The organism is Tissierella praeacuta DSM 18095, assembly GCF_900128955.1.
GTDB classification, from domain to species: domain Bacteria; phylum Bacillota; class Clostridia; order Tissierellales; family Tissierellaceae; genus Tissierella; species Tissierella praeacuta.
Map to the genome: position 1 here is coordinate 1 of NZ_FQTY01000006.1, position 57671 is coordinate 57671.

60 protein-coding genes and 1 riboswitch (1 of these 61 running past the window's edge) are annotated in these 57671 nt (G+C 29.2%); of the genes, 9 read left to right on the forward strand and 51 right to left on the reverse strand.

The window, feature by feature from the left end:
- The 17 genes from grdA to BUB33_RS08075 all read right to left on the reverse strand — a co-directional run.
- Window positions 1–281: glycine/sarcosine/betaine reductase complex selenoprotein A (gene grdA, locus BUB33_RS16590; RefSeq protein WP_268807673.1), on the reverse strand; the 281-nt coding region annotated here is incomplete at its 3' end.
- 77 nt (window positions 282–358) lie between these two features.
- The gene (locus BUB33_RS08000; RefSeq protein WP_072975242.1) at window positions 359–1645 is read right to left on the reverse strand and encodes a glycine/sarcosine/betaine reductase component B subunit; all 1287 of its coding nucleotides are present in this window, start codon (window positions 1643–1645) and stop codon (window positions 359–361) included.
- Between the two features lie 120 nt (window positions 1646–1765).
- The gene (gene trxA, locus BUB33_RS08005) at window positions 1766–2083 is read right to left on the reverse strand and encodes a thioredoxin TrxA (protein ID WP_072975245.1); all 318 of its coding nucleotides are present in this window, start codon (window positions 2081–2083) and stop codon (window positions 1766–1768) included.
- Between the two features lie 52 nt (window positions 2084–2135).
- Window positions 2136–3074 (reverse strand): thioredoxin-disulfide reductase, encoded by a 939-nt coding sequence (trxB, locus tag BUB33_RS08010; RefSeq protein WP_072975247.1) that lies wholly within the window; start codon window positions 3072–3074, stop codon window positions 2136–2138.
- 368 nt (window positions 3075–3442) lie between these two features.
- A riboswitch (glycine riboswitch) is annotated at window positions 3443–3548 on the reverse strand.
- A 95-nt stretch (window positions 3549–3643) separates the two neighbouring features.
- Complete coding sequence (locus BUB33_RS08015; RefSeq protein ID WP_072975250.1) at window positions 3644–5266, reverse strand: Na/Pi cotransporter family protein; 1623 nt, start codon at window positions 5264–5266, stop codon at window positions 3644–3646.
- Between the two features lie 92 nt (window positions 5267–5358).
- Window positions 5359–5826 carry a tRNA (cytidine(34)-2'-O)-methyltransferase gene (locus BUB33_RS08020; protein WP_072975252.1) on the reverse strand — a complete coding sequence of 156 codons (468 nt, stop codon included), beginning with the start codon at window positions 5824–5826 and terminating at the stop codon, window positions 5359–5361.
- 17 nt (window positions 5827–5843) lie between these two features.
- Window positions 5844–6662 carry a Cof-type HAD-IIB family hydrolase gene (locus BUB33_RS08025; RefSeq protein WP_072975254.1) on the reverse strand — a complete coding sequence of 273 codons (819 nt, stop codon included), beginning with the start codon at window positions 6660–6662 and terminating at the stop codon, window positions 5844–5846.
- 160 nt (window positions 6663–6822) lie between these two features.
- Entirely contained in the window at window positions 6823–8061 is a 1239-nt protein-coding gene (locus BUB33_RS08030) for a lipase family alpha/beta hydrolase (RefSeq protein WP_072975256.1), read from the reverse strand.
- A gap of 43 nt (window positions 8062–8104) precedes the next feature.
- A complete protein-coding gene (locus BUB33_RS08035) occupies window positions 8105–8596 on the reverse strand; it encodes a methylated-DNA--[protein]-cysteine S-methyltransferase (protein ID WP_072975258.1) in 492 nt (163 codons plus the stop codon).
- 2 nt (window positions 8597–8598) lie between these two features.
- Complete coding sequence (locus BUB33_RS08040) at window positions 8599–9270, reverse strand: DUF2225 domain-containing protein (protein ID WP_072975260.1); 672 nt, start codon at window positions 9268–9270, stop codon at window positions 8599–8601.
- A gap of 49 nt (window positions 9271–9319) precedes the next feature.
- A complete protein-coding gene (locus BUB33_RS08045; RefSeq protein ID WP_072975262.1) occupies window positions 9320–10654 on the reverse strand; it encodes a VanW family protein in 1335 nt (444 codons plus the stop codon).
- A gap of 33 nt (window positions 10655–10687) precedes the next feature.
- On the reverse strand, window positions 10688–12652 hold the full coding sequence (locus BUB33_RS08050) for a cell division protein FtsA (protein ID WP_234950020.1): 1965 nt from the start codon (window positions 12650–12652) through the stop codon (window positions 10688–10690).
- A 15-nt stretch (window positions 12653–12667) separates the two neighbouring features.
- Window positions 12668–13318, reverse strand: a complete 651-nt coding sequence (gene nth / locus BUB33_RS08055) for an endonuclease III (RefSeq protein ID WP_072975266.1) — start codon at window positions 13316–13318, stop codon at window positions 12668–12670.
- 8 nt (window positions 13319–13326) lie between these two features.
- Window positions 13327–13608, reverse strand: a complete 282-nt coding sequence (locus tag BUB33_RS08060) for a DUF503 domain-containing protein (protein ID WP_072975269.1) — start codon at window positions 13606–13608, stop codon at window positions 13327–13329.
- A gap of 83 nt (window positions 13609–13691) precedes the next feature.
- Window positions 13692–14882 (reverse strand): glycine C-acetyltransferase, encoded by a 1191-nt coding sequence (locus BUB33_RS08065; protein ID WP_072975272.1) that lies wholly within the window; start codon window positions 14880–14882, stop codon window positions 13692–13694.
- Window positions 14883–14939: 57 nt separating this feature from the next.
- Window positions 14940–15974: a tRNA epoxyqueuosine(34) reductase QueG gene (queG, locus tag BUB33_RS08070; RefSeq protein WP_072975275.1), complete on the reverse strand. Its 1035-nt coding sequence runs from the start codon at window positions 15972–15974 to the stop codon at window positions 14940–14942.
- Window positions 15971–16801 carry a deoxyribonuclease IV gene (locus BUB33_RS08075; protein WP_072975277.1) on the reverse strand — a complete coding sequence of 277 codons (831 nt, stop codon included), beginning with the start codon at window positions 16799–16801 and terminating at the stop codon, window positions 15971–15973. Before BUB33_RS08075 ends, queG begins: the two co-directional genes overlap by 4 nt.
- Before the next feature lie 147 nt (window positions 16802–16948).
- On the opposite strand from BUB33_RS08075, the gene rodA reads away from it, so the two are divergent.
- From rodA to BUB33_RS08095, 4 genes are all read left to right on the forward strand, one after another.
- Complete coding sequence (gene rodA, locus BUB33_RS08080) at window positions 16949–18055, forward strand: rod shape-determining protein RodA (protein ID WP_072975280.1); 1107 nt, start codon at window positions 16949–16951, stop codon at window positions 18053–18055.
- Window positions 18056–18159: 104 nt separating this feature from the next.
- Window positions 18160–18477 carry a PadR family transcriptional regulator gene (locus BUB33_RS08085; protein ID WP_072975283.1) on the forward strand — a complete coding sequence of 106 codons (318 nt, stop codon included), beginning with the start codon at window positions 18160–18162 and terminating at the stop codon, window positions 18475–18477.
- On the forward strand, window positions 18474–19034 hold the full coding sequence (locus BUB33_RS08090) for a DUF1700 domain-containing protein (RefSeq protein ID WP_084725288.1): 561 nt from the start codon (window positions 18474–18476) through the stop codon (window positions 19032–19034). Before BUB33_RS08085 ends, BUB33_RS08090 begins: the two co-directional genes overlap by 4 nt.
- 12 nt (window positions 19035–19046) lie before the next feature.
- Window positions 19047–20117: a DUF4097 family beta strand repeat-containing protein gene (locus BUB33_RS08095; RefSeq protein ID WP_072975289.1), complete on the forward strand. Its 1071-nt coding sequence runs from the start codon at window positions 19047–19049 to the stop codon at window positions 20115–20117.
- Window positions 20118–20175: 58 nt separating this feature from the next.
- Here BUB33_RS08095 and abc-f read toward each other — a convergent pair whose 3' ends face one another.
- The 3 genes from abc-f to BUB33_RS08110 all read right to left on the reverse strand — a co-directional run bounded on the left by abc-f (window position 20176) and on the right by BUB33_RS08110 (window position 23667).
- Window positions 20176–21813 (reverse strand): ribosomal protection-like ABC-F family protein, encoded by a 1638-nt coding sequence (gene abc-f, locus BUB33_RS08100; protein ID WP_072975292.1) that lies wholly within the window; start codon window positions 21811–21813, stop codon window positions 20176–20178.
- A gap of 449 nt (window positions 21814–22262) precedes the next feature.
- Window positions 22263–23087 carry an NAD(+) diphosphatase gene (gene nudC, locus BUB33_RS08105; protein WP_084725290.1) on the reverse strand — a complete coding sequence of 275 codons (825 nt, stop codon included), beginning with the start codon at window positions 23085–23087 and terminating at the stop codon, window positions 22263–22265.
- A gap of 13 nt (window positions 23088–23100) precedes the next feature.
- Window positions 23101–23667 (reverse strand): thymidine kinase, encoded by a 567-nt coding sequence (locus BUB33_RS08110; RefSeq protein ID WP_072975294.1) that lies wholly within the window; start codon window positions 23665–23667, stop codon window positions 23101–23103.
- Between the two features lie 143 nt (window positions 23668–23810).
- Here BUB33_RS08110 and BUB33_RS08115 point away from each other — a divergent pair, with 143 nt between their 5' ends.
- Together BUB33_RS08115 and BUB33_RS08120 are read left to right on the forward strand one after the other, a co-directional pair.
- Entirely contained in the window at window positions 23811–24590 is a 780-nt protein-coding gene (locus tag BUB33_RS08115) for an ABC transporter ATP-binding protein (protein WP_072975296.1), read from the forward strand.
- On the forward strand, window positions 24583–25380 hold the full coding sequence (locus tag BUB33_RS08120; protein ID WP_115322125.1) for an ABC transporter permease: 798 nt from the start codon (window positions 24583–24585) through the stop codon (window positions 25378–25380). Before BUB33_RS08115 ends, BUB33_RS08120 begins: the two co-directional genes overlap by 8 nt.
- Before the next feature lie 99 nt (window positions 25381–25479).
- Here the strand turns inward: BUB33_RS08120 and BUB33_RS08125 are convergent, their stop codons facing one another.
- The 3 genes from BUB33_RS08125 to BUB33_RS08135 form a co-directional block, all read right to left on the reverse strand.
- Window positions 25480–26091: a peptidylprolyl isomerase gene (locus BUB33_RS08125; protein ID WP_072975610.1), complete on the reverse strand. Its 612-nt coding sequence runs from the start codon at window positions 26089–26091 to the stop codon at window positions 25480–25482.
- A 176-nt stretch (window positions 26092–26267) separates the two neighbouring features.
- The gene (locus tag BUB33_RS08130) at window positions 26268–26963 is read right to left on the reverse strand and encodes an MgtC/SapB family protein (RefSeq protein ID WP_072975302.1); all 696 of its coding nucleotides are present in this window, start codon (window positions 26961–26963) and stop codon (window positions 26268–26270) included.
- A gap of 72 nt (window positions 26964–27035) precedes the next feature.
- A complete protein-coding gene (locus BUB33_RS08135) occupies window positions 27036–27545 on the reverse strand; it encodes a nitroreductase family protein (protein WP_072975304.1) in 510 nt (169 codons plus the stop codon).
- Window positions 27546–27631: 86 nt separating this feature from the next.
- Here BUB33_RS08135 and BUB33_RS08140 point away from each other — a divergent pair, with 86 nt between their 5' ends.
- A complete protein-coding gene (locus tag BUB33_RS08140; protein ID WP_072975306.1) occupies window positions 27632–28003 on the forward strand; it encodes a DUF1667 domain-containing protein in 372 nt (123 codons plus the stop codon).
- A gap of 38 nt (window positions 28004–28041) precedes the next feature.
- On the opposite strand, the gene BUB33_RS08145 is transcribed toward BUB33_RS08140, so the two are convergent.
- The 6 genes from BUB33_RS08145 to BUB33_RS08170 all read right to left on the reverse strand — a co-directional run bounded on the left by BUB33_RS08145 (window position 28042) and on the right by BUB33_RS08170 (window position 33457).
- Window positions 28042–29394, reverse strand: a complete 1353-nt coding sequence (locus BUB33_RS08145) for an MATE family efflux transporter (protein WP_072975308.1) — start codon at window positions 29392–29394, stop codon at window positions 28042–28044.
- Between the two features lie 98 nt (window positions 29395–29492).
- Window positions 29493–30293 (reverse strand): ABC transporter permease, encoded by an 801-nt coding sequence (locus tag BUB33_RS08150; RefSeq protein WP_072975310.1) that lies wholly within the window; start codon window positions 30291–30293, stop codon window positions 29493–29495.
- Window positions 30294–30296: 3 nt separating this feature from the next.
- Window positions 30297–31097: an ABC transporter permease gene (locus BUB33_RS08155; RefSeq protein WP_072975312.1), complete on the reverse strand. Its 801-nt coding sequence runs from the start codon at window positions 31095–31097 to the stop codon at window positions 30297–30299.
- Window positions 31094–32074, reverse strand: a complete 981-nt coding sequence (locus tag BUB33_RS08160; RefSeq protein WP_072975315.1) for an ABC transporter ATP-binding protein — start codon at window positions 32072–32074, stop codon at window positions 31094–31096. Before BUB33_RS08160 ends, BUB33_RS08155 begins: the two co-directional genes overlap by 4 nt.
- 123 nt (window positions 32075–32197) lie before the next feature.
- Window positions 32198–32455 (reverse strand): zinc ribbon domain-containing protein, encoded by a 258-nt coding sequence (locus BUB33_RS08165; RefSeq protein WP_072975318.1) that lies wholly within the window; start codon window positions 32453–32455, stop codon window positions 32198–32200.
- A 69-nt stretch (window positions 32456–32524) separates the two neighbouring features.
- Complete coding sequence (locus BUB33_RS08170; RefSeq protein WP_072975321.1) at window positions 32525–33457, reverse strand: helix-turn-helix transcriptional regulator; 933 nt, start codon at window positions 33455–33457, stop codon at window positions 32525–32527.
- A gap of 263 nt (window positions 33458–33720) precedes the next feature.
- Between BUB33_RS08170 and ymfI the strand changes: the two genes are divergently transcribed.
- Complete coding sequence (ymfI, locus tag BUB33_RS08175; protein ID WP_072975324.1) at window positions 33721–34461, forward strand: elongation factor P 5-aminopentanone reductase; 741 nt, start codon at window positions 33721–33723, stop codon at window positions 34459–34461.
- Window positions 34462–34522: 61 nt separating this feature from the next.
- Here ymfI and BUB33_RS08180 read toward each other — a convergent pair whose 3' ends face one another.
- The 14 genes from BUB33_RS08180 to BUB33_RS08245 form a co-directional block, all read right to left on the reverse strand.
- Window positions 34523–34846, reverse strand: coding sequence for a hypothetical protein (locus BUB33_RS08180; RefSeq protein WP_072975327.1), 324 nt, complete (start codon window positions 34844–34846; stop codon window positions 34523–34525).
- A gap of 34 nt (window positions 34847–34880) precedes the next feature.
- Complete coding sequence (locus BUB33_RS08185; RefSeq protein ID WP_072975329.1) at window positions 34881–35417, reverse strand: hypothetical protein; 537 nt, start codon at window positions 35415–35417, stop codon at window positions 34881–34883.
- A gap of 177 nt (window positions 35418–35594) precedes the next feature.
- Window positions 35595–35996, reverse strand: coding sequence for a permease prefix domain 1-containing protein (locus BUB33_RS08190; protein WP_218564842.1), 402 nt, complete (start codon window positions 35994–35996; stop codon window positions 35595–35597).
- Complete coding sequence (locus BUB33_RS08195) at window positions 35983–36327, reverse strand: PadR family transcriptional regulator (protein WP_072975332.1); 345 nt, start codon at window positions 36325–36327, stop codon at window positions 35983–35985. The genes BUB33_RS08190 and BUB33_RS08195 overlap by 14 nt, the downstream gene beginning before the upstream one ends.
- Before the next feature lie 91 nt (window positions 36328–36418).
- A complete protein-coding gene (gene ybaK, locus BUB33_RS08200; protein WP_072975338.1) occupies window positions 36419–36898 on the reverse strand; it encodes a Cys-tRNA(Pro) deacylase in 480 nt (159 codons plus the stop codon).
- Window positions 36899–36915: 17 nt separating this feature from the next.
- Window positions 36916–38103: a sensor histidine kinase gene (locus tag BUB33_RS08205; protein WP_072975341.1), complete on the reverse strand. Its 1188-nt coding sequence runs from the start codon at window positions 38101–38103 to the stop codon at window positions 36916–36918.
- A gap of 12 nt (window positions 38104–38115) precedes the next feature.
- The gene (locus BUB33_RS08210; RefSeq protein WP_072975343.1) at window positions 38116–39279 is read right to left on the reverse strand and encodes an MFS transporter; all 1164 of its coding nucleotides are present in this window, start codon (window positions 39277–39279) and stop codon (window positions 38116–38118) included.
- A 155-nt stretch (window positions 39280–39434) separates the two neighbouring features.
- A complete protein-coding gene (locus BUB33_RS08215) occupies window positions 39435–40082 on the reverse strand; it encodes a response regulator transcription factor (protein WP_072975345.1) in 648 nt (215 codons plus the stop codon).
- A 75-nt stretch (window positions 40083–40157) separates the two neighbouring features.
- On the reverse strand, window positions 40158–40826 hold the full coding sequence (gene trhA, locus BUB33_RS08220; RefSeq protein WP_234950021.1) for a PAQR family membrane homeostasis protein TrhA: 669 nt from the start codon (window positions 40824–40826) through the stop codon (window positions 40158–40160).
- A gap of 106 nt (window positions 40827–40932) precedes the next feature.
- A complete protein-coding gene (gene map, locus BUB33_RS08225) occupies window positions 40933–41691 on the reverse strand; it encodes a type I methionyl aminopeptidase (RefSeq protein ID WP_072975347.1) in 759 nt (252 codons plus the stop codon).
- A gap of 23 nt (window positions 41692–41714) precedes the next feature.
- Window positions 41715–42635 carry a tetratricopeptide repeat protein gene (locus tag BUB33_RS08230; protein WP_234950022.1) on the reverse strand — a complete coding sequence of 307 codons (921 nt, stop codon included), beginning with the start codon at window positions 42633–42635 and terminating at the stop codon, window positions 41715–41717.
- A 69-nt stretch (window positions 42636–42704) separates the two neighbouring features.
- Complete coding sequence (locus BUB33_RS08235) at window positions 42705–44870, reverse strand: heavy metal translocating P-type ATPase (protein WP_072975350.1); 2166 nt, start codon at window positions 44868–44870, stop codon at window positions 42705–42707.
- A gap of 111 nt (window positions 44871–44981) precedes the next feature.
- On the reverse strand, window positions 44982–45791 hold the full coding sequence (locus BUB33_RS08240) for a nitroreductase family protein (RefSeq protein ID WP_072975352.1): 810 nt from the start codon (window positions 45789–45791) through the stop codon (window positions 44982–44984).
- Window positions 45792–45853: 62 nt separating this feature from the next.
- Window positions 45854–46414 (reverse strand): phosphatase PAP2 family protein, encoded by a 561-nt coding sequence (locus BUB33_RS08245; protein ID WP_072975354.1) that lies wholly within the window; start codon window positions 46412–46414, stop codon window positions 45854–45856.
- A gap of 156 nt (window positions 46415–46570) precedes the next feature.
- Here BUB33_RS08245 and BUB33_RS08250 point away from each other — a divergent pair, with 156 nt between their 5' ends.
- Complete coding sequence (locus BUB33_RS08250; protein ID WP_072975356.1) at window positions 46571–48436, forward strand: ATP-dependent helicase; 1866 nt, start codon at window positions 46571–46573, stop codon at window positions 48434–48436.
- 271 nt (window positions 48437–48707) lie between these two features.
- Here BUB33_RS08250 and BUB33_RS08255 read toward each other — a convergent pair whose 3' ends face one another.
- The 8 genes from BUB33_RS08255 to BUB33_RS08290 all read right to left on the reverse strand — a co-directional run.
- Window positions 48708–49766, reverse strand: a complete 1059-nt coding sequence (locus BUB33_RS08255) for a GerMN domain-containing protein (RefSeq protein ID WP_072975358.1) — start codon at window positions 49764–49766, stop codon at window positions 48708–48710.
- Between the two features lie 150 nt (window positions 49767–49916).
- Complete coding sequence (locus BUB33_RS08260; protein WP_072975361.1) at window positions 49917–50642, reverse strand: HAD family hydrolase; 726 nt, start codon at window positions 50640–50642, stop codon at window positions 49917–49919.
- 226 nt (window positions 50643–50868) lie between these two features.
- Window positions 50869–52704, reverse strand: a complete 1836-nt coding sequence (locus BUB33_RS08265; protein ID WP_072975364.1) for an oligopeptide ABC transporter substrate-binding protein — start codon at window positions 52702–52704, stop codon at window positions 50869–50871.
- A gap of 19 nt (window positions 52705–52723) precedes the next feature.
- Window positions 52724–53656: an ABC transporter permease gene (locus BUB33_RS08270; RefSeq protein ID WP_072975368.1), complete on the reverse strand. Its 933-nt coding sequence runs from the start codon at window positions 53654–53656 to the stop codon at window positions 52724–52726.
- A 12-nt stretch (window positions 53657–53668) separates the two neighbouring features.
- Window positions 53669–54634: an oligopeptide ABC transporter permease gene (gene opp4B / locus BUB33_RS08275; RefSeq protein ID WP_072975371.1), complete on the reverse strand. Its 966-nt coding sequence runs from the start codon at window positions 54632–54634 to the stop codon at window positions 53669–53671.
- 1 nt (window position 54635) lies between these two features.
- On the reverse strand, window positions 54636–55577 hold the full coding sequence (locus tag BUB33_RS08280; RefSeq protein ID WP_072975373.1) for an ATP-binding cassette domain-containing protein: 942 nt from the start codon (window positions 55575–55577) through the stop codon (window positions 54636–54638).
- 1 nt (window position 55578) lies between these two features.
- Window positions 55579–56580, reverse strand: a complete 1002-nt coding sequence (locus BUB33_RS08285; protein ID WP_072975376.1) for an ABC transporter ATP-binding protein — start codon at window positions 56578–56580, stop codon at window positions 55579–55581.
- A gap of 749 nt (window positions 56581–57329) precedes the next feature.
- Window positions 57330–57671, reverse strand: the final stretch of a protein-coding gene (locus BUB33_RS08290) for an alanine dehydrogenase (RefSeq protein ID WP_072975378.1). The gene runs 777 nt beyond the window's last position; the window shows 342 of its 1119 coding nt (coding positions 778–1119); its start codon lies beyond the right edge, outside the window; it ends in the stop codon at window positions 57330–57332.

Consider the following 57671-nt stretch of genomic DNA (forward strand, 5'->3'; position numbering starts at 1 on the left):
TCTCCTGCTGTAACTGTTTCAGCTGCTAATCCTGCTGATTCAGCTTCTGCACCACCGATTAATACTAGCATATTTTCTGCACCGTATTTTTCAGTTAAATCTTTAACCCTTTTTTGATTTTCTAAGTCCATTGCGCCTGCAGCCGTTCAGACAAAACATTCAGTTGCTGAAAATACTACTTCTGCAGGAGTGGTCTTTATACATTCTTCCATAGCTGGTCCTGGTATACCATCTCTGTCACCAATAATGATAACTTTTGTGTTCTCATTAAAAATTGACATCTTGCCACTTCCTTTCTTTTTTATATTCTCTTAATCTTTTGTATTATATTTTAATTTAAATACATATATTTATATAATTAGAATCCTCTAGCGGACATTTTGTTAAATCCAACTTCATTAGTTGCACCAGTTATAGCTTGGATTTCAACTGTGATTGTACCATCAGCTGCTAAACTTCCGTCAAATCCACCTGCTATAATGTCAACATAATCTAAAGTACCAATTACTTTATCCATCTTTGGTAATACGATTATTTCGTTAGCATTACCACCTGTAACTACTGCGTTAGCTGAAGGATCAGCATCTGCAAGAGATTGGCTGGCACCGTCTCTACCTGCATACTCATCAGTAATTATTACAGTATCAATACCTTTAGCTTCTATTTTCTTAGTATTCATTATAAGGTCAGTATCTGGGTTACCGAAACCTTCTTGTGAAACTATAACTCCATCAAGTCCTAGATATTCAGCAAGTTTTGCTGTCCAGTTTGATGATCTTTCTTTGTCAGCTAGATAAACGTTTTCATTTGTGATTATAACGCCTACAAAGTTAAGTGTTTTTCCGTGTTCCGCTAAAAGGTCATGAATAACTGGGTTATTCATTTGATGATAAGTTGTGTTCTTATCGCAAGCTGATACACAGTTACCACTTACAATTGCACCATCCATAATTTCAGTTGGATACATTATAGTTGGCACTATTTGTTTAGCGTCTACACCGTATACATAAGTGTCATGAAGTAATCCTTGAGTTTGAAGCATTTGAACATATCCAACCTTTGGAAGATTAGGATACTTTTCAATTCCTTTCAAGAATGGATCAACTTCATATACCTCTACTGTATCTGGTGTCATTGATTTTGCAGTTTCTGCAAGATAAGCTGCCGCCTTAAATCCTGCGAATCTTACTGCTCTTTCATGATCATGTTGTTTTAATCCTTCTACTGGTTCACATTTTAATACTAGGTTTATTGTTTTGGAGAATGGAGTAAATTCTGCTCCAGGTCCTGACATATCAACAATACCTTCTTGGAAACCAACGATTTTACCAGTTGTCATAACAACACAACCTTTTAAAACATTAGTTTTTCCTGAACCTACAACATCAACCTTTGATAATATTCCTGGGAAAACACCTCCTGGACCTTCCACCTTCACTCTTGGTTCTACTACGTCCTTAACAGGTGTAATTCTAACACTTTCACCAGGTTTTGCAATATCTACGTCTACTGATGCAAGGTGCTCATCTTCTTTTATCAAGTTAATTAATTCTTCCTTATTAACTGTTAGCACCCCTTTTTCAAGTTTGGTTTCATTACCAAATTGAACATCTTTAATTAGCACATGGCCTAATTCCAGACGCATAAAATTCACCTCCTCTTATTTTAGCAAGTATCTATATCTCAATTCTGGGCCTAAGGCCCAGAATTAAAACCTTGATATTTGTACTACTCGAATAAATTTCGAAGTTATATATTTAATTAATTAAATATATTTTTTAATTAATTCTTCAACTGATTCTTTTGTAGCTTCATCAGCTACTACTGCATCTATTCTTTCTCCACCTTTGTAAATAGCGATTACAGGTAATCCCATAACCTTTTGTCCAATAGCAAGTCTTCTTGCCTTTGTAATATCTAATGATGTAAATTTAATTTTATCACCATATTGTTCTTCATAAGCGTGAACATGTGGCATAAGTGCTTTACAAGGTTCACATGTTGGACCCCAGAAATCTACTAATACATATCCTTCTGCTTGTAATACTTCTGATTCAAAATTATCCTTATTAAGTTCTAACATTTATTATACCTCCTAAATTTATTTTTAAGCATTGTTAATTTGACTTTATTTATTAGTCTTCAAAGTTTTCATTTATATATTTTTCAGCTTGAACTGCTGCTATAGCTCCATCAGCAGTAGCTGTAACTACTTGTCTAAGTGATTTAACTCTGTTATCTCCTGCTGCAAATACTCCAGCTACATTAGTCTTCATATCATCATCAGTTTTTATATACCCATTTTCCATATTAATTATTCCATCAAATAATTTTGTAGCTGGATTATATCCTACGAATACAAATACTCCAAATGTACCATCATCTTCATCTGCGAATATTTCTTTTTCTTCTCCAGTTTTAACATTTTTAACTATCATTGATTCAAGAATGCCATCACCCTTTAATTCAGTGATAACTGTATCCCACATGAAATTCATTTTTTCATTTTTAAATGCTTTTTCTTGAATTGATTTAGCTGCTCTTAACTCATCTCTTCTATGAACGATAGTTACTTTTCTAGCAAATTTTGTTAAATACATAGCTTCTTCAACAGCTGAATCTCCTCCGCCTACTACAAATACCTCTAAGTCTTCGAAGAAAGCAGCATCACAAGTAGCACAGTATGAAACTCCTCTACCAGTTAATTCTTTTTCTCCTGGGCATCCTATTGGTCTTGGAGTTGCACCAGTTGCTATGATAACTGTTTTTGCTTGATATTCTTCTTTAGCACCTTTTAAAACCTTTATTTTTCCTTCTAACTCTACTGATTTGATTTCATCAATTACTCTTTTTGCACCAAATTCATTAACTTGTTCTACCATTCTCTCTATTAAAGATGGTCCACTAGCATTTTGTATAGAGCCTGGATAATTAGCAACTTCATCAGTAGTCTTTATTTGTCCACCTTCGCCCTCTTTTTCAATAATTAAAGTATTAAGCCTTGCTCTTGATGAATATAGTCCTGCTGCTAAACCTGCTGGACCTGCTCCTATGATTATTACATCATAAATCATTTGTCTTCCTCCTTAGAAAATATTTTATGTAGTTCTCTAATAAAATTTTTAATAACTTTATTGATAATATTCATTTTAAAATATTATTCATCTTTAATTGAAGAACTATTATAGTTTGTATCAATTACGTCAATTTAATTATAGTCTTATTGATTTTAAAAAATCAATATAAAATTAAATTATTTTTCATATTTGTGCTTTATTGTTAAGTCTTTATAACATCTGTTACTATTATAATAAAAAAAAGAATAAAAAAAAGAATAAAAAAACAGAATAAATAGGTCATTAGGCCTACTTACTCTGTTCATTGACCTGAGAGATTCTCCAAAATTGGGTTGCTCCTTCGGTGCTTTCGCTTTCCAGAGTTCTGTCATAACACGGTCCTTTTGCCTGAGAGTTTCATTGTGGATTGGCTGCCCATCAACTTTTTCCTTCGGCGCCATATAAAAATATGGTCTCTCCCGCATTAATCATCCAGATAATGCAATTATTTGATAGTTTTTTCACATTTCACTAATATTATAATATATAAAATATAATTATACAACCCCTTTTTATATTAATCTTTTTTATATATTTTTAGGCTTTGTTTTATAATTATCTAATACATATAATGCTATGTTAGAACAGTGGTCTGATACCCTTTCTAAATTAGAAATAGCATCTAAAAATATTATTCCAGGTCCCGTTGAGCATAATCCTTTATTTAATCTATCTATATGATTGGTTCTATTTTTAGATTCTAATTCATCTACTTCATCTTCTATAGCTAAAACTTCTCTAGCTAAAGCTTCGCCATTAGTCTTAAATGCTTCCATTGCTTTTTGAAATCCTAGTTGGCATTTACCAAAAATCTCATTTAATTCTTCTATAGCATCTTCTGTAAATTGAAGATTTCCTTCTCTTCTCTCTTCAGCAAGTTCAACTATATTCTCTGCATGGTCTCCAACTCTCTCTATATCATTTACATTGTTAAAAAACACATTAACCTGTTTATGCTCTTCATCTGATAATGGTGCGTTTGAAAGTCTCACTAGATAATCAGTTATTTCTCTTTGCAATTTATTTATTTTTTGTTCCTGTTCCAAAGCTGGTTCTATTTCTTCATATTTGCCTTCTACAAAAGCCCTCTGAGCTTTACCTAGATTTTCTTCTACATAATTACCCATTCTTGCAATTTCTTTTCTAACCTGTCCTAATGCTATAGAAGGTGTTTCTATAATCCTAAAGTCAAGGAATTTTGCTTCGTGAATCTCTACTCTATCGTCTCCAGGAACTATAGCTTTTGCTGCCTCAACTAATAGTCCTGCAAAAGGTAATTGTATAGCCACATTTAATAAATTAAATAATGTATGAGCATTAGCTATTTGCCTTTGAATATCATTTGGAGATATTTTCGTTACTAATTTTTGTATTGGTATTCTCAAAATTGTCATAAATATAATTGTACCCATTAAGTTAAATAAAAAATGTATAATTGCTGCTCGTTTTGCTGTCCTATTTGCTCCAACTGATGAAATCATAGCTGTTGTAGTTGTACCAATATTATCTCCAAAAAGAATTGGAAAAGCAATATTTATATCTAGTAAGCCCTGTCCTGCTAACGCTTGCAATAGACCTATAGATGCACTACTACTTTGAACTATAGTAGTAAGTCCTAAACCCACCAACATACCTAAAACTGGATTATTTAACCTAACCATTATATTAGCAAATGCCGGTAAACCTGCTAAGGGTTTTAATCCATTTCCCATCATGTCCATTCCTATAAATAGAATACCAAATCCAATAAGTATTTCTGCTATATTTTTCGACTTTTTTTTAGAAGTTGTCATCCATATGCCTACACCTATGGCTACTGCCAATGGTGCATAGTCTGTCAGCTTAAATGCAATTAATTGAGCAGTTACAGTTGTACCAATATTTGCACCCATAATAACTCCTGCAGCTTGATACAAAGACATAAGTCCAGCATTCACAAATCCTATTACCATAACTGTAGTAGCAGAACTACTTTGAATTACCATGGTTACTAAAGCACCCACAACAACACCCATCAATCTATTGTTGGTAAGTACTTCTATTAACTTCTTTAACTTTTCACCTGCTGCTTTTTGGAGCCCTGTTCCCATTATATTCATTCCATATAGAAACAATCCAAGTCCACCAAGTACTGGTAGTGCTATATCCATAACCAACCTCCTAGATAATTTTATTAACCTATTTATTCTTTTGCTTTTTTATCCACTTTTCTTAATATATAATAATTTGCTCTGTTTAACTTTTATTCTATATTCGGAAAATTTAACTGCCTCAATGCTTCATATAATATTATATTAACTGAATTTGCCAAATTTAATGATCTAGCTATATTGCTTCTCATAGGTATTCTAATACCTTTATCAATATTTCCTTCTAATATTTCTTTAGATAATCCTTTTGTTTCCTTTCCAAATACGAAGAAAGATTCATCTTTATAATGATTATCTGTATATTTATTTTTCGATTTAGTGGTAGCATAGTAAAATTCCCCATTAGGATATTTTTCTAATACTTCAAAAAAACTATCGTAATAATGTATTTCAACTAGATTCCAATAATCAAGTCCTGCTCTTTTAAGAGCCTTATCATCTACAGAAAATCCTAAAGGTCTGACTAAATGAAGCACTGTTCCTGTAAGTGCACAGGTTCTAGCAATATTTCCTGTATTTGAAGGTATTTCTGGTTCTACAAGTACTATATGTAATGACATAACTCAGTCATCATCTCCTATTCTAATTCTAATACAAATTTCTCTATTATTTTTGCTACACCATCTTCATCATTTGAATCTGCAATATAATCTGCCTGTTTTTTTATATACTCATTACCATTTCCCATGGCTACACCTAATCCAGCGAACTTAATCATAGATAAATCATTCTCATTGTCACCAATAGCAATTACTTCATTTGAATCTATTTTAAGTTTATTACATAATTCTTTTAACCCTTCACCCTTTGATACATTTAACCTCATTGCCTCTATATTATTAGACCAAGAGCTTGAAGTTTCTAAACTCTTTAATCTATCTAACTCATCTCTTAATTTTTGTAGCTTATTCTTATCCTCATCAATAAATAAGAACTTATATATATTTAAGTCCTCCATGCCAGTTATTTCTTCTATATCTTTAAATATCTTTATATCTATTCTATTATTATCATCTCCTTCGCTATAAAACTTAAGAATTTCATCAACTCTATTATGAGAATAAAATCTATTTTCATCATAAAAGTGATAATAAATATCTTTGCTTCTAGCAAGATGAACTATTTCCTTTACTAAACTATTATCTATAGGGTTTTTATAAAAAATATTACCATTTTCATCTGCAATTATTGCTCCATTACATGCAATTATTGGATTTTTCAAATCCAAATCTTTGGAATAAGATAATGCGGATTTCAATACTCTACCTGTAGATAAAACAATATAAGTTCCTCTAGCCCTTGCATTGACTATTGCTTCTTTGGTTCTATGTGACACTTGATTTTTACTATTTAAAAGTGTACCATCCATATCTATAGCAACTAATTTATATTTCATTTTTCTCACTCCTCAACTACTTAATATAACATAAAGAATATAAAATTAAAATAGAAAAACAGATAATAATATGTTATATTTTAATTTTAAAAAAATATTTTACCCCATTATTAATTCTTCCCTATATATTATCTATAGAAAAATTTATTTATCTACTTATTTATAACTTATATTTTAATGTATTATCTTCAAATTCAAACCCTTCCTTATCTATAGTTATCATAAATACTTTTGGTTTTTTTGTGCCAATAGGTTCTATATCTAATTTAATCTCTAAATTATTATCACCTACAACCATTATTAAAAACCTGTTATATGATAAATTTATTGTTTGAACCCTATTATCACTAATATCCACATACTTACCAGATATTTCATTAATATTTAAAGTCTTAATATTTATTTTATTACAATTATCCCCTAAAATAACATATGCTTTCTCCATACTCTTATCTTTAATTTCTCTGGTGAAAGTCTTACCTAAAATATCTGCTAGATAATTACTGGACTTGTATAAAATATTTGTATGATTTCCATCTAATATTATATTTTTCCCACCTAAATTTCCTAAAGCACTTACTGTAGTTACAGTGCCATCTCCATAACTTGTTTTATGTGCTTTTTTCGGCTTCCCATCTGCCCATTTAATTTTTCCCTTTTCTTTCAAATCTACTATAAATTCTTTATTGGTATAAACCCCTTTGCCACTTATGATAAACAAATCATCTTCATTTATAAAATTCTTTTCTAACCTGTTTAAAAATGAATTATTTATAGACATATTTCTTATTGGAATTTGTTCCTTTATGCCCTTATTTTCCCAAAACAAATAATCTCCGTATTCATAACTAGGCAGTAAATCCTTTGCAACAGGAAACATCTCTCTTAAAGCTTCTATATAGTTTGTTTTTTCAAATAAATAATAATAAAGTATCAATCCAAGTTTTAACCCGCTATAAATAATATTGTCCTCTATCTTAGGATAAGGAAGTTTTCCTCCACTCCAAAACCGATATGCATCTACAGTTCCTAGATTTGGAGTCCCTATCATAATTAACTTATCAACAACAGAAGGATTAAAATAGTTAATAAAAGCTCTTCCTAGTAATCCGCCTAAGCTATGACCAATGATTATTACTTTTTTCATACCTGTACTGGTTTTTGCTTTTTCTATACAATGATACAAATATTTATCTACTGCTTCTAATACAGGAATTTTCCAATTATAATAACAAACAAACAAATTTAAACCTTCTTTATATCCCATATCACTTAATATTTCAATAAAAGGTCTATAAATCCTTTCTGCCAAACCAAAAGAAAAATCTCCTGTTCCCTTTATTACATCATCCCCCATAGAACCAAAAAGTCCTGGTATAAAAACAATAGGATAATTCATTTCTATTCCCCTTTCTGTTTTTATATCAGGATATTCAAATTACTTATATAATGTTATACTTTTCTAATTTTAATAATTTACTTTTTAGTTCAATCCCTCCTGCAAATCCTACTAACTTACCCTTTGAACCTACTACCCTATGACAGGGTACAATTATTGCTATGGGATTCTTATTTAATGCACCACCAACTGCTCTAGATCCTTTGGGGCATCCTACCTTTTCAGCTAACTCTTTATATGTTCTAGTTTCTCCATAGGGTATATTTAGCAGCTCATTCCATACACTTTCTTGAAAAGAAGTTCCCTTGAAGGAAAATGGTATAGTAAACTCCTTTAATTCACCCTCTAAATATCTAATTATTTCTTCATGATAATTGTAGTCCTTACTCTCTACTTCAACAGGAGTGCCATAATATCTTTCTATATATCTAAGGTTGTCCCCTCCTTTAAAAGAAAGAGCTATTATTTCGTTTTCTATAAAATATATAGTTAATTTACCTATAGATGAATCGAATGAGTAAAATTTAGGGTTCATATTTATATCTCCTTTACTATTCTCCACTGTTCTCTAGCCATCTCATTTAATGATGGATTCATTCTCGTTGAAGAAAGACTTAAACAAGTATTAAACCAAGATAAAGCTTCTTCTTTATCATCTATTCTTCTTGATAATTCTCCTATTAAGTAAGATAATTTACCGTCATCCATATTTGTAGAACTTAGGGATTCTTTATTATATGCTTCTATAAATTGCTCTCTAGCCAATTCCAAAAATCTCTTTTCGCCTTCTTTATCTTCCTTTAAACGATATAACCATCCTATATTTAAACAAATATTTCCTTGTTCTAAACTTGTAAATTTTAATAAAGTTGCCGTAATCAAAGATAATTTATAGGTTTCTATAGCCTCATCTAAATTTCTAACTCCACCAAAATCCCTCTTCTTCCATCTTGATGCTATATTATCTATAATTATTCCAATTTGGTCTTTTCTAATATCATTAAATTTATTTTCAGATGCAGCATATCCACAGTTTGGGCATACAAATATGCTATATTTTATTGGGTTTTCATTATTATAATAATTTAAAAAATCCTTATCTCTTTTTAAAATTCTTAGCCTAGATGCTCTTATTTTTTTAGTTGTAAATTTGTTTGAACAAATAGGACATTCTACTTCTTTATCAAATAGCTCATTTAATTCTGTCAAATTGTTGTGCCTACCTTTCTCTATATGTTTTATCTATTGCTGTATTAGTTTATTCACTAGGTCCAACTTTATATATATAATCTTTTTTCCTATAATGGTCTGAAGTAATCTTTGTTTTTGATATTACTTTTCCGTTTTTTATTATAGTTTTATAAGTATCGACCTTATAGCCTTTCCTTCCTTTTTGCATATCTAGTCTAGTTCCTGGTGCCAATTTTTCATCATATACTTCTTCTGTTTTAGGTTCTATAGTTTCGACAATCTCTGGATTTATCTTTACAACATAATTTTTTGCCTTTGTATCTCCATAAATATATACATATACACGATCTGATACTACCTTAGCATAAGTATATATAGGAAAATCAAAATCATTTCTAAACTTTAAATCCAAATATCCATATGATACTGCCGCATCTTGACCATAGGGAACATACTTAGCAGGTATAGAATGAGAATGTCTTTCAAGTATAGTAAGATCTGCAAGCAACAAAGAATTATACATTGTAGTAGAAGTCTGACAAACTCCTCCTCCAAGTCCCGGTGTTAACTCTCCACCTATAATTACATTAGCTTCCTTATATCCTGAATTTGCTGATCTAGGTCCTGTTGCATTATTATATGAAAACTCCTCCCCAGGTAAAATAAGTTTATTGCTAATTGCCCTAGCCGATAATCTAATATTTTCTACTCTTCCACTACCGCTTCCTTTAAAAGAAGTAGAGAATTCACCTATAACTCCATTTATTCTAGATAAAAGTTGTTTTGTTAACCTCGGTTGTACATCTTCTACTGGGATTTCTATATCTTTTAGTTCATAAATATTTTTATCTATCTTTTCAATCAACTCATTTACTAATACTTTTTTCCCTATAACCTCATCTGTTACAGTAATCTTTCCATTATTAAAATTAAGTACAGCATCCACTGATTTTTTATTTATTTCTTGGGAAATATTGTTAGCCATATCTTTTATCTTATCACTTTCATAAAAAGATTCCAATGGTATATCTGCTCCAGATTTTATTTCAGATATATTTTTTAATCTTTTAATAAAATTTCCTTCTCTACCTAATTGAAAAGCATTGTTAACAGCTTCATCATATTTATAGGAAAAACCTAATTCTCGCAAATTAATTTTATAAATATTCCCATCATATTTTAAATTCATACTCTTTTTATCAATTTCTACTTCTTTTTTCCCTTTTATATATTCTAGGGCTTGTTCCTTTGTTTTATCTCCTACATCATAATTATCTATTTTTACCCCTTTGTAGATTGTATCTATACTTAAAATATTTTTATAAATATATGCTCCAGCTCCTAAACCAATAGAAAAAACTATTATAACAACAAATAATAAAATTTTCTTACCCTTTCCCATCTAAATCCTCCAACCTAGAATATTAATATTTTACTATTCCCAATAAACTTTTATATTATCCCCATCTTTTAATTCTTCTAGGTATTCTGCATCTTTATCATTTACTCTCAAAACCAGTTTACCCTTTAATGAAGATAAATCAAAATCTATATAATCAAATATATCTACAAAAACAAATCTATCTTTCTTATAGTATATTTCCATATATTCATCATTTATTACCAGTTTAATTAACTTTTTATTATCTATCTTATTGTTAGATACATTGATTTTATCTATTTTTCCAATAATATCCCCATTTTTAAGTTGATAGTTATTCTGCACCTTAACTTCATTGACTAAAAATTCATCTGTAGTGGAAAAACCTTTGCACTGTCCAATTAATTCTTCTAATGTTTTTATTTCTTCAATTTCTATATTAACTCCTGAAGTGAGAATAATGTTGTTTTGTACTTCTTCACCGTTTATCTTAAAGGACTTTACTAAATTAATCTCTTTCCCTTGAAAATATACAATCTTTTCCTTTGTAACTACATCATATAAATATGGTGCTATTACGGGTTCTACTACACTAGGTAATATATCAATATTATCATTGTTATAAAGTTTCGTTTTAAAATTAGCCTGCTTTTTATTTACTAATATTTGTGGTTGAGTTCCATCTTTCCCCTTTATTATTCTCTTCTTCCCATTTAGATAATATACAAAATCATTAGATTTCTTTGGCAGCAAATTCTTCGGATCATATCCTGTAAGTACTAATACATCTGATACAACTATATCTTCGGAATTAAATATACGAACCTCTTCCCCACAAAAATTCACCTTAATAAAGTTCTTATATTTATCTTGAGCACCTTCTATTGCAATTCCAATAGGTGTTATCATCTCTGGTCCATTAAAATCTTCTAAGCCTTCTACATTTCCAACAATAGATACATCTCTTATGGCAACTCTTTCCTTTGGCAATCCAAGTTTTTCAGCAATCATTTCTCTTAGCATTGGCATTTGACTACTACCACCAATTAGAAATACTGCGTTTGGAGATTTACCATTGAATTCAAGAATTTTTTCTGATATTTCTCCTGCAATCTTTTCAATTATATCCTTGATTGTATTTACTATTTCAGCAGTAGTTAATTTATAGGGTATTCCAATTACATCAACAAACTCATGCTCTTCTTGTTTACTAAGTTCTATCTTTAATTTCTCACTACTATTAAAATCAAGTAAATATGCCTTTGCCAGTCTTTCCGTTATCTCATCTCCTGCAGTTGAAGTCATGGCATAAGAAGTAATTTGTCCATCCTTTGTAATGGCAATATCAGATGTCCCTGCACCTATATCCACTAATGCTAAGTTTAATAATCTTAACTCTTTTTTTATTGCTACGTTAATTGCTGCAATAGGTTCCAAAGTAATACTTCCTACTTCCAATCCTGTTCTTGAAATCACAGAGTATAGGCTTTCTATAACTATTTGCGGTAAAAATGTTGCTAAAATATCAACTCCTATCCTTTGCCCTTTATGCCCTTCTAATTTTTCTATTCTATCTTCATCTAAATAATAATCTGATACAGAATAGCCTATACTATAATATTTAAGGCTTTTATTTATCTCTATTTCGTTTATTTCCTCTTGAGCTTTTTGTATTGCTTCTAATTCTAAGGCTTCAACATCAAACTTAGATATTTCTTTTTCATTATCAATAGATTTTTCTATTCTTATTTTATGGGTTTTCAAAGCTCGTCCAGCAGCAGCAATGGACACAACCTTTAGTTTTTCCCCTATCTTTTCTTCCAATTCTACTACTATCTCATTAACTAAATTGGCAACCCCTTCTATATCATGGATCTGTCCATCATACATATTTCTCTTTTTATGTTCCTTTATTGTAAAAGCAAGTACCTTAAATCTTTCATCTTCAGTATATTCTCCCACCATACCTATTATAGTCCTAGTTCCTATATCTAAAGAAAATATCAATTCATCTCTCACAATAACACCTTCTTCCTATTGTTTAACTTCTTTTTTATAGTAAAAGCAATAATCAGTTATTGGACATATAGTACATAAAGGTTTTCTAGCTTTACAAATCCTTCTACCATGAAAGATTAGCAAATGATGTGCCTTTGACCACATTTCTCTTTCTATATTATCCATTAAGTCTTTCTCTGTATCTAGTACATTGGTACTATTAGCCAATCCTATTCTATTAGATACCCTAAAAACATGGGTATCTACTGCAATAGCTGGAGTATTAAAAGCATTAGATAAAACTACATTGGCTGTCTTTCTACCTACTCCTGGCAATGTAACTAAGTCTTCCATAGTATTGGGAACTTCCCCACCATAATTTTCTATAAGTAACCTACATGTTTCTAAGATATTTTTACTCTTTGTCTTATAAAAACCGCAGGATCTAATTCTTTTCCCTAATTCTTCCTCAGATAACTTTATATAATCTTGAGGAGTTTTTAATTCTTCAAACAATACTGATGTAGTTTTATTGACCTGAACATCTGTACATTGTGCTGAAAGTATAGTGGCAATTAGCAATTCAAAGGAATTTGTAAAATCCAACTCCGCCTTTGCATCTGGAAATTTCCCCTCCAATTTTTCTAATACAATTTTTATTTCTTTCTTTGATAGCATCTTCTTCATTTTCTCACCTACAATATTTCTATTTTATTTTCTATTATTTCTACTCTACTATCTTCATCTATAAATTTTATCACATTTGATAATATTTGGTTAGCATGATTTATATCATTTGTCACACAAGCAAATCCAATTATAGCTCTTTGCCAACTATCATTTAAACCTACTTCTGCTATTGATATATTAAATCTTGATTGTATTCTCCCTATTACACTTTTTATAACATGTCTTTTTTCCTTTAAAGAATGAGATTCATATATAATTAGTGTTAGTGAGCAAGTACCTATTGTCAAATTTATCACCTCTATAAACTTATATTCTGCACATTATATCATATTTATGTAAAAGAAAAAGGGAGAATATCTCTCCCTTAAAATTATTTTAATATATTCATTTCTTTTCCTACTTTTTCAAATACAGCTACTGCCCTATCTAGTTGTTCTTTTGTATGTTCTGCAGTTACCATACATCTAACTCTTCCTGTTCCTCTTGGAACTGTTGGGAATACTATACCTGATACGAAAACTCCGTTTTCAAGTAATTTTCTGCTGAATTCCATTGTCTTAGCTTCATCCCCAATAATTACTGGAGTAATTGGAGTTTCACTATGTCCTGTATTAAATCCAAGACTTCCTATCTTTGACTTCCAATATTTTGCATTATCCCAAAGTCTATCTGTATATTCTGTTGATTCCATTAGCATAGTTATTGCTTCAGTAACCGCACCAATTACTGCTGGTGGTAAAGATGTACTAAACAATACTGGTCTTGCCCTATGGCTTAGCCAATCATACATAGCCTTTGAACCAGATACATATCCTCCCATTACTCCTATACCCTTAGAAAGACATCCCATTGAAAAATCTACTCTACCATGCAGTCCAAAATGATCAATAGTACCTCGTCCACTTTCACCTAATACTCCTGAGCCATGAGAATCATCTACATAGGTCAAAGCTTCATATTTTTCTGCTAAACTAACTATTTCAGGAAGTTTTGCTATATCTCCATCCATACTGAAAACACCATCAGTGATTATTAAGATATTTTTATATTTATCTCTAGCATCTTTTAATACTGCCTCTAAACTATCCATATCAGAGTGCTTATAAACTCCTTTAGAAGCTTTAGATAATCTACAACCATCTATTATTGAAGCATGATTTAATTCATCAGATATTATTATATCTCCTGCCTCTGTAACTGCTTGAATAGTTCCTGCATTACAGTTAAAAGCAGATTGATATAAGAATGCTGCTTCATCTTTTTTAAATTTAGCTAGAAGTGCTTCTAAGTTTTCATGAATATCCATATTTCCTATAATAGTTCTTACAGCACCTGTACCTGCTCCATATTTTTCAACGGCCTCAATAGCAGCTTTTTTTAATCTAGGATGATTTGCAAATCCAAGATAATTGTTTGAAGATAGGTTTATAACCTTTTTACCATTTAATATTACTTCTGCTTGGCTTGCAGTTTCTAATACAGGCAATTCCCTATAAACACCGTCATTTTTAAGTCCTTCAATTTTTTCCTTTAAAAAATTTAATTCATGAACATTAGACACAATATAACCTCCCTAATTTTTCTAATATGTAGCCTATACATATTATAACATATATTTTTATTTAGTGGACACCATTGTTAAAAAAATATTTACTATAGCCCATTCTGCATATTCTCTTATCATAGGGTTAGAATCCCTTAACATTGGTATAAGTATTTCTATATTTGCTTCTTTTTTCATATTTCCCAATGCAATTATTGCATTTCTTTTCAGTATGTTTTTTCCTCTCCAGCTACCAGCCATTTCTCCATATTTTTTCTTAAATTCTTTGTTTGATATATATAGTAGCTCATTTAAATCCATATAACCCTTTGTTGTTTTGGGTATAAATTCCTTATGATTAGCTTTCTTTATTCCTTTATTTTGGGGACAAACTAACTGACAGGTATCACAACCATATATTTTTATACCCATTTTCCTCCTAAGTTCTATTGGAATATTATCCTTTGTTTGTGTTAGATATGATATACATTTCTTAGGATTGAAACTATATTCTCCTTCTAAGGCACCAGTAGGGCAGGCTCTCAAACAAAGGTCACAATCTCCACATTTATTCGAAACTTCTTCACTAAATTCCAACTCCAAATCAGTCAATATATACCCTAAAAATATAAAGGAACCATATTCATCATTTATAATGGAACAATTCTTTCCATAGTAACCAATACCTGCTTTCCTTGCTAATTCCCTATCTATTAATGGTCCAGTATCTACAAAATATTTGTAATCAAAATCTACTTTTCTTTTTATTTCATTAATAAGTAACTCTATCTTTTCTTTTAATACCTTATGATAATCTATGCCCCAACTAGACTTTGATAATTTTCCCTTTAGATTATAATTTGGTTTTTCATTATAATCTACATTATAAGAAACACCTACAACTATAATAGTTCTACAATTAGGCATGGTAATCTTAGGATCTATTCTTTTATTTAAATCCTTTTCCTCAAATTCAGTTTTTATATTATTTTTTTCTCTATATATTAAATAATCACTTAAATTATACAATGGTAATGAATCTGTAAAACCACAAATATCTATATTTAACTCTTTGGATTTGTCAATAATATATTGATTTAGTAAATTCATCTATATTCCTTTCTGAGCATTTCAATTTCTTTTTTGTACCCGTCTAATTCATTTGGTGTTTCTAGATTAAAAGGTAAATTTTTTAATAATGGGTGATTGATTATATTTATTATAGCTTCTAACCCAATTGTTCCTTTTCCTATTACTTCATGTCTATCCTTATTTGAATTAAACTCCACTTTACTGTCATTTAGATGAACTGCTTTTACCCTATCTAAACCAATTATCTTGTCTATTTCTTCCAATACTCCATCTAAATCATTAACTATATCATAACCACTTGAGTATAAATGACAGCTATCAATACATATCCCTAGATTTTCATTATAATTCACACCATCTATTATAGCTTTAAGTTCTTCCATACTTCTTCCTATTTCTGTTCCTTTACCTGACATACCTTCTAATAATACTATTGTATTATTATTTTCATCTATTGCTTCATTAAGTGCGTTTACTATAAGTTCTATACCTGTTTCACTTCCTTGACCTACATGGGAACCTGGATGAAATATATAATAGGTATTTGGAATTAATTTTAGTCTTTCTAAGTCATCCTTTAATATCATATTTGCAAACTCCCTGGTTTCCTTCTTATTTGAAGCAAGATTCATAGTATAAGCACCATGGGCAAAAATCGGTGCAAATTTATATTCCTCCATTATTTGTTTAAGTTTATTTATATCCTCCATATCAATTTCTTTTGCTTTACCACCCCTAGGATTTCTTGTAAAAAACTGAAATGTATTAGCACCTATAGAAATTGCATCTAATGCTGCACTATATAATCCTTTTGAAACAGATAAATGGCAACCAATATTTAACATTTTAATCATCCTTTCTTATATTTATAATACCATATTGTCATATATTTTTAACTATTTCAAAGTAACAAAATATGTTATAATTGAATTTAAAGTAAAATTTAAACTTTTATATTTTATAAAATTTGCTTTATGAAAGGAAATAGGTTTATGTTTAATTTAAAGAAAAAATCCTATAAAAATTTTGACTATATTTTATTTTTAACGACTCTTCTGCTATGTGGATATGGTCTTATTATGATAATGAGTGCAACTTTGAGTAAAGGAACGATGTCCTATGTAAAGACTCAAGCCATAGCTACAATTTTAGGCTTAGTTATCATTGCCATATTAGTCTTATTAGATTACGAATTTTTAGGGAAAATATATATACCAATTTACGTAGTGTGTAATCTCTTACTTATTGCAGTTCTTATCTTTGGTATTGGCAAGGAGCAATGGGGAGCAAATTCTTGGCTAAAACTTGGTCCTATAATATTTCAGCCAGCAGAGTTTGTAAAAATTGGTTTAATTATATCTTTAGCTAAATTTATAGATAACAATAAAGAAAATATAAATGAACCCTTTACACTGCTGAAGATATTAGCATTTGCATTTACACCAGTAATACTAATACTTCTACAACCAGATGCTGGTACTGCTATGGTATTTATCTTTTTCATAGCTGCAATGTTATTTATTGCCGGAATAAGGTGGAGATACATTGGATATGCATTTTTAATTGGAATCCTTAGTCTTCCCGTTCTATGGTTTAAACTTAGCTCATATCAGAAGGATCGAATTTTTAATTTCTTAGACCCTGAAAGAGATGCAGCTAATACTGGTTATCAAGCAAAATTTGGTAAGATTGCTATTGGCTCTGGAAAAGTTTTTGGTAGAGGTTTATTTGAAGGTGTACTAACTGGATTTAACTATGTACCAGAAAAACAAACTGATTATATTTTTTCCGTAGTTGGTGAAGAATTAGGATTTCTTGGTGGATTTGGACTAATATTTCTATATTTTATATTACTCAATAGATTTATTAAAATAGCTAAAAAGTCTAAAGATTTATTTGGTTCTCTAATGATAATAGGCTTTGCTGCAATGTTTCTTTTCCACATATGGGAAAATATAGGAATGACCATAGGGCTTATGCCTATAACAGGTATTCCCCTTCCATTTATGAGTTATGGTGGTACATTTCAACTCTCCAATATGATTTGCATCGGAATAATTTTGAGCGTAAGTGTCCATAGAGAAGAATTAAGTTTTTAACCTACAGGAGAATATTCTCCTGTGTTTTTTTATGCCAGTACCTTGTAATAAAAGATAGCATATGATATACTATAGTCATTATATAATAATAAGGAGAGAAGTTTATGAATATTCAATTTAAAAAGGGTGTCCTAGAGCTTTGTGTTCTTTCCTTGCTAGATAGAAGAGATTTCTATGGATATGAATTAGTTGAACATATTTCACAATATATAAATATTTCTGAGGGTACTATCTATCCATTGCTTAGAAAGTTCAGAGCTGAAGGATATGTAACTACTTATTTAGAAGAGTCCCAAGAAGGTCCTCCTAGAAAGTACTATAAATTAACGGCTCGTGGTGAGGAAGTTTACGAAGATTTAGAAATAGAATGGCAAAGTTTTATTGATGGAGTAAACAATATATTAAGAGGTGAGTTATCATGAGGAGGAAAGAATATTTAGATAGATTAAAAACATATTTACAAGGCTTGCCCATTGATGAAATTCAAGATATTTTAACAGACTATGAAGAGCATTTTGATATAGGAATTTCTAAGGGTAAATCAGAAGAAGAAATATCTAGAGAATTAGGAGACCCTAAAGAAATAGCAAATAATTATAGAACAACATATAGACCGAACTATAATAAAAACAATTATAGTTCCAATGATAATACAAGAAGATTGTTGATTACCTTATTATTAATAGGATTTAATCTAATGGTAATATTAGCTCCTTTTATGACATTATTAGCCTTGTTAATTGGCTCATATGGTATTTCCTTTAGTTTGATATTAGGTGGTATAGCAATACTATTTGGATTCCCAGTTAGTCTTTTCAAATCAATGACATCAGCCCATATACTTACTTCTATATCATTTAGTATAGGTTTTATTGCATTAGGTGCATTAGGAATAATACTGTCAATATATTTAACAAAAGAATTTTATAAACTAGTGGTTAAATACATTCAATGGAATGTAGAAGTAATTAATAAATAGGAGAGTTGAAAAATGAATATAAGAAAATTTGTTCCAATTTTATTAGCTGTTGCTCTAATTGCTTTTGGAGTAGGTTTTTTATCCCTAAGATATAATGATAATTATAAATTTACAAATTCTAAATCTGGCAATTTATTAAATATTAAATCTAAGGATGAAATAGTAAAAATAGGTACAGATGGAATAGAAGTTAGAGACAAAGATGACCATGTATCTATAGGGTGGAATGGAATCAAAATTAGTGATGGTGATGAGGAAATAAGAATTGGATGGAATGGCATAAAAATAAATGATAAAGATAAAGTTAGTTATAGAATTGGTAATGACTGGAACTGGTTTGACATAAATCCTAAAAATGTAAAATGGGAAACTATTAATGAAGAAAAATTTGCTGAAATAAAGAATATAGATACTATAAATATTTCTTCTCCCTTTATTGACATCAAAGTAATTCCAGAAGATAGAGATAATGTTCAGATTAATTATTATGGAAAAATGAAAACCAATGTTGTTCCCATTTTAGAAGTTGAAAACATATCTAATAAATTAAATATTAAACTTGAAATAAGCTCCAATAATTATTCAGTAGTAGAATCTGATGTTATTTTAAAAGTATTCGTGCCTAAATCATTTAAAGGTGATTTTAATACCAACACTTCTTCTGGTGATATTTATATAAAAAATTTAGTTGGAAATAATATAAATATTTCTTCCAGCTCTGGTGATTTAGAATTAGAAAACTTAGAAGGAAAATCCTTAAATTTATCTACTTCTTCTGGTGATATGAAACTAGATGGTCTTATAGGTGAAATCATTATAGCTTCCAGTTCTGGAGATATCTCTTTAAACAGTAAGAAATTAAGTGAAGATATGAAAATATCTACTAGCTCTGGTGACATCTCTATTAAACTTAGTGATGATGCCAGTTATAATATAAAAGGTTCAACTTCCTCCGGTGATTTTAATTCATCTATAGATATGAATATAAAAGAAAATGAAAAAGGTAGATTTATAGCTACAATAGGTTCAGGAGAAAAGTCCATTAATATTAGTACTTCATCTGGAGATATTGAATTTAAATAAAATAGTAATTTCATATAAATAAAACTAAAAACCCACTTTCATGGGTTTTTAGTTTTATCTACCTTATTTCCTTTAATTGTCTTAATTCTTTTGATAACCTTTGATACTCTAAATCAAGCTTATCCTTTTCTTCATCATTTACAGAAATGGAAAGCAGCCCTATTACTTCGCTTAATCTATTTTCTAATATAGACCTCCTATAAAATAAATCTTGATTATTACAATCCTTCATCATATTCTTTTCATTATATTCATTAAAATTCCCCTGAAATGTATTGATTTTATTATTTTCAATAGTGATTATAGTATTTGCTACTCTCTCAATAAATCTTCTATCATGAGATACAAATAATAATGTGCCATCATAATTTATCAAAGCTTCTTCTACGGCTTCAATTGAATATATATCCAAGTAGTTAGTTGGTTCATCTAATATTAACACATTGAAACCACCTAACAGTATTTTTGCCAAAGATACCTTTACTCTTTCTCCGCCACTTAGAATATTTACCCTTTTATATACATCATCCCTTCTAAAAAGAAATCTTGCTAAAATATCTCTTGCATCTTGCTCTAATTCATTTAATTCAAGAAGGTTTTCTATTATGGTTTTATCTTCATCTAAAATATTTAGATTTTGACTAAAATATCCTATATTGGCTTTCTTAGAAATATTGATATTAGGAACTTTTTCCATTATCATTTTTAATAATGTGGTCTTTCCGCTACCATTGCTGCCAATTAAAGCTACTTTAGATTTATTATATATTTGAAAATCAGAGTTTTTAAATAATATTTTCTTTCCAAAGGTTTTAGTAATTCCCTTGCCTTCAATAACTATCTTTGAAAAAATTTCGTCTCCTTTAAAGTCTACTTTTATCCTATCTATTTCTCTTATCTTATCTTTTACTTCTAATTTATCAATTCTCTTAGCTATTGCTTTTACCTTATTGTCTAATTTTTTCTTAGCATTTTGCCCACCCATCTTGTGAAGCCTTGCCTCGGAATTTCCCATTCTTTTAGGAGTTCCTTTTATTTTATCTGATTTTTTTCTTGTATCAACTAATACTTTTTCCAATCTTTTTTTCTCTCTAATATATTTTTCATATTCTCCTTCTTGAGTCTTCTTTTCTAACTCCCTTTGAGCTTTATAATCAGAATAATTCCCTTCATATATTCTGATTTTCCCCTCTTCAATTTCTATTATCTTATTACACAACTTATCTAAGAAATCCCTATCATGAGAAGTAATAATTATACATCCATCAAAATTAGATAACTTTTCTATTAAAAAATTAATTCCTTCAAAATCAAGATTGGAAGTTGGTTCATCTGCAAGAAGAAATTTTCCATTATCAGTCAAGAATTTACCAATCTTTAGTCTGGTCAATTCTCCACCGCTCATAAACTCATTATTCTTATTTTTCAGTCCAAGTTTACTTATATACTCACTATCTATTTCCTTATTCCCTATATCTCCCAGCTGTTTAATATAAAAGGGCTCTATAGATGTTTTTATTATTCCTTCATCTAGATTAATTTCCTTTGCAATTAAATTAAGTAATGTAGTTTTTCCACACCCATTTAATCCAACTAATCCTATTTTATCACCTGAATATACTTTTAAGTCCTCTATATCTAATATAAGTCTATTTTCATAATACTTCTTCAAATTCTTTATATCTAAAATCAACATAAAAAAATCCCTCCTATAAGTTCTGAAGGGATTAATATCCTTTATTATTGCAAAAATAAATAAACCAACTAAAATATAGTCAATTCAAATAAATAACAAATAATTAATAATCCACTTCAGAACATTTTACAACAAAAATAAACCTAACTAATAGGTGTTATTTTCCTAAGTTCAAATTGTTCTTTTAATTAAGCGGATTATATTCTCATTTCTGCAATTTCCATCCTTTTATATTATTTTAATCATCTAAATATTATCATAATTTAACTGCCTTTTCAAGGAAAACTATTAAATTAACTTTTATCTTATAAAATCTCTTGAATAATTAATTTAATTGATCCCTTGAATCAAAACTTGAAATCTTATTTATAAGAAATAAATTTAATACTCAAACATTATTTTATGTTAATAAAAAGGAATTATATAAAATTTAAAAATAAACATCTATATTATTTGTTTAAAAACCATTCTATTAACTCTGTACTAATACTAATAGATTTTTTATACTTTCCTGGTATTTCTTCTTTTGTGAACCATTGTGCATCTACTATTTCATCATTATCTACTTTTATTTCACCTTCAAGGTACTCTGCAGTAAATCCTATCATCATTGAATTTGGAAATGGCCATGGTTGTGAACCAAAATATTTTATATTATGTACTTTTATTCCTGTTTCCTCAAATACTTCTCTCCTTACACAGTCCTCGAAAGTTTCTCCCATCTCTACAAATCCTGCAATTACACTATACATACCCTCTTGAAACATTTTATTATGTGCTAATAACAACTTATCTTCCTTTGTAATTGCTACTATTATTGCAGGAGCAGTTTTTGGCCATACCATATTATCACAACTTGAACAAATCATAGCCCTATCATTTCCACTAATCTTTACAATCATTTGCGAACCACAAATTCCACATTTTTGATTGTTTCTTATATAATCCAACAGAAGTAACGCCTTTGCTGATACTAAAAAATCATCATGACTTATATTTTTTGAATATGTCCTTAAATCTATAAAATCATAATTCTCTCCCAAGCTTTCTTTAATTTCACCACAGTAACAGTTTATTCCCTTATAGGCACCTAAACATTGTAGGTGATTTATCTGTGGTTTAAATAATTCTAAATCTTTCTTATTAGGTATGATATACTCCGTGTCATTTAATTTTACCATGAGTTTACTTCCATTAAATAAATACATATAATCTTTATCATATGTATCATATAATGGTTCTTTAGAGGGTTCAAATTTTATATATCTATCCATAATCCTATCCTTTCTATTTAATTTCTTCTAAAAAACATTTTCTGCAAAGTGGTTCATATTCATCTGTTGCCCCTATAACTATTCTCTCTTGAGCCTTAGTTTTTCTATGACTAATCCAAGCATCCGTTCCACATTTAGCACATACTGCATGATGTTTATATAAATAATCTGCAATTGGCATTAATTCCTTTACAATTTCAAAGGCTTGTCCAGTAAAGTCCATATCAAGTCCTGCCAATACAACAGTTATTCCCTTTTCTAAAAACTTATTTATAGCTCCTACTATATCTTGTATGTTTCCACCTAAAAACTGTACCTCATCTATAGCTATTACATCTGGATTGTATCCTTTACAATATTCACATATTTCAATTATATTATTCACCATTACTGCATTTAATGTGGTGTTGTCATGGGTTCTTATTTCCGATTTTGGATATCTAGTATCTACTGACGGCTTAAATGCAACTGTTTTATATCCTGCTATATTAAATCTCTTTACATCTTTTTCTAAGCTAGAAGTTTTTCCAGAAAACATAGAGCCAGTATGTATAATTAATTTACCTTTATACTGATGCAAAATAACTCCTCCTTTAAACTATTACTGAAATATTATACCATCTTTTAGTCCTTTCCACAAAATTAATATTTTTTTGTAATCTCACATATTTCTTTCATTTGGAATACAATAAAGTACTATATATTAATTTTGGGAGGGATACTATGGATGAAAACATTGTAGTTGAGATTAATAATATCGGAATGACTTATCATACATTAGAAGGAGAAACTGAAGCTATTAAAGATATAAATTTAAATATATTAGAAGGAGAAATTGTTGGAATAGTTGGCCCAAGTGGATGTGGAAAATCTACTTTACTCTCAATAATAGCAGGTCTTATTGAACCTACTAATGGAAATGTCCTAATTAATGGGGAAAAAGTAAATAAATCTAATAGAAATATTGGATACATGTTTCAAAAAGACCAGCTTTTAGAATGGAGAACCATACTAAAAAATGTAGTACTTGGATTGGAAATTCAAGGAAAATTAAATCATAATAGCTATGATTTAGCAGAAAAAATGCTAAAAAGTTATGGCTTAGGTGAATTTTTAAACAGTTATCCAAGCCAATTATCAGGAGGAATGAGACAGAGAGTAGCCCTTATTAGAACCCTTTTATTAGAGCCTGATTTACTTCTCTTAGATGAACCTTTCTCTGCTTTAGATTATCAGACAAGACTTGCAATAGCTGACGAAATTGGGATTATATTAAAAAAAGAAAAAAAGACTGGATTGTTAGTAACTCACGATATAGCTGAAGCTATTAGTTTATCAGATAGAATAGTTGTTTTATCAAATAGACCTTCTACTATAAAGGAAGTAATCAATATAAATTTAACTTGTCCAGAAGGATGTCGAACACCACTTAAATGTCGGGAAGCTCCTGAGTTCCGATACTATTTCAATAAAATATGGAAGGAGTTAGATGTCCATGTCTAAAAACATTTCTAAAGAACATGAAAATTATCTAATTAATATAAAAAGGAAAAAAAGAAATATATTTATAACTCAAATAGGCATTTTAATTTTTGGTCTTTGTCTTTGGGAAATAGCTGCCCATTTTAAATGGATAGATACTTTTCTAACTAGCTATCCATCACAAATATGGAGGTTATTTTTAATTTATGCGAAACAAGGAAATCTTTTTCATCATGTTGGAATTTCAGTATTCGAAACTATAATGGGATTTCTAGGCGGTACATTGTTGGGAATAATCGTTGCAATTGGACTTTGGTGGTCAGATTTCTGGGCAAAAGTGCTGGATCCATATTTAGTCATGCTAAATAGTCTACCCAAAACAGCCTTAGCACCTATTATTATTATTTGGGTTGGAGCAGGTTATTCTGGAATAATTGTCACTGCTATTACCATTTCAATAGTAGTGACTATAATGAATATGTTTGCAAGTTTTATGGCCGTTGATGAAGATAAAATTAGATTACTAACTACCTTTGGTGCTACTAAATTACAAATCTTTCAGAAAGTAGTTCTCCCCTCTTCCATTCCAACTCTAATGAGTACTTTGAAAATTAATATTGGTTTATCTTGGGTTGGAGTAATTGTAGGAGAATTTTTAGTATCAAAGGCAGGTATTGGATATTTAATAGTCTATGGTGGTCAAGTATTTAAGCTGGATATTGTAATGATGAGTGTATTTCTATTGGCCATTATATCGGCTTTGATGTATAAGATAATTGCTATTTTAGAAGATAAATTTAAAAGATGGTAGTTCAATATAATCTAATTATAAATTACCAATTATAAATTAAAACAACTTCTTTTTTAAGTAATTACACTATAAAAAAGAAGTTGTTTTTTGTTATCATCATTATTTATATTCTATTTTTCTTATCTCTACTTTTTCCATAACAACTGGGTTAACTGGTTTATCATTTGCCCCAACTTCTAAATTAGCAATTTTATCTACTACATCCATTCCTTGAAACACTTGCCCAAATACTGTATGCCTATAATCTAGCCATGGAGTTCCACCTAGTTCAGCATAAGCATTTATAACATCTTCTGAAAATCCTGCTTCATCTCCTGCTTGTTTCATCTGACTTAAAAAATCTTCTTCTACGAATGATCTTTGAACTATAAAAAATTGACTGCCATTAGTTCCTGGTCCTGCATTTGCCATAGATAAGGAACCCCTTAAATTATGATAATCTTTATTAAATTCATCTTCAAAAGGTTTTTCCCAAATACTTTTTCCACCCATACCAGTGCCATCTGGGTCTCCACCTTGAATCATAAAATCTTTTATCACCCTATGAAATGTAACACCATCATAATATCCATCTTTAGCATGAGTTTTAAAATTTTCTACTGCCTTTGGGGCTATATCTGGAAAAAGTCTTATCTTTATTTCTCCATGATTTGTAATAATAACAACAATTTCTTCTCCCTCTTGTGGTTGTTTTAATTGCTCCAATGCCATATCATTTCCTCCTTCATGTTTTTCAATTTTTTCTATTTTTATTGTTTCTTTCCTACATCCACTTATAAATAAAATTAAAGATATAGCTAATAACAGTATTAAATTCTTAGTAAATCTTTTATTCATTTTTTCATCTCCTAGTATTTCAATAACTCTCAACTATATATCACAAGTAATTAAAAATCCATATAATTATTATTGGGAATAATGTTTCCTTCAAAACTAACATTAATAATACCATGAATTTGATAAATTTCCTTATACAGGCTACTTATATTGACATTATTTGGTGCCTTAATTAAAAAACGAATTTCCATAATGCCATTATCATCATGTTCACCACCATCAGTACCTAATATCTTTATATCTTTAATAGATATATAGTATTTCCCAAATAAAACTCCTATTTGACCAATAATCCCTGGTCTATTCGTAGCAACTATCTCAACTGCTTTATACTTCTTTGTCAATATCATCTTTTCAAATGGTCCTAAACTCATTAAAGTTGCAAGAACTATGGCAGTAGTAACTATAGCCCCTAGATAATATCCTGATCCCATTGCTAATCCAATACCAGCACAAACCCATAAGCTAGCAGCAGTAGTAAGTCCACTAATGTTATTTCCTGTTCTCATAATGGTTCCAGCACCAAGAAAACCTATTCCACTAACAACTTGTGCTGCTAATCTAGCAGGATCTGCCGATTGAAACCCATCAATAGAAACAAGCATAACCAAAGTAGAACCTAATGTAACTAATATATGAGTTCTAAGTCCTGCTGGTCTATTATTGATTTCTCTTTCTGTTCCTATAAGACCTCCAACTATGGCAGATAAAGCTAGTCTTTTTATTATCTCAATCTTAGACAACATAATAAAACCCCTCATAATAATCTAAACCACGTTGTACCTATACCTTATTATATACATCTCTTTATTTTTTATCTACCACTTATTATAATGAATTTTACTCTCATCATATCTTTCAGATATATTTCTTTCTTCGTCCTTATTTCCTACTACTACCATACCTATTGGTATAATATTATTAGGTAATTCTAAAACTTCCTTCATGGACTCTACTAAATTACCTGAATCATATAATCCACACCACACTGCTCCTAATCCAACTCCATGAGCTGCTAAAAGGATGTTTTGTATAGCTGCTGAACAATCTTCTACTAAAAAACCTCTGTTTCCTTGCTTTTCTTCATCTCCACAAACAATTATTCCACATCCAGCATTAGGTAACATTTTTGCATACTTATGAAAATCTGATATCTTTTGAAGTAATTCTTTATCCTTAGCTACTATAAAATGCCAAGGCTGAGTGTTGTGAGCAGAAGGTGCTTGAAATCCTGCCCTAAGTAAAATATTCAACTGTTCTTCTGTAATTACCTCTCCTGTAAACTTCCTTATACTTCTTCTAGTCATAATAGCTTGTAAAACTTCCATTAAATCATCTCCTCTTATTAAATATACAAAAACCTTCTCATAATATGTTATAATTATTATGTTAATTTACTATGGAGGTTTTATTTATGGATATAATTGAAAAAAAATGTAAGGTCTGCCCTGTAGGCTGCAATCTTAAAATAATTAAAAATGAGGCTACTAATTATCATTACTCAGTTGAAGGCAATAAATGTAATAGAGGTAAAGAATATGGTATTAAAGAAATCTTAGAACCTTCAAGAGTTCTCACCTCTAGGGTATTACTTAAAAATGGTCCTATGAGTAGACTTCCAGTTAAAACTGATGGTGTTATACCTGAAACCCTAGTTGAAGAATGTATGGATATAATCAAAATAACAGAAGTATCTGCACCTATTGAAAAGGGCCATATTATAATAGAAAATATATTAGGTACTGGAGTTAATGTAATTGCAGCAAGAAAAGTAAATAGTCTATAATAACTTCAGTTTTTGGTGCCAGGCACCAAAAACTGAAGTTATTTAGTATGTAATCCTTTTCTTAAAACATAAATAAATAAAGAAGTTAAAATTATTCCCTTAAATACAGTACTAATACTCATACTCCACCATACTCCTGTCATTCCTAATACTGTACTTGATAGTATTAATGCTCCTGGAATTCTTAATGCATTTAGTATAATCCCTATTATTGCTGGAATTTGAGTTCTTCCTATTCCATTAAATGCTCCTGCTGAGGCTATTTCAATAGTTATAAAAAACTGAGAAAGTCCTAAGATTTTCAAATATACTACGCCTTGAGATATGGCAATAGCATCATTTGGTGTAAATATCCTAAAAATAGGTTCTCCGAAAAATATAAGTAAAACAGTGGCAAATATTCCTATGGTACCAACTATCTTGAGTCCAGCATAGTATCCTTCTTTTACTCTATCATAGTTTTCTGCACCATAATTTTGTCCTACAAAAGCTGATATAGCTGTAGAAAAACCTTCTGCAGTCATCCAAGATATTGATTCTATTTGTGAGCCTACAGATTGTACTGCCACTGGAGTAGAGCCCCATTTTGCCAATATTTTTGTTAAAACCATAGATATAGAGGCATGAACTCCTGATTGTAAAAATGCAGGAAATCCTAATTTTAATATCCTTTTAAGATAATCTAATTTTGGCAATTTAAAAAGATGTAAATGGGAAAATAGTTCTTTATTCTTTCTTGATACTAATATATATATTGAAGTAACAACTATCTGTGCTACTATAGTAGCTACTGCTGCCCCTTTTATACCCAGTTTAGGGAATGGTCCAACACCAAAAATTAAAATAGGGTCTAAAATAATATTAGTTATTAATCCCATTGTATTTATAATAAAAGGCGTAATACTATTCCCTGAAGCATTGAATATAGCTGAATATATAGGATTAATAAAATGAAATAAAAATCCAAAAGCTATAATTACTAAATAGTCTATTGCTAATTGAATAGTTTCTGTATCATTTAAATTAAAAAAACCAATTACTTGGTGTCTAAATATCAATAATAATGATGAATAAATAATTCCTATGATTATATCTAATTTTATCCCACTAGATATATATTCTCTTGCACTATCCATCTCTCCTTTTCCATAGGATTGTGATACTCCTACACTAACTCCAATTTGTGAAATTAATACAAGAGACATACCAAACCACATGAAAAATCCTACAGTACCTGCACCAGCTACAGCTTTAGTACTAAGTCTGCCTAACCACATCATATCCGTTAAGTTATACATCATTTGTATAAATGATGTCCCCATAATAGGTAATGCTAATTTGGTAAGGGTACTAGAGATATTTCCTTCTATTAAATTAATGTTTCTGCTCATATAATTCTCCTCTAACCATTTAATGTAAAAAATAATATTTTGTAACTCTAAATAATTTTACATGATAAATAATTTTTATTCAAGATAATTAACCAAAATTAACTTCCAGTAGAAGTATAATGATTTACTCCAATTTTCCATATTTGTAGTGATAGTATAAAAAATACAACTCCACATAATGGAGAAATCCATCCCAACCATGAAGGATATCCAAAGGAATCAACCTTCCCCAATATATTCATAGCAGGAAAATAATTAATTGTAGCCAAGGGTATTATATATATAAGTATTTTTCTAAACCAAGGTCTATATATGGAAATAGGATATTGGGCTGCTTGCACACCACCATAGGTAAAAGAATTTACTATTTCCAAGCTTTGTACGGACCAGAAAGATAAAGTAGCTTGAATTACTATGAGTCCTGAAAACAGAAAATTTCCTCCAACAATAGATCCTATCAATAATAAAGTTTTCCCTAAAGTCCATTCTATATTTAACTTAAATACTGCCCATATAAGAACTACAAGACCTTGAATAAACCTACCTATCCTCATTATATGAAAATCCTGTCCTAAAATCTGTAATACTGTAGTCCTTGGTCTAAGTAATATCCTATCGAAATCTCCTGATCTAACCAATATATGAAAGGTATCAAATCCTCTAGTCCAAGCTTCTGTAATAGAAAATGCAATATGAACCATCCCATAGAATAAAGCTGCTTCTCCAAAAGTAAAACCCTTTATATCACCAAATCTTTCAAATAACACCCATACACCAAGAAAATCAATAAAAGTTATTAGGAAATGTCCTATGGACATCATAATAAAGGAGGCCTTATATTGAAGCTGAGATTCTATACTTAATTTAATATATTTAAAATATAACTTTATACTGTCCATATTCTAGCCCCCTTGAACTACTAAGTCTTTTATCTTTTTATTTAAAATCCATTGTCCTAGTATATATATTACAAATGCCCATGTACACTGAAATAAAAAATATTGAAGTAATTTACTAAAAGGAATTTCCCCTGTAAAAAATCTAGCTGGAATATCTACTAATCCACCAAATGGCAAGTAACTTAATACTCGTCTTAATTTATCTGGAAATAATGGCAAAGGTACTATCATTCCAGAAAACAACATAACAATAGATGTTAATAGTCTTTGTATTCCATCTCCTGATAAAGAATAAAGAGTAGTTATATTGATTATATTAGTTATTCCACAGGAAATCATAAGAGCACCAAAGGTAGTTACTATCCACCCAATACTAGCTAAAGCATTAGGTGGTAATTCCATTCCATAATCCTTTGGCAATAATAAAGTTATAATAAATAAAGGAATAGATTTAAGTAAAGTCGGTGCAGTTCTTAAGGCAAAAGTCCTTGCAAACCAATAATTATATAAATTCATGGGTCTAATAAGCTCATAGGTTATATTCCCTGTCCTTATTAGATTTTGAATTTCATTATCACCATTCCAAGGCAACATCCCAATCATAGCTTGACCAAGCCATATATAAGTTATGGCTGCTTTATAATCAATGGGCATTTCTCCACTTGAAGAATTATAAAAACCAAATAATACCATGACCATAATCATTCCAAAAAAAAATTGAGTAATTATACCTGCTAAGGCGGCAACTTTATATTGCAACAATAGATTAAATCTAATCTTTATAATAGATATAAATGCCTTCATATGTTAAACTCCCCATAAATTTTAGCAATAATTTCTTCAATGGGAGGGTTTTCTATTAATATATCTTTTATTTTGTATTTAGTGGATAAATTAGTTATTAAATCTGCTGGTGTTATTATATCTGGATTAAAATCAATGACAAGTCTATTTTTTTCTTCACCTATTAGAGTTGCTCCTGCTATGGAAAAGCCATTTGTACCTTCATCAAAATCTAAAATGAGTCTCCTATCTTTAGATACTGTATTTCTAAGGGATTGTAAAGAACCATCTAAAAGAATTTCCCCTTTACCTATTACAATTACTCTATTACATAGAGTTTCAATATCATCCATATCATGGGTTGTAAGTATAACTGTAACCCCTTTTTCCTTATTCAGTTTTTTTATAAATTCTCTAACTGCCAATTTAGATATGGCGTCTAGCCCTATAGTAGGTTCATCAAGGAAAAGTATTTGTGGAGAATGAAGAAGTGACGCTGCTAATTCGCATCTCATTTTTTGACCTAAACTCAACTGTCTTACTGGAGTATTTATAAACTTCTCTAAATCCAGCCATTTTACAAGTTCCTTTTTAATCTTTAAATAGTCTCCTAAAGGAATCTTATAAATATCCTTCAGTAATTGGAAAGAATCTATAACTGGTAAATCCCACCATAGTTGAGTTCTCTGCCCGAATACTACTCCTATATCCTTTACATAGCTGACCCTTTCTTTATATGGAATTTTTCCTAGAACTTTACATTCTCCTGAATCTGGTGTTAATATACCCGATAGTATTTTAATTGTAGTAGATTTTCCAGCTCCATTTGGTCCAATATATCCTATCAATTCTCCCTTTCCAATCTTAAAGGATATATTATTCAAAGCAGTTATCTCTTCGTACTCCCTGCATATAATACTCTTTAAGCCACCTACTATACCTGGTTTTCTCTTAGATATTTTATATCTTTTAGACAGCTCATTTGCTATAATAACCATATCAACCCCTCCTCTCTATTTTTTAGACATAAAAATTATTTTATCAGATTAAGGGGGTAAAGTCAATAAAAAACCCTTATGTAACATAGTTGTTATATAAGGGTTTTAAGTTCTATAAAGTATTTACTTTTTCCAACGTTTCAAATGTGGAAGGCAATTATTTAGTATTTCTCTTGCTTCTTTTTCTTCCATTCCATTTTCTTTCATAAAAGGTACACAAGTTTCTATCATTTCTTCCATTGTTTCACTAGGCTTTCTAAAGTTTCCATCTTCATAACAATATGTGCAATAATCCTGACTTTTACTTCCATCCTTTTCTGTACCATAAAGACTAGCATCTTCCATAGGCATCCCACAGCTTTGACAATATTCTTGTTTCATAAGATTGTCCCCCTTACTTTTATTATTTACCCCATAATACCACTATGTTTTGACAACAGTATGTCATATTTAATACTTTTCATAAATCTTTTGTACCTTATTCTTGATTATATTTTTAATATAATTCGGTTCAAGGACTTCTACATATTCACCATAACTTAATATCATAGAGTAAACCCATTCATCCTCTGGAAATGAAATCTTAACTACTACATATCCATTTTCATCTATTGTTATATTTTCTTCATAAAAAAATTCATCAACTCTTTGGTGTACTTCAGGAGAAAATCTCAAAACTAAGTCTACTATATTATTTTTAGAAATATTTTTATTTTTAAAATCTTCATAACTTATTCCTCTAGGATTAAATTTTTCTTCTAATACCTTAATCTTATGTATTCTAGAAAGTCTAAAAAGTCTATAATTATCTCTTAAATAACAATATGAAAAAACATACCAATTAAGTCCTTTTAAGACAAGGCTCATAGGCTCTACTCTTCTTTTTGTTATATTTCCATATGGATCTCTATATTCTATATCTATTAGCCTTTCTTCCCTTATTGCTTCATATATAATTTTATACTTTTCCTTATTCTTTGAATCAACTCTATATCCCCAAGGCAAATCACATACTATCAATTCATTAAAATGATAATCAAAATCTTCTTTCTTATTCTTAGGAACAATATTACTTATTTTATCAATCATTATGTCAATATTTTTACTTTCTGAGAAAATATTTATGTTTTTTAATGCAATAGCAATTGAAATCATATCATCTAATGTTAGTAATTGATGGCTTATTTTATAATTATCCAAAATCCTAAATCCTCCATCTCTTCCTTGATTAGATACTATGGGAATCCCTGCTAAATTTATAGTTTCTATATCCCTATATATAGTCCTTACTGAAACTTCAAATCTATCAGCCAATTCCTTAGCAGTTATATTTTCTTTATTCAGTAATACGACTATAATAGAAAGCAGTCTATCTATTTTCATCACTTATTTCTCCTTTTTATTGTCATTATACTTTCTTTTAATAAAATCATTTATTTTTATTTATACTTATAGTTTAATTATTCATTGGCTACAGCAGCTGTAATTGGCAATAGAAACAAACTTATTCTAAATAATATAAAACTTTTATATTATTTACCCCCAAGTTTATATTTTATCTCTCTAAAATATGGAGTATAATTATTATATAAACATAAAGTTTTGAACTTAATATAAACTGTTATATATAAAGGAGAATATTATTCATGATTTTTTCAAAGACTGCAATTATAACTGGAGCTTCTAAAGGTATTGGACAATCTATAGCAGAGTTATTTGCAAATGAAGGTTATAATGTTTTGATTAACTTTAATAACTCTGAAAAGAGTGCCTTAGATTTATATTATAAACTTAAAAATAAAGGTCTATCTGTCAGAATATTTAAAGCAGATGTTTCCAAAAGAAATGAAGTAGATTCCATGATAAATTTCTGTATTGAAGAGTTTAATAGTATTGATGTACTTATCAACAATTCAGGAATAAGTCAATCAAAATTATTCACAGATATTACTGATGAAGATTTAGATAATATGATAAATGTTAATCTTAAAAGCGTTTTTTACTGTACACAAGCAGCTTTAAAATATATGCTTCCCAAGAAAAAAGGCAAAATCATAAATATTTCCTCCATATGGGGAATTGTAGGTTCTTCTTGTGAAGTCCATTATTCAGCTACTAAGGCAGGCATTATAGGATTAACAAAATCTTTAGCAAAAGAATTAGGTCCTTCAAATATTCAAGTAAATTCCGTTGCACCTGGTGTTATTCAAACTGAAATGCTTTCCCCTTATAATGAAGATGAATTAAATGTCCTTAAAGAAAATACACCTTTAATGAGATTAGGAACTCCCTATGATATTGCTAATTGTGTGCTTTTCTTAGCATCACATAATGCTGATTTCATAACTGGGCAAATAATTAGTCCCAACGGAGGATTTGTAATTTAGTTCATTTTTATTTCACTTATTTCTTAATCACAACCCCTAATAGCCCTGCTAATTCAATTACCTACATATTTGAAACTATTGCTCCATTTAAATCCTCAATCCTTGTTCCTATTCCTTCCATATTGCAGGTTCTCAAGTCCATCCCCTTTAATTCTACTCCAACCATTTGTATTCTTTTCATATCAATATTTGAAAAGCCTACCTTTGAAAACTTAGATTCAAATATTACCTTTTCTGCCCTTTGCTCTTCTATATAGCAATCAGAGATAATGGCCATATTGAAAAAATCTTCATCTTCAATACGACTATTTCCTATATCTAAACTTTTTAGTTCATTAGGAATTTGAGGTGATAAAATTTTTATTTCATCTTTTATTTTTATCATCATGATATCTCCTTATAAAATTATCATCATTGCTCTAATATCCATATATATCTTCAAAAATTATATTGCTATCCTCATCATATGCCCTAATTCCAGCAAAGTCAATAATACTATCATTTGGTGACTTCCAAGTCACAAGAAACATATCTTCATAAAACCCATCTTGTATAAGTATATCTCCATTTTCTAGAGTCACTTCTATTTTCTTTATCCTATTATCATTAATAATTCCATAAGCTTTATAATAATCACCAGACATAGACCAAGTATAGGATACTGCTTTTGATAAATCACTTTCCCTACCATATACTTGATTACCAATACGCCAAAAGAAAAATAAAGTTTTATTTATTGTATTACATGAAAACCATCTATCATATTTACAGAGTATATATTTTCCTTTATCAAAGTCCTCTATATGAACAACTTCAGATGGTCCATAATGTGCACTTCTTTCAGAAGCTTTATGAGCTGACAAGGGAATTAAATAAAGACCTGAACTCTTTAAGAATATAAAGAATAAAATTACTAAAATTATAGTATTTTTAATAATCTTCTTTAATCTATTCATTATATTCACCTGCCTTTAATGGAATCTCTACTCTATATTTTCTATTATATTCATCATATTCAATAATTAAGGTATTAGCATTCTCTGGAAAGTCTCTAAGACTTCTTCTACATTTAGAAACAATTCCTCCACTACTAGAACCTGAACCAGAAAAATATTCATTTCCTAAATCGTCCTTTATAGTCCCAATGGCTCCAAAACTCCAGCTCTATAAACTATATCTTCCTTTGGAATTTCTTTAACTGGATTGCCACTAAATATTGTAACTATTGTCATTGAGCCTATAATAAAAATATTAATTACTATAAAAATAGTTACTGCTATATTTGTTATTCTCCAAAGCCACCCAATTATAGGATTATGTTCCTTATTTAACTGAATTCCTATTTCTTTAGGATCTCCCATGTCTTTTACAGCAAGTTCTTCCGCCTTTTTCTCATCATATCCTTGCACCATATAATAATTTATCTTATCAAGTATATGAGCTTCCATCTCTAATTTTATATCTTCTCTATCAAAGGGAAATTTTATATATGATAAAACGCTTTTTAAAAATTCATCCATCTTATGAAAAGACATGTTTTTCACCACCTATTACTTTATTTACAGTAGTTGAAAACACATGCCATTGTCTCTTTTCTTCAATTAATTGTTTTTCTCCCTTGTCTGTAATCCTATAATACTTTCGTTCTCTGCCAGTTTCGCTTTTTTTCATATAGGATTTAACATATCCCTCATTTTCTAACTTGTGCAATACTGGATACAAGGTTCCTTCTTTAAATTTAAAAGTACTATCGGAACGCACCTCTAAATCTTTAATTATTTCATACCCATACATATCCTTTTCCTTGAGCAGGTATAATATTAGTAAATTAGTACTTCCTCCTATAAATCCTTTATCAATTTTCACTTTTCCACCTCCTAAAAAACATACCTAGATTATCTAGGTGTGTCAACAATAAATAACTGTAGTTTTTGGTGCCTGGCACCAAAAACTACAGTTATTTAATAGTCAAATCTACTATTTCACCATGGCAAACTTGAATTAATTTAGATGTTTCCATTTCTATTTGAACCCCAATCTTTCCTCCACTTACAATAATCTTATCTATCTCAAGGGCAGATATGTCTATAAATGTCTTATAATCTTTCTTCATCCCTATTGGAGAACAGCCGCCTCTTATATATCCTGTAAATTTTAATAAATCCTTAACGTGTATCATTTCAACACTTTTTTCCCCTGCTGCTTTTGCAGCCTTTTTCAAATCCAATTCCTCTTTAACAGGCAAAAGAAATACATAAATAGTATTACTATGACCTTGGACTACCAATGTCTTATAAACAAATTTAGGATCCTTACCAATTTTTTCAGATACTGAAACTCCATCAATTTTTCCATCATTACTATTATAAGTAATGCCATTATATTCTATTTTCATTTGTTCTAAAATACGCATAGCATTTGTTTTTATATTAGCCATTTTACTCACCTTCCCCATTAGTACATTTTATATAATCCCATTTTAAATATCAATTCTAAATTAAATCCTTGTTTTTCCCCACTATTATAAATCATTTCCCCTCCAAAATCTCTTAATCTATTTTCTATATTCATTAATCCATTGCCTTTAATCAAATTAGTACATCCTAGTCCATTATCTATAATTTCAACTCCTAGTTCATCTCCATCTAATTTTATATTTATATTAATTTTATCTGCTCTCCCATGCTTTATACTATTAGTTAAAGCTTCTTTTATAGAAATATATATAATATCTTTATATTCAGGCAACAATTCCTCTACTTTTTCATTTATATTTAAAATTATCCTAATCTTTCCTGTGCTCTCAATATTATCAGTTAATTTTCTTATGGAATTCAATAAAGTACTATTTCTTTCTTCCTTTAAAGCATAAACAGCCTTTCTTAAACTCTCTATACTCTCTTTAACTAATAACTGAGATTTATTAATTAATTTTTTAGTCTTAGCTATATCCTTATCCATAATCTTATGAATTACATCTAAATTCATATTTAAAGCTATTAGACTATGTCCTAAATTATCATGAATTTCTCCTGCCACTCTATTTCTTTCTTTAGTTATAGTCAATTTTTCAATTTCTTCTGATTGTTCCTTTAGCCTATTATAAGATAATTCTAATTCTTTATTTAATCTATCTACTTCTCTCTTTTCTTTTTTTAAAGTTCTATATGTAAATAAGGTAAGAAAATAAAATAACAGTCCTATATATGACATTATAATATCAAATAAACCTTTTTTCCAAAACTCTATAGTCATTAATTCCCCAACAGCTACACCTCTAAGTATGATTAAAACCATAACAATCAATATTTCCAACCCAATAAATAACTTTGAAACTCTTCCTTCCGTATACAAAATCAGTTCATATAAAATAATGAACATAAATATATGAGAATATCCTTGTACTTTATAAGTCAATAGGCTACTTATTATCATGGAAACAAACACGGATAAATAGTATTGCTTTTCATTTTTATAAAATAAAAACATTCTTATATAATCATTAATTACTATAATTGTAAATAAGGAAAAGAAAGTTAAGAAAAGAATAGTATTATCTATATATTTATAAATAATATCAAGTCCTATTAAAATACAAGTGGCTATATATAAATACCTATTATATTTAACAAATTTTTTCATATTAACTCCTCACTAACTTATTCTAGGTAACTTCTCTTCTCCATTTAATTTATTAATATAAATATAGCAAATAAATAGAACCATTACAATCATAAGACTCCCCTTTACATAAAATATAATATTATTACCTATATTCCCATATACATATGAGCCAACTATAGATCCTATAGCCCCACCTATTCCACTTGCAAAACTATATAGTCCATAGGATCTGCCCCTTTTATCTTCTCCTACAAAATCAATAATTAAAGAGGAAAAAGCAGAACTATAGAGCATCACTACAACAGAAATCAAGGTATAAATAATCATAAACTTATAATATCCCTTATTAAATGGTATAAATATTTGAAGTATGGCATTTATAGTCATTCCAACTATAACTATCTTTTCTCTGCCATATTTATCAGCTAAAGCTCCAAATCGTCTTGGTAAAAATGTAGATAATATTGCTGCTGGAATAAATAAGGAAGATATTAAACTAAGTTCATCTGTAATATTTTCTTGTAGATATAAAAGATATATTGGTGTAGTTAAACTGGTTATAAAAGAAATAACACCTATTATTTCCAGGAAATATTTTAATTGTTTCTTGTTTTTAATATTACCTTGGTCATATTCCTTTTTAAAACTAAGGGTTTCTGGCAAATCCTTTATTGTATAATAAACTGATATTAAACTAGTAATCAGAAAAATTATAAATACTATTTTAAATGGATTATTCGTAAAGTTATTAAATAAAATAGTAAATCCAATTAAACTACCTATCCATTCCCCCTTAGCCATAGACTGCTCCTTTATACCAAAATTTTCACTCCTATTGGTTGTATCACTAATATCTGAAATAAAAACATCTACACTTATTCCTAAAAACGAAGCAGCTAAAGATTGAAGTATTCTTACTATTAATAGATATTTAAAATCTTTAGCTATTATAAATCCTATGTTTACTAAAGAATAAAGGATAGTACCTATTAGTACACCTATTTTTCTTCCTCTCTTATCTATTAAATTCCCAACTATAGGGCGTATTATTATACTTACTATTGAGAAAATTGAGTAAAGGTAACCTATTTGAATAATATTTGCTCCTATGGACGAAGCATAAATGGGAAATATGAATCCTATAAATGATAAGGGAAAAGATATAAAATAAAGGGATTTTTTTAGTTCTCTCATAATAATGACCTCCTAGATATTCTTATTTTAAGTATATACAAATCTTCAAAATAAAAAATCTAGCTAAAGTCACTATTATAGCCATAATTTTCTATGACTATAGTCATAGAAAATTAAATTTTAGAATATAAAAAAACTATGATTCCATAGCCTTTTTATATCTTACTATATTCTTTAATCAATACTGCCAATTGAGTTCTATCTCTCAACTCTAGTTTAGATAATATTTTAGTTATATGATTTTTAACAGTTCCTTCTGCTATATACAATATTTTCCCTATTTCTTTATTGGATTTTCCTTCCCCTATTAACAAAGCTATCTCATATTCTTTTTTAGTCAGTTCTTTAAATATAGTGTTATCTACACTATCCTGTATATTAACTTTATCCCCTATAGATTTTATCATCTTTTTAGCTACATCGGATTGTAAAAGTGTATTCCCTCTATATACTGTTTCTATTGCTTTGACTAATTCCTTAGATGATATGTCTTTAAGTAAGTAGCCATCAGCACCACTTTTAAGTCCCTCAAAAATATATTCATCCTCATTAAAAGTTGTTAATATTAATACTTTTGTATTAGGGTAATTTTCCTTAATTTGTTTTGTAGCCTCTACTCCGTCCATAACAGGCATTCGTATATCCATTAATATTAAATCTATTTCCTCTCTACCTAATATCTCTATGGCTTCTTTGCCGTTAGTAGCCTCATCTACTATAAATATAGTATCATAAAGACTAAGCATCATATTCAGTCCTTCTCGTATTAAACTTTGGTCATCTACAATAAGAACTTTTATCATTAATTACTCCCCCTAAGATAAAATACGGAAATAAGATACCGTCTATATTCATAATAGTAGGTATTATATATAAAACTATGTTAGATATAAAACTATACCTACAAAATGGAGTACAGATGCAGCTAAGACAAAAATATGCCAGATTGCATGATTATAAGGTATCTTTTTGATGGTATAGAATATTGTTCCTAGAGTATATAGAAGTCCTCCTCCCAATATCCACATAAAGAATCCTATTGAAGTCATTGTAATAATTGGTTTTATAGTAAATACTGCAATCCATCCCATACCTATGTATAGACTTAAGGAAAACGCCTTAAATCTATCAAATCTTCCAAAAGTAAATATCTTAAATACAACTCCAAATATGGCTATAAACCAAACTGCAACTAATATACTAATTCTTAGAGCCCCAGTCATAGTTAATAGTGTAATAGGTGTGTAACTCCCTGCTATAAACAAAAATATAGAGGAATGATCAAATACTCTAAGTATCCTTTTTGCTCTTTCATTTGTGATACTATGATATAAAGTTGATGATAAAAACATAAGAATAAAACAAGCACCATATATGCTAAAAGCAACTATAGACAATGCGTCGCCTTTTCTAATAGACATAACCAATAAAACTATGAGAGCAGTTATACCAAATAAAACTCCTAGTCCATGGGTAATTCCATTAGCAATCTCTTCTTTAACAGTATATTTCTTACCTAGCAATTGAACTGGATTTTCCTTTTTCACTTTTACACCTATCCTTTCCACAATCTTCAATTAAAGATTAACAGTTAATAATTGAAAACCATTAAACAAATTAAGAAATATATCTTAATCCTTTAATTATTTTTTATTAATTACATTGGTCTTGATCTGTTAAAATCATTGGACCTTCTTTCGTAATAGCTATGGTATGTTCATATTGAGCAGATAGCTTACCATCTACTGTTCTAGCAGTCCATTCATTATCATCTATTTTCATTCTATATGTTCCTACATTTATCATGGGCTCTATGGTTATAACCATGCCTTCTACAAGTCTTTGTCCTCTGCCTGGTATTCCATAGTGTGGTACCTGTGGGTCTTCGTGCATTTCTTTACCTATCCCATGACCTACAAAATCCCTAACTACTGAATAACCATTGGATTCTGCAAATGATTGTATAGCATAACCGATATCTCCCAATCTATTTCCTATAGTAGCCTTTTCTATTCCCTTATATAAAGCTTCCTTAGTTATATCTAATAATCTTCTAGCCTCATCTGATATATTTCCAACAGCATAACTCCAAGCTGAATCTGCCAACCATCCATCTATATTAACTACCATATCAATAGTTACTATATCTCCTTCTTTTAATGGTTCTGTTCTTGGATAACCATGACAGATTTCATCATTAATTGAAGCACAAATTGCATATGGATAACCATGATATCCTCTTTGCTCTGGATAAGCATTGTGCTCTTTTAGATAATCTTCTACAAATTTATCTATCTCCATAGTAGATATACCAGGTTTAATTATTTTTGCTATTTCTTTATGGACTTTTGCTAATAGTTCTCCAGATTTTTTCATCTTTTGTATTTCTTCACTTGTTTTTAATATAATCATTTAATTGCCTCCATATATCATTATTATTCTATTATTTTTATAAATTCACCTTTACCACGTAAATTTTCAAAATCCTTATCAACTCTTATGGATTCTACTATTTCTGGTAACAGCATTACTGCCTTTTTTAAATCTTCTAAAGCTTTTTCTTCATTATTTAATATTGAATAACAGCAAGCCCTATTATAATATAAATCATGAGCTTGTGGATTATTATTTATCCCTTCTGTTAATAATTCAACAGTATCTTCAAATCTCTTCTGCTCTATATAAATAGCAGAAATATTTAGATAGGAATAAGAATGCTGAGGATTAATATCTATTGATTTAAAATAATATTCCAAAGCTTTATCATTATCTCCTAAAGCTTTATAAACAACTCCCATATTAAATAAAGCTTTATAATAATCTGGTTCTATATTTAAACTTTTTTCTATCATAGTATACGCTTTATCATATTCTCCTAATTCCTCATATATAGATCCTAGATTATTATAGGTTATATAATCATTAGGTACTATTTCTATTACTTTATAATAATACTCTAATGCCTTATTTTTATCACCTTTTTCATCAAAAATATTAGCAGCATAATAATATGCCCTATCATAATATTTATCTAAGGAGATAGCTTTATGATAATACTCCAATGCTCTATCTTTATCTCCCATTTTTTCATAAATCATAGCCATGCCATAGTATGCTCCTGCTTCACTAGAATCAAGTTTAGTTATTTCTTCATATGTCTCTAAAGATTTCAACATATTATCTATTTCATCATAAATTTGAGCTATATTATATAGTATAGCTATATTATCTACCATATTGCCTCTAAATTGCAAAGCTTTTTTATAAAATTCTATAGATTTTTCCTTATTATTATTAATATATGCATTTTCTGCTAATAGCACATAATTATATTGTCTAGTATGTTCTTTTATCAACACAAACACCTCTTAAACTTTATACTATATATAGTCTACCACATTTATGATAAAAAAGTAGAGGAAATCTTATTCCTCTACTTTCAATGCTCTTATTGAGTTTAGTATTGCAATTATGGATACTCCAACGTCTGCAAATACTGCTTCCCACATAGTAGCTAAACCTAAACTTCCTAAAATTAAAACTATAAGTTTTACTCCCAATGCCAATATAATATTTTGTGTTACTATCTTTTTAGTATTTTTAGCTATTTTTATTCCTGTTGTAATCTTTCCTATTTCATCTGTCATGATTACTATATCAGAAGCTTCTATGGCTGCATCAGAACCTAGTCCCCCCATAGCAATACCTATATCTGCCCTTGCAAGGACTGGTGCATCATTTACTCCATCTCCTATAAATACAACCTTTCCATTACTCTTCTTTATTATATCTTCAAATATACTAACTTTATCCTGGGGAAGAAGATTACCATATACATTATCTAAACCCACTAATTTTCCTACTTTCTTTGCCGTATCTTCATTATCTCCAGATAACATTATTGTTTCTTTAATACCTAAGGCTTTTAGACTTTTAATATCTTCAACTACGTTATCCTTTAATTCATCAGATACTATTATACTTCCTATATGAAAATTATCTTTACCTACATATACTACAGTACCTATGGAATCTACTTTATCGATTTGGATATTTTTTTCATCAAATAATGTCTTATTACCAAGTGTGATTTTCTCACCTTGTACATCTACCTCTATTCCTTTCCCAGATATTTCTTTATATGATTTTATATATTCCCTATTTATTTCTTTACCGTATGCTTCTACTATGGATTTACCAATAGGATGGTTTGAAAAGGATTCTCCATAAGCTGCTAATTCTAATATTTCTTCTTCTGTATAGTCACCATATGCTTTTACTTCTGTTACTCTAAAAGTTCCTTTCGTAATAGTCCCTGTTTTATCAAATACTATTGTATCCACTTCATTTAAGGCTTCTAGATAATTGCCACCTTTTATAAGTATCCCTGACTTAGAAGCTCCTCCTATTCCTCCAAAAAAGCCTAGTGGAACAGATATAACCAATGCACAAGGACAAGATATAACTAAGAATATACATGCCCTATAAGCCCATTCCTTTAATGCTCCCCCTACAAATAATGGTGGTAATATTGCAATAGCTAAAGCTATAAATACTACTACAGGTGTGTAAAACTTAGCAAATTTAGTAATAAAGTTTTCAGTGGGAGCTTTCTTACTTGAAGCATTCTCTACTAAATTTAATATCTTAGATATTGTAGATTCTCCAAATTCTTTATCTACTTTTATTTTCAATACTCCATGAGTGTTTACTACTCCAGACAATGCCTTATCTCCTATTCCAACATTTCTTGGTACAGATTCACCAGTAATATTAGATGTATCTAAAGAAGATTCTCCCTCTACTATAACTCCATCTAAAGGAATCTTTTCACCTGGTTTTACAATTATTATATCTCCTACTTCTACCTCACTTGGATCTACAATTATAATCTTATTATTTTTCTCAATATTTGCATAATCTGGTCTTATATCTAGTAAAGAACTTATAGACTTTCTAGAGTGATTAACTGCCATTCCTTGAAACATTTCTCCTACTTGATAAAATAACATTACTGCCACTGCCTCTGGATATTCGCCAATTACTAATGCCCCTATTGTAGCAACAGTCATCAAGAAATTTTCATCAAAGGGCATCCCAGCTAATAAATTCCTCATGGCTATTATTATAACTTCATATCCTACTACTATATATGCAAGAAAATACACTGCAAATCTTGGCACACCATCTAATTTAAAAAATAATGGAATTATAAATAATAATCCTCCAAAAATTAATTTAATGATTTCCTTTTTATTCATTTCCCCATGTTCATGACTATGTTCATGTCCATTATGGTCATGGTGACAATCGTGATCACAACTATGGGTATTCCCATGATTATGTCTACGAACTTTATTATCTGTTTTATCTATAACTATTACATGAGGCTCAAGTCTTTTTACAATTTTCTTTATTTCTTCAGTTACTATATTTGCCTCATCATCTGTAATTACATTTATTTTTAATTTTTTTGATACAAAGTCTAGACTAGCATCTTCTACTCCTTCAATTTGTCTAGATAGTTTTTCAATTTTTCCTGCACATCCAGCACAATTCAATCCATTTAGTTCTAGTTCTATTTCTTTCATTTCTTATCCCCCAATACTTACATATTAACATATGAGCAATTATTCATATGTTAATATAATTATATGCCCTCTGAAGATTTTTGTCAATAAAAAAAAGCACTTTTAAGTGCTTTATAGTTTAAATTCTGCTATATATTTATAGTTATTATTTTCTTGTTCAATTCCTTCTATTAATTCCCATTTATTATTTAAACCTATTGATTGTCCTAAGGATTCAAAATAATACATTATTATCCCAGCATCTATAAGATTTGGCTTTTCACCTTCATCATGTTTAATTAATAAAGTAACTTTATCCTTCTCAAGTAAAAATCTCCAAGGTTGTTTATTTAAAGCAGATGGTGCAAATCTTATATAATAAAACAAATCACTTAAACCTCTATTTTCTAAGTCATCAGTGCTTGGAGCGTTTCCTATCTTATCAACAAACACCATTTCTTCAACACCTATTCTTTCACTAAATGTTTCATTGACAAAAGGATTTTTTGGTTTGCCATAACCTAAAGCTAGTATATAGTCAATTCTCCCCATCATATCTCCAAATATTTCTTTTTTTATACCGTCATCTACATTTCCTATACTCACCCAACAAGTATCCAACCCCATATTGTTTAGCTTAGTTATAAGCTTTTCCATATAATATGAGCCATAAATTACATTTCTATCTTTATCATCTACTAGCTCAAGTCCTATATAGTGTGGACTCTCAATCATTACACCTGAATATCCTCCAATTCCCCTTAATTCCTTATATAATTTCTCACCATATTCATATAGTTTAAATCTTATGGCTTTTGTTCCATCTTCTTTCTCTAATGAATCTAAATATAATTTTATTTCGTCCAATATATCTGGATTTATCTTCTTATTTTTAAATTCTCTAACAGATTTTCTTTTCTTTAAAAAATTAGTCATTAACATACCAAAAAACCCCCTACCTAATTTAGTCTATATCATATATACCACTATTTTGATTTTCTAATCTATAATTTCAAACCACAATTATCTACTAGGGTATAAATATATTCTATTAAATAAAAATGTACTATTAAAGCAGTACCAATTCCCAAAAATATACCTGCTGCCACATCTGTAGGATAATGGACTCCTAAATATATTCTAGATACTGCGACTACTATAGCAATGGTAAATACTAGAACAGTTAATTTAGGTATATTAAACGCTATAGTGGTAGCAATAGAAAAACTAGCAGTAGTATGACCAGATGGAAATGAGTAGTCCTTTAAATTTATGCCAAAGGTATTTAGTTGCTCTATAATCTTATAGGGTCTTTCCCTACTTAGTATTCTTTTTAAAGCATGGACTATTACCTGACTAATGATTAAAGCACCTAGTGCTTCAAAACCCATAAGTCTTATATGACTACTTCCTATAAATATTAAAACCAATACTAGAAGTGAAGAAAATACTGCACCTCCTAAATTTGTAGCTCTATACATTATAGTATCTAGATATCTATGTTTCATCTTTCTATTAATTAAATCGATAAAAACATCATCAAATCTCTTTAGTTTATTTTTCATGTTTTTCACCTTTAGCTAAAATATTTATTATCCTCAGTATTATATTCTATTTTATTATTACCCAGATATCAATGATTTTATTGTTTTATATAAATATACTACTTATTTCTTTTTTATGTTAAAATATATAAGACAAATTTAAAAGTAGGTGTTTATATGAACTTAAGTATAGGACAGAAAAAAGCTATACATCATGTGGAAGGTCCTGCATTGATATTAGCAGTACCTGGTGCAGGGAAAACTACGGTTTTGATACATAGAACAGTTAATCTAATATTAAATCATAAAATAAGTCCTGAAAGAATATTATCAATAACCTTTAGTAAATCTTCTGCTAAAGATATGAAAGAAAGATTTAATAAATCTTTTTCAGAAATATCTTCTATTCCCATTCAATTCTCTACAATACACAGCTTTTGTTTTGGTTTAATCAGGGAATATGCCTATATTAATAGAATTAAATATACATTGATTGAAGAAGAAAAAAATGAACTTAATAAATATAACGTAATTAAAAAAATATATTTTGCAACAAATCAAGAATATATTACTGAGGAGAAATTAGAATCCCTATTAAATTCAATAGGCTATATTAAAAATATGATGTTATCAGCAGATGAATTTTTAAAGCATAATAAGTCTGATATTGAAAATTTTAAAATAATCTATGATGCTTATGAAAAATATAAAAAAGATAATAATTTAATTGATTTTGATGATATGCTAACTATTGCCTTAGAGATTCTTGAATCAAATACATATATATTAGAAAAATATCGTACTAAGTATGATTTCATTCAGGTAGATGAGGGACAGGATACTTCCAAGGTTCAATTAGAAATAATAAAACTATTAGCAAGTCCTAAGAACAATTTATTTATTGTAGCAGATGATGATCAGTCCATTTATGGATTTAGAGGGGCATATCCTAAGGGACTTTTAAATTTCAATAAAATCTATCCTAATGGGAAGTTATTCTTTATGGAAGAAAATTATAGGTCATCAAAAAATATTGTATCTGTTTGTAGCCAATTTATAAAAAAAAATACATTAAGATATAATAAAAATATTTCTACTAATAACAACTTTATAGAACCTATAAATATAGTAAAATTTAATTCTATTGATGAAGAATATAAATATCTAGTAAAGGATTTAAAAACTAGAGAACTTTCTCGATGTTGCATACTATATAGAAACAACTTATCATCTATTGGTCTTATTGAATTGTTGGAAAGAAATAAAATTCCATTTACCATGAAAGATATTAAAGTTAGATTTTTCAACCATTGGCTTATACAGGATATAATAAACTTTATAATTTTTTCCAAAGATACTACTAATATGAATATATATGAGAATATTTATTATAAAACAAAAGGATATATATCAAAAAAACAGATTAATTATGCTAAAACTTTAAATTATAATCTATCAATATTTGATAGAATAATGGACTTCCCTGGTCTATCAAATTTTTATAAATCTACCCTAAAGGAATTAAAGCTTGATTTCAAGAAACTTGGGAAACTAAGTCCTAGTGATGCAATAACCTTTATAGAACATGAGTTGGAATATGAAAAATATCTTAAAGAAAACTCTATGAAATTTGGATATACCTATGATGTTTTAAAAACCATTATATATTATTTAAAATTTATAGCTAATAATAGTAGAAATTTAGATGAATTACTAAATAGATTAAAATATTTGGAACATTTATGTAGAAATTCAAGAAGTTCTAAAAACGCAGTAACTTTATCTACTATACATTCTGCTAAAGGGTTAGAGTTTGATAGAGTTTATATGATAGATTTAGTAGACGGTGATTTTCCCTCTATTTCTAGTATTGAAGCTTATGAAAAAGGTAAGTATGAATTAATAGAAGAGGAAAGACGACTTTTTTATGTAGGAATGAGCAGAGCAAAATATCACTTATCTTTAATTACTATAAATAATATAGGCGAAAAAAAGGTAGAACCATCTAGATTTTTATTGGATTTAGAAAAAAAGAAAGCTTAGACTTTCTTTTTTTGTTAAATTATAGTTTTTTTATAATTTAAAGAGTAAAATTTCATTTATTTGTAATACTATATATGCAAGGATAATTATTGAAAAGGGAGTGAAATAGTAGCAATGGCAAAAAATAAGCAAAATAATCAAAATAACCAAAAGAGAAAAAATGATAAAAATCAAGATGCTAAAAGAGAAGACAACAAAAGTGAAGAAGATTAGGGATTTAAAAAACAAGTATCATTTTTGGTGCCCAGCACCAAAAATGATACTTGTTTTTTTATTTTTTAAACTCTTTTATACCTGAATCATCTACTTGAAAGTATTCGCCAGGTTTTATACTAAAATGTCCTGATTCATAAGGACTACCTTCTACTGTTATATAGATTTTTTCTGCATCATAAAATTTACCTAATGTATTGACTATAGATTTTAATATTTCAATTTCTAAGGAAGAACCTGCATTCATATCAGTTAGTAACTCCTTTGAAAAATCCACTTCTAGTGTCCATGACTCTCTGTTTAAATGTATCTTATTTATATTAGTATTTTTTGAAATAGATGGAATTAGCTTATCTGATGGAGGATTTTTCATAACATTTTCTAAAATATCCTCTATGCTTTCATTTGTACCAAACTCTATATCCTGTTCAATGTATACTGTATCAATATCTCCTGCTACTGGATAATATGTCAATATATCCATTTCTTGATTATCCTTATCTATTTTTTTTAATAGAGTTTTAACTTCAAATTCACCATTATTGTAAATTCTTGCTACAAGACCTATATCCTTTGCATAATATTCTCTCTGCCTACCTCCATCTTTAAACTCAGTAGTTACTTCTAATGCATCATAGGTTCCAGAAGGAGTCTCTATTTTTCTGTCTAGGCTAGTTATTTCCATGGTACTCCCTTCATTATTTGACCAAGTGTTTCCAACTTCTAAAGGTTCTTTCAATACAATATTATTACTATTTGTATTGGCATTTAACATATTTTCAATATGATAAAATTCACCTTCTGCAAAAACTTCTGTTAACTCTCCATTTTTATACTCTAAAACTTTTACAAAATTAGTTCCAGAGTTCATGATTTTCATTTGAGCCCTATTACCCTCTACAAATTCTATAAAAGTCTTTTGTTCTGCATATTCATTTCCTATGCCTTCATAATCCATAATAGTATTCTCTTTAAAAGGATAGTAATCTACTATTGTTAATTCCTTATTCTTTGATATGTCTTCCCCTTTTTCTTGATCTTTAGATATAACCTTCTCACACCCAATTAAAGATATAATTATCACTGTTATTATCAATAAGGATAAAAACTTTTTCATAAATATCACTCCCATAAATAATTTAATAAGTCATTGTCCTATCTGAATTATATCCTCTTTTATCATAATTATAATATATTTTTATAAAAAAGTCTTTACGATAAGATTACAATATAAACCATGTTAATTATAATTTAAAATTCCATCTTTCTATAATATTTCTACATTTGGATTTAATTTATAAATAACATTTTTTCTTTCTACAATAATATCTATTTTCTTTGATAGTTCTTTATCTTCCCTTATGGCTAAAAAAAGAGGTTTATTTGGATTTATAGCTACTGGATTTCCCACCATTCTAAGCATAGACAAATCTCCTGTAGTATCTCCATAAGCATAGCTTTTTTCTAAATCTACATTATATTTCAATATCAATTCATTTAAAACTCTTTGCTTGCTTTCAGAATCCCACATCCTAACTATTTCACCAGTAAATCTGTTCTCTTCATCTACTTTATAGATGGTTCCCTTATATTCTGTAACACCATATTTTTCTGCCATTTTTGATACTAAAAAATCTGGACTGCCAGAAATAAAAAACACTTTATGCCCTTGTTTTTTATGCCATTCAATCTGATCCCTAGAGTATTTATAAACCATATCACCATTAATATTAATTACTTGACTAGCTATAAATTCTATATAGGTCTTATTAACACCTTTCAGCTCTTCTATATATACTTGAGCTAAAGTTTCAAGATAAAGTTCAAAATCTCCAAACCTTTTTTCCCATTCTTCATATACCTTTTTTACCTTAGTATACCAAATAGCAGGATCAATTACCTCATATTTATTTAGTTTTTTAAAATGTTCAATCATTAAAGAATTTCTAAATATAGTTCCATCAATATCAAAAAACGCAGCTATTGTTTTCATATTATCATCCTAACTTTTTTATTCTATTATATGATTTATACCCAATTTAGTATAATTAATTCTATGTAAAGATTAATTACAATAAAAGAGTTATAAGAAATAATAGTATTTAAAACTACTATTTCTTATATATCTAGCCTTGCACTTTAAAATTTATTCTCAAAAAATAAAGTCTAATGACTTTTTATCACTAGACCTTATTTTAATTTATTTAATTAAAATCTTACTATTTTGCTTTTTCAGGAGAATCGGATAATAATCCAATCTTTTCCCATCCCCAATCAGTAACTGTATTTACATCAATATAATTAACACGATTATTAACTACTGTCAAGGCTACCCTATAGTGAGTAGGTGCTACTATAACTTCATCATGTGCATATTTTTGCCAATCATGATAAGCTTTTATTAAATAATCATTATCAATTCCATCTTCTCCAAATGCATCACCTGATGCAATAGCAGCTAAAAGCCTATCATTTTCCTCTGTTGCAAACCTAGGATAATTAAACATTGCATCTCTTCCATATAACCCTGATGGATCCGGATTAGAACCAGTATTCCAAGCAGCCATATATATATCAATATCTTTATTATCTTCCTCAACCATATCATAAAAGGCATTCATTTCTATTAATCTTCCATTTTGTAAACTTACATCTAATCCAACTTCTCTCCAACATTGAACATAGAATTGTGCTAATGGCTCCGCAATATCTCCACCTGACATTGAAAGAAAATTAATCTTTAACTTATTTCCATTTGGATCTTCTCTCATACCATCTCCGTCTTTATCTATATAGCCAGCTTCATCTAATATTTGTTTTGCTTTCTCTGGATTATATTCATATCCTTCTTGCTCGGAATTCCAAAAAGTAGCATGAGCTGGTGTAATTAATGAATTAGCAGGTATTCTTAAATCATTATAAAATATTTCTGCTACTTCTTCATTATTCATGGCATAAGCAATTGCCTGTCTTAGTTTAACATCAGACATTTTCTTATTTGGATCAACTATAACCTTTTTAGCTTGATTATCCCATTTTCCATGTTTAAAACCCATATATCCATAAGTTCTGCCTATATTTGATAATAATGTAATATTGCTTAAATCTTTATACTCTGGATAACTATCAACATTTATTTCAGAAACTAAATCAAATGTTCCAGCTTTTAATGCTTCTACTATAGTATCAGGATTTGTTCTTTTATAAACAATCTTATCTACTTTTGGCTTTTCTCCGAACCAATATGGGTTAGGAACATATTCTACTGATTCGCCAGGAACTATATTGGATACCATAAATGGACCACAAGATAGTGGCTTTATTCTAACCTTTTCATGTCCTTCCATATCTTCTATTGGAATGTCCTTTAGATAGTGTGCTGGTTCAGCATTATAAGTAAGACCTGCTCCCCATAATATTCCTGGATAAAATTCCTTAAAGGATACTTCAAGTGTTTTATCATCAATTTTCTTAAGCCCTGAAATAGTATCGGCAGTTCCTGCATGATACTCTTCTATACCTACAACATTTCTATAATCACTATCAAACCTTACTCCTGGATAATCTTTATGTGCAATGCTCTCATATACAAATATTATATCTTCCGCTGTTACAGGTACACCATCACACCAAGTTAGATCCTTATGAATCTTATAAGTAGCTGTCTTAGATTCTTTATTAAATTCAACATCACAATATCCACCATCTATTATTTCATAGTTTGGACCTGATTTCATAAAAGTTCCATTCGATGGTTCCATTAATTTAAAATCTACATTATTCGAATATAAAAATGTGTTAAAAATACCTTCAAAAGGTGTATCTGTAACTAAAGCAACATTAAGTGTTCCTCCAACTGTTTCACCATCCTTTTTAAGAAGCATTGGATGAGGTAATTCTATTTCCTTTGATGCTTTATTCTTACCTTCATCACTATCTGGCTGCTGAGTTACTTCTTCTGGATTCGGTGAAGTTACTTCTTTTTTACCACATGATGTTAGCACAAGCATAAATACTAACAAAAATGGAATAATAGCTTTAAATTTTCTCTTCATTTTACAATTCCCCCTTTTTTTATCCTAATCTTTGCTTTGCATCGGACGCTCTTTTAAATGCTTGCCCGACATAATTTATACACAGCATCATCACTAATATCAATAATGATGCAGGCAGCCATAACCATAGCTTACTCGACATTGCACCTGGAGTTCTAGCATAAGAAACCAAAGTTCCCAATGAAGGTGTTGAGGGCGGTAAGCCAAATCCTAAGAAAGATAGACCCGTTTCGATTCCTATATTACCAGCAAAGCCTAAAATCAAATCTACAATGATTATTGAACTAATATTAGGTAAAATACCACCGAACATAATTTTAAAATCACTTGTCCCCATTATCCTAGAAGCATTTATATAATCTCTTCTATTTTCTGATAAGGCCTTACTCCTTACTAATCTAGTCATTCCTACCCAATAAAATATAGTCATAATAAATATAAAATGCCACATAGTATATTTGGGAATAACAACTACAAATGTGATAATGAGCATAGTTGTAGGTAGTATAGAAATAAAATCACATATTCGCATTATTACATTGTCTATTTTGCCACCATAAAACCCAACAATTAATCCAACAATTACTCCTATTGCAGAAGTTAATATAGTAACAGCAAAGCCTATTAAAATGGAATTTCTTCCACCGATTAGCAATTGACCTGCAATGGATCTACCTCCAATATCTGTCCCTAAAATAAATTCTCTACTTGGTGATTTATATTTATTTCTTAAGTTTATTTTCATAACTTCTTCTTGATTTAAAACAAAGGAACCGATTAGTACAGTAGAAAAAATAATAATTAGGATAATAAGACATATCTTTGCAAGTTTATCAAATTCAAATTCTCTTTTTACCACCTTCCAAAAGGATGGAACCTCACTGGAAGCTTTTAAGTTTTTTTCCTCTGTTTCAGATATAGTGTTATTTTCATGAAGTTGATTTTTTTGCATACTTACTCCCTCCTATTCTATCCTTATTCTTGGGTCAACAAAGGCCATTATTATATCGGACAATAAGCTTCCAAACAAGGTTAATACACCAAATAACAAAACTAAGGCATTCATTACTGAATAATCCCTGCTGGTAATTGATGTAATAAATAGTTCTCCCATACCTGAATAGCTAAAAATTGTTTCAATAAAAACAGAACCACTTAGAAGTCCAGTAATAGTAAATCCAAAAAATGCAGCTATGGGTAGTAGTGAGTTTCTAAATATATGATGAGTATAAACTTTATTTATAGGCACACCTTTACTTCTAGCAGTTTTAACATAATCTTGTGTTTTAGCATCGATTACTTCATTTCTAAGATATTGTATAGTTCCAGTAGTTCTTAGGACTGCAGCTGTAATAGCTGGTAAAATCATATAATGCAATTTACTAAGAATATAGTCAATTGTTCCTTTTTGAACACCTATTTCAACGGATCCCGTAGTTGGAAACCATTCTAATCTATATCCAAATATGGCCAAAAGTATTAATGATAGAATAAATGAAGGTATAGCATAACTAATAAAATTATATATTATTACACATTTATCAAAACATGAATTTTGATACCGTCCAGCATATATACCAAGAGGTATTGCTATTAAATATGTCAATATTAATGTCAATAAGGATAGCCACAATGTATTTTTAGCTCTTTCACCAATCAATGTGGCTACTGGCATTTTATAAGTATAAGATTTACCAAAATCACCATCTCTAATAATTCTAACAATCCAATTTTTATATTGGACAGGTAGAGGATCATTTAAACCTGCCTTTTCCTTTAATGCTTCAATAACTGAAGGATCAATATCTGGAGTTATCAAACCAGTAAAAGGATCTCCTGGCATCATCTTACCTAATGTAAATACGATTATACTTAATATTATAATCTGAGGTATCATTAATAGAATTCTACGTAAGACTGTTTTCCACATTTTATAAATCCTCCTTACTTTTTATTGCAACATAATGAGTCTCAGAAATCTGGATTAAGTCAAATACTCTTCCTTTTTCGTCATAAAACAAATTTTCTTTTTCTTTGTATTCCTGTTCAACTTTAATTCTATTATTTCGAAGCTCTTCTCTTTTTTCAGCATTAATTTCTGGAATGGCAGCAATCAGTCTTTTAGTATAAATATGCTGTGGATTATTATATATGTCATCTCTTGTGCCCACCTCCACAAATCTGCCCCTATACATGATGTATATGTAGTCACACATATGTTTTACTACTCCTAGGTCGTGAGATATAAATAGATAACTTAACCCAAAATCTTTTTGTATTTCCTTTAAAAAATTTAATACCTGTGCTTGAACTGATAAGTCAAGAGCAGAAACAGGTTCATCTGCAACAATAAGTTTTGGATTTAATGCCACAGCTCTTGCTACACCTATCCTTTGTCTTTGTCCACCTGAAAATTCATGTGGATACCTATACAAGGAATCAGAAGGCATCCCTACTATATTTAATAGTTGTAAAACCTTTTCTATTTCTTCTTCTGCTGACAATTTCTCATAATTTCTAATGGGTTCAGCAATAATATCTCTAATCCTTTTCTTTGGATCTAAACTAGACAAAACATCTTGAAATATCATTTGGACATCTTGATTGTATTTTACTTTTTTTCTAAGACTTTTTGTATGAACTGGTTGTCCATTGTATAAAATAGAGCCTCCCGTCGGTTTTTCTAGTCCAACAATAGCCTTTCCAATTGTAGTTTTACCAGATCCTGACTCACCAATAAGACCATAAGTCTTTCCTTCTTCAATAGAAAAACTGACTCCATCTACTGCATAAACATAATCTTGTATAGTATTAAAGAATCCTCCACGAATAGGAAAATGTACTTTTAAGTTCACAATGTCTAAAAACCCCATTCTAATGCCCTCCTTCATTTTCAAAGTGAAAATTTTTCCAACAAGTGCATCTTACAAAATGTCCCTTTGAAACTTCATGAAGTACAGGATTACATTCATGTTCTGACTGTTTTATCCATGGAATTCTTGATGCAAAACGACAACCTTCTCTTGGCAAGTTTTTCAAAGATGGAACTATTCCATGGATAACATGAAGTTCTTCACCAACTAAATCATTATGAGGTATGGACTGTAGTAATGATCTTGTATATGGGTGAAGAGGATTATTGAAAATTTCTTTAGCACTAGCCATCTCAACTATTTGCCCAGCATACATTACTGCAACTCTATCTGCCATTTGTGCTACTACTCCCAAATCATGAGTAATAAGAATAATTCCTGCATTAATTTCTCTTTGGAGTTCTGTAAGAAGGTCTAATATTTGAGCTTGTATTGTAACATCCAAAGCAGTTGTAGGCTCATCTGCTATTATTATATTAGGCTTACATGAAAGTGCTATAGCAATTAATACTCTTTGTCTCATACCCCCTGATAACTGATGTGGAAATTGATTTATGGTTCTTCTAGGATTAGCAATTCCTACTTGTTCTAAAAGTTCTAGTACTCTATCTTTCCTTTGTTCATTATCCAAGTCTGTATGATATATTAAAGATTCTTCTATCTGTCTTCCAATCCTATGTAGTGGATTTAGTGATGCTAATGGATCTTGAAAAATAAAACCTATTTCCTTACCTCTAATTTTATTTAATTGTTCCTCAGAATATTCAACTATATTTTCTCCATTATAAATTATTTCTCCACTAACTCGAGTAAAATTTTTATCATGTAATCCTACTATAGAATTAGCAACTGTACTTTTACCACAACCAGATTCTCCAACAATGGCTAGTAACTCATTTTTATATAAGGTAAGAGAAACTCCATCTACTGCATTAAAGTATTCATCTTGGAATCTAAAAGCAGTGTGTAAATCTTTAATCTCTAATATCTTTTCATTTCCCATTTCTCATTTCCTTTCTTATATATTTACTAGTACATTTTATAAATTTTAATACTATTATTTATATTTTAAGTATATTCAGTAAAAATCATATAAAATCCTCCTCTCTTAGTTACATTTTTAAATAAATCATTTGGAAGCTTAAGTTAAATAATTGAATTTTTTTGAGATATTTATACTGTTTTTGATAAGTTTTATAATCAAAGCAATTTACTTGATTTATTAATATATTTAATAGCCTTATCTATTTTCTGTGGATAATTTAAAATTTAATTGTTTTTAATAACAATATATTAAACAATATATTGTTATATGTTTTAGAAATTCTATTTTATTCATTTAGTAATTATATAAAGCATTTATTTTTTTCCTAAAACCTATTGATTAATCTGTATTTTGTTATTGTTAAACTGTCTGGGAATTTAATGATAAGTGTTGTTTTTAATATAAGATTTACTTAAAATAATACGTATATTAAACTTATGTATATGTAAAATTTAATAGTTATATATTATAATTATATATATTTTTTACTAAATAGTCAATATTTTCTTAAAAACTTGAATATTAAAATCTTATTTTAATTAAATAAAATCCCTACTATTTCTGACAATAAACAAATATATTTTAATTTTTACGTCATTTTTAAGTATATATTGCAAACAAAATATCCTATAGAATTTACAATATTGTAAACTCTATAGGATATTTTAGCAGCTTAAAATACTTATGAATTTTTTAATTTCCTTTACTTATATTCCTAAAGCTTCTTCAGGTGTTATATATGGTCTTTCTTGTTTCCTTCCAGTTTCTTCTAGAGTTAATTTTCCATAATAGAAAGATAAACCCCTTCTAAGATATTTATCATCTTTTAATGCTTGTTCTACTCCCTTATTGGCTATTTTTAATACATATGGTAAAGTTGAATTACATAATGATTTAGTTGCTGTCTGTGAAAAAGCTGATGGTATATTATCTACACAATAATGTGTTATTCCGTCTATTTTGTAAGTAGGATCATCGTGAGATGTTGATTTGCAAGTTTCTATAGCTCCACCTTCATCGCAGGAGACATCTACTATTAAAGAGCTTTT

What these genes read in the sequence shown, in the direction of transcription:
- BUB33_RS08260 (WP_072975361.1), bottom strand. Translation starts at nt 50,642, where the DNA reads ATGAAAACAATAGCTGCGTTTTTTGATATTGATGGAACTATATTTAGA.
- BUB33_RS08235 (WP_072975350.1), bottom strand. Translation starts at nt 44,870, where the DNA reads ATGAAAGAAATAGAACTAGAACTAAATGGATTGAATTGTGCTGGATGT.
- BUB33_RS08120 (WP_115322125.1), top strand. Translation starts at nt 24,583, where the DNA reads ATGTCTAAAAACATTTCTAAAGAACATGAAAATTATCTAATTAATATA.
- BUB33_RS08035 (WP_072975258.1), bottom strand. Translation starts at nt 8,596, where the DNA reads ATGAACCCTAAATTTTACTCATTCGATTCATCTATAGGTAAATTAACT.
- BUB33_RS08245 (WP_072975354.1), bottom strand. Translation starts at nt 46,414, where the DNA reads ATGAAAAATAAACTAAAGAGATTTGATGATGTTTTTATCGATTTAATT.
- BUB33_RS08130 (WP_072975302.1), bottom strand. Translation starts at nt 26,963, where the DNA reads ATGTTGTCTAAGATTGAGATAATAAAAAGACTAGCTTTATCTGCCATA.
- BUB33_RS08090 (WP_084725288.1), top strand. Translation starts at nt 18,474, where the DNA reads ATGAGGAGGAAAGAATATTTAGATAGATTAAAAACATATTTACAAGGC.
- BUB33_RS08180 (WP_072975327.1), bottom strand. Translation starts at nt 34,846, where the DNA reads ATGATAAAAATAAAAGATGAAATAAAAATTTTATCACCTCAAATTCCT.
- BUB33_RS08280 (WP_072975373.1), bottom strand. Translation starts at nt 55,577, where the DNA reads ATGGGGTTTTTAGACATTGTGAACTTAAAAGTACATTTTCCTATTCGT.
- BUB33_RS08030 (WP_072975256.1), bottom strand. Translation starts at nt 8,061, where the DNA reads ATGAATTATCCTATTGTTTTTATACCAGGACTTTTTGGTTCTATGGGG.
- BUB33_RS08270 (WP_072975368.1), bottom strand. Translation starts at nt 53,656, where the DNA reads ATGCAAAAAAATCAACTTCATGAAAATAACACTATATCTGAAACAGAG.
- nth (WP_072975266.1), bottom strand. Translation starts at nt 13,318, where the DNA reads ATGAAGAAGATGCTATCAAAGAAAGAAATAAAAATTGTATTAGAAAAA.
- BUB33_RS08075 (WP_072975277.1), bottom strand. Translation starts at nt 16,801, where the DNA reads ATGTTAAATATTGGTTGCCATTTATCTGTTTCAAAAGGATTATATAGT.
- BUB33_RS08255 (WP_072975358.1), bottom strand. Translation starts at nt 49,766, where the DNA reads ATGAAAAAGTTTTTATCCTTATTGATAATAACAGTGATAATTATATCT.
- BUB33_RS08095 (WP_072975289.1), top strand. Translation starts at nt 19,047, where the DNA reads ATGAATATAAGAAAATTTGTTCCAATTTTATTAGCTGTTGCTCTAATT.
- map (WP_072975347.1), bottom strand. Translation starts at nt 41,691, where the DNA reads ATGATTATATTAAAAACAAGTGAAGAAATACAAAAGATGAAAAAATCT.
- BUB33_RS08160 (WP_072975315.1), bottom strand. Translation starts at nt 32,074, where the DNA reads ATGGTTATTATAGCAAATGAGCTGTCTAAAAGATATAAAATATCTAAG.
- BUB33_RS08285 (WP_072975376.1), bottom strand. Translation starts at nt 56,580, where the DNA reads ATGGGAAATGAAAAGATATTAGAGATTAAAGATTTACACACTGCTTTT.
- BUB33_RS08155 (WP_072975312.1), bottom strand. Translation starts at nt 31,097, where the DNA reads ATGAAGGCATTTATATCTATTATAAAGATTAGATTTAATCTATTGTTG.
- trxA (WP_072975245.1), bottom strand. Translation starts at nt 2,083, where the DNA reads ATGTTAGAACTTAATAAGGATAATTTTGAATCAGAAGTATTACAAGCA.
- opp4B (WP_072975371.1), bottom strand. Translation starts at nt 54,634, where the DNA reads ATGTGGAAAACAGTCTTACGTAGAATTCTATTAATGATACCTCAGATT.
- BUB33_RS08015 (WP_072975250.1), bottom strand. Translation starts at nt 5,266, where the DNA reads ATGGATATAGCACTACCAGTACTTGGTGGACTTGGATTGTTTCTATAT.
- abc-f (WP_072975292.1), bottom strand. Translation starts at nt 21,813, where the DNA reads ATGTTGATTTTAGATATAAAGAATTTGAAGAAGTATTATGAAAATAGA.
- BUB33_RS08145 (WP_072975308.1), bottom strand. Translation starts at nt 29,394, where the DNA reads ATGAGCAGAAACATTAATTTAATAGAAGGAAATATCTCTAGTACCCTT.
- BUB33_RS08205 (WP_072975341.1), bottom strand. Translation starts at nt 38,103, where the DNA reads ATGAAAAAATTTGTTAAATATAATAGGTATTTATATATAGCCACTTGT.
- BUB33_RS08135 (WP_072975304.1), bottom strand. Translation starts at nt 27,545, where the DNA reads ATGGAAGTTTTACAAGCTATTATGACTAGAAGAAGTATAAGGAAGTTT.
- BUB33_RS08045 (WP_072975262.1), bottom strand. Translation starts at nt 10,654, where the DNA reads ATGGGAAAGGGTAAGAAAATTTTATTATTTGTTGTTATAATAGTTTTT.
- BUB33_RS08140 (WP_072975306.1), top strand. Translation starts at nt 27,632, where the DNA reads ATGGATATAATTGAAAAAAAATGTAAGGTCTGCCCTGTAGGCTGCAAT.
- ybaK (WP_072975338.1), bottom strand. Translation starts at nt 36,898, where the DNA reads ATGGCTAATATAAAAACAAATGCTATGCGTATTTTAGAACAAATGAAA.
- BUB33_RS08190 (WP_218564842.1), bottom strand. Translation starts at nt 35,996, where the DNA reads ATGTCTTTTCATAAGATGGATGAATTTTTAAAAAGCGTTTTATCATAT.
- BUB33_RS08125 (WP_072975610.1), bottom strand. Translation starts at nt 26,091, where the DNA reads ATGGCATTGGAGCAATTAAAACAACCACAAGAGGGAGAAGAAATTGTT.
- BUB33_RS08240 (WP_072975352.1), bottom strand. Translation starts at nt 45,791, where the DNA reads ATGTTAATGACTAATTTTTTAAAGAAAAGAAAATCTGTTAGAGAATTT.
- BUB33_RS08250 (WP_072975356.1), top strand. Translation starts at nt 46,571, where the DNA reads ATGAACTTAAGTATAGGACAGAAAAAAGCTATACATCATGTGGAAGGT.
- ymfI (WP_072975324.1), top strand. Translation starts at nt 33,721, where the DNA reads ATGATTTTTTCAAAGACTGCAATTATAACTGGAGCTTCTAAAGGTATT.
- BUB33_RS08150 (WP_072975310.1), bottom strand. Translation starts at nt 30,293, where the DNA reads ATGGACAGTATAAAGTTATATTTTAAATATATTAAATTAAGTATAGAA.
- rodA (WP_072975280.1), top strand. Translation starts at nt 16,949, where the DNA reads ATGTTTAATTTAAAGAAAAAATCCTATAAAAATTTTGACTATATTTTA.
- queG (WP_072975275.1), bottom strand. Translation starts at nt 15,974, where the DNA reads ATGAATTTACTAAATCAATATATTATTGACAAATCCAAAGAGTTAAAT.
- BUB33_RS08025 (WP_072975254.1), bottom strand. Translation starts at nt 6,662, where the DNA reads ATGAAATATAAATTAGTTGCTATAGATATGGATGGTACACTTTTAAAT.
- BUB33_RS08165 (WP_072975318.1), bottom strand. Translation starts at nt 32,455, where the DNA reads ATGAAACAAGAATATTGTCAAAGCTGTGGGATGCCTATGGAAGATGCT.
- BUB33_RS08215 (WP_072975345.1), bottom strand. Translation starts at nt 40,082, where the DNA reads ATGATAAAAGTTCTTATTGTAGATGACCAAAGTTTAATACGAGAAGGA.
- BUB33_RS08085 (WP_072975283.1), top strand. Translation starts at nt 18,160, where the DNA reads ATGAATATTCAATTTAAAAAGGGTGTCCTAGAGCTTTGTGTTCTTTCC.
- BUB33_RS08185 (WP_072975329.1), bottom strand. Translation starts at nt 35,417, where the DNA reads ATGAATAGATTAAAGAAGATTATTAAAAATACTATAATTTTAGTAATT.
- nudC (WP_084725290.1), bottom strand. Translation starts at nt 23,087, where the DNA reads ATGGATAGATATATAAAATTTGAACCCTCTAAAGAACCATTATATGAT.
- BUB33_RS08000 (WP_072975242.1), bottom strand. Translation starts at nt 1,645, where the DNA reads ATGCGTCTGGAATTAGGCCATGTGCTAATTAAAGATGTTCAATTTGGT.
- BUB33_RS08210 (WP_072975343.1), bottom strand. Translation starts at nt 39,279, where the DNA reads ATGAGAGAACTAAAAAAATCCCTTTATTTTATATCTTTTCCCTTATCA.
- BUB33_RS08170 (WP_072975321.1), bottom strand. Translation starts at nt 33,457, where the DNA reads ATGAAAATAGATAGACTGCTTTCTATTATAGTCGTATTACTGAATAAA.
- BUB33_RS08265 (WP_072975364.1), bottom strand. Translation starts at nt 52,704, where the DNA reads ATGAAGAGAAAATTTAAAGCTATTATTCCATTTTTGTTAGTATTTATG.
- BUB33_RS08115 (WP_072975296.1), top strand. Translation starts at nt 23,811, where the DNA reads ATGGATGAAAACATTGTAGTTGAGATTAATAATATCGGAATGACTTAT.
- trxB (WP_072975247.1), bottom strand. Translation starts at nt 3,074, where the DNA reads ATGATTTATGATGTAATAATCATAGGAGCAGGTCCAGCAGGTTTAGCA.
- BUB33_RS08020 (WP_072975252.1), bottom strand. Translation starts at nt 5,826, where the DNA reads ATGTCATTACATATAGTACTTGTAGAACCAGAAATACCTTCAAATACA.